This window comes from Roseibium sp. Sym1, assembly GCF_027359675.1.
GTDB lineage: Bacteria > Pseudomonadota > Alphaproteobacteria > Rhizobiales > Stappiaceae > Roseibium.
On sequence record NZ_CP114788.1, the window covers coordinates 113000 to 160136 of the forward strand.

The 47137-nt window shown below is 55.8% G+C and carries 44 protein-coding genes (1 of these 44 only partly in view); 22 read left to right on the plus strand and 22 right to left on the minus strand.

The window, feature by feature from the left end; genetic code table 11:
* The 4 genes from O6760_RS32115 to O6760_RS32125 all read left to right on the plus strand — a co-directional run.
* Nucleotides 1-330 carry the 3' end of a DsbA family protein gene (locus O6760_RS32115; protein WP_075284713.1) on the plus strand. The gene continues 414 nt to the left of window position 1, outside the view, so the window shows 330 of its 744 coding nt (coding positions 415-744); its start codon lies off the left edge, out of view; it ends in the stop codon at nucleotides 328-330.
* A gap of 303 nt (nucleotides 331-633) precedes the next feature.
* Nucleotides 634-969 (plus strand): cytochrome b, encoded by a 336-nt coding sequence (locus O6760_RS33530; protein WP_228873479.1) that lies wholly within the window; start codon nucleotides 634-636, stop codon nucleotides 967-969.
* 502 nt (nucleotides 970-1471) lie between these two features.
* On the plus strand, nucleotides 1472-2140 hold the full coding sequence (locus O6760_RS32120; RefSeq protein ID WP_209171659.1) for a cytochrome c biogenesis CcdA family protein: 669 nt from the start codon (nucleotides 1472-1474) through the stop codon (nucleotides 2138-2140).
* Nucleotides 2137-3384 carry an MFS transporter gene (locus O6760_RS32125; RefSeq protein WP_075284783.1) on the plus strand — a complete coding sequence of 416 codons (1248 nt, stop codon included), beginning with the start codon at nucleotides 2137-2139 and terminating at the stop codon, nucleotides 3382-3384. The genes O6760_RS32120 and O6760_RS32125 overlap by 4 nt, the downstream gene beginning before the upstream one ends.
* Nucleotides 3385-3394: 10 nt before the next feature.
* On the opposite strand, the gene O6760_RS32130 is transcribed toward O6760_RS32125, so the two are convergent.
* Nucleotides 3395-3724: a YnfA family protein gene (locus O6760_RS32130; RefSeq protein ID WP_075284782.1), complete on the minus strand. Its 330-nt coding sequence runs from the start codon at nucleotides 3722-3724 to the stop codon at nucleotides 3395-3397.
* Nucleotides 3725-3995: 271 nt separating this feature from the next.
* On the opposite strand from O6760_RS32130, the gene O6760_RS32135 reads away from it, so the two are divergent.
* Entirely contained in the window at nucleotides 3996-4286 is a 291-nt protein-coding gene (locus O6760_RS32135; protein ID WP_209171657.1) for a hypothetical protein, read from the plus strand.
* 50 nt (nucleotides 4287-4336) lie between these two features.
* Here O6760_RS32135 and tnpC read toward each other — a convergent pair whose 3' ends face one another.
* From tnpC to O6760_RS32155, 4 genes are all read right to left on the minus strand, one after another.
* Complete coding sequence (tnpC, locus tag O6760_RS32140; RefSeq protein WP_075284780.1) at nucleotides 4337-5902, minus strand: IS66 family transposase; 1566 nt, start codon at nucleotides 5900-5902, stop codon at nucleotides 4337-4339.
* A gap of 54 nt (nucleotides 5903-5956) precedes the next feature.
* Nucleotides 5957-6310 (minus strand): IS66 family insertion sequence element accessory protein TnpB, encoded by a 354-nt coding sequence (tnpB, locus tag O6760_RS32145; RefSeq protein WP_075284779.1) that lies wholly within the window; start codon nucleotides 6308-6310, stop codon nucleotides 5957-5959.
* A complete protein-coding gene (gene tnpA, locus O6760_RS32150; RefSeq protein WP_269586480.1) occupies nucleotides 6307-6759 on the minus strand; it encodes an IS66-like element accessory protein TnpA in 453 nt (150 codons plus the stop codon). The genes tnpB and tnpA overlap by 4 nt, the downstream gene beginning before the upstream one ends.
* 318 nt (nucleotides 6760-7077) lie before the next feature.
* Entirely contained in the window at nucleotides 7078-7737 is a 660-nt protein-coding gene (locus tag O6760_RS32155; RefSeq protein ID WP_075284778.1) for an ArsR/SmtB family transcription factor, read from the minus strand.
* 99 nt (nucleotides 7738-7836) lie between these two features.
* On the opposite strand from O6760_RS32155, the gene O6760_RS32160 reads away from it, so the two are divergent.
* Nucleotides 7837-8685 carry a sterol desaturase family protein gene (locus tag O6760_RS32160; protein ID WP_075284777.1) on the plus strand — a complete coding sequence of 283 codons (849 nt, stop codon included), beginning with the start codon at nucleotides 7837-7839 and terminating at the stop codon, nucleotides 8683-8685.
* A 240-nt stretch (nucleotides 8686-8925) separates the two neighbouring features.
* Nucleotides 8926-9687 (plus strand): VTT domain-containing protein, encoded by a 762-nt coding sequence (locus O6760_RS32165; RefSeq protein WP_208992489.1) that lies wholly within the window; start codon nucleotides 8926-8928, stop codon nucleotides 9685-9687.
* A 172-nt stretch (nucleotides 9688-9859) separates the two neighbouring features.
* Here O6760_RS32165 and O6760_RS32170 read toward each other — a convergent pair whose 3' ends face one another.
* The 6 genes from O6760_RS32170 to O6760_RS32195 all read right to left on the minus strand — a co-directional run bounded on the left by O6760_RS32170 (nucleotide 9860) and on the right by O6760_RS32195 (nucleotide 18289).
* Entirely contained in the window at nucleotides 9860-12160 is a 2301-nt protein-coding gene (locus tag O6760_RS32170) for a copper-transporting P-type ATPase (RefSeq protein ID WP_416384232.1), read from the minus strand.
* A gap of 59 nt (nucleotides 12161-12219) precedes the next feature.
* Complete coding sequence (locus O6760_RS32175) at nucleotides 12220-13170, minus strand: ribose-phosphate diphosphokinase (RefSeq protein ID WP_075283993.1); 951 nt, start codon at nucleotides 13168-13170, stop codon at nucleotides 12220-12222.
* Nucleotides 13167-14675: a thymidine phosphorylase family protein gene (locus tag O6760_RS32180; RefSeq protein ID WP_075283994.1), complete on the minus strand. Its 1509-nt coding sequence runs from the start codon at nucleotides 14673-14675 to the stop codon at nucleotides 13167-13169. The genes O6760_RS32175 and O6760_RS32180 overlap by 4 nt, the downstream gene beginning before the upstream one ends.
* The gene (locus O6760_RS32185) at nucleotides 14672-16057 is read right to left on the minus strand and encodes an MBL fold metallo-hydrolase RNA specificity domain-containing protein (protein ID WP_075283995.1); all 1386 of its coding nucleotides are present in this window, start codon (nucleotides 16055-16057) and stop codon (nucleotides 14672-14674) included. Before O6760_RS32185 ends, O6760_RS32180 begins: the two co-directional genes overlap by 4 nt.
* 206 nt (nucleotides 16058-16263) lie before the next feature.
* A complete protein-coding gene (locus O6760_RS32190) occupies nucleotides 16264-16701 on the minus strand; it encodes an EF-hand domain-containing protein (protein ID WP_269586468.1) in 438 nt (145 codons plus the stop codon).
* Between the two features lie 901 nt (nucleotides 16702-17602).
* Nucleotides 17603-18289, minus strand: a complete 687-nt coding sequence (locus tag O6760_RS32195) for a hypothetical protein (protein WP_075283996.1) — start codon at nucleotides 18287-18289, stop codon at nucleotides 17603-17605.
* Between the two features lie 1065 nt (nucleotides 18290-19354).
* On the opposite strand from O6760_RS32195, the gene O6760_RS32200 reads away from it, so the two are divergent.
* The 15 genes from O6760_RS32200 to ccmI all read left to right on the plus strand — a co-directional run bounded on the left by O6760_RS32200 (nucleotide 19355) and on the right by ccmI (nucleotide 37071).
* Nucleotides 19355-20866 (plus strand): TolC family protein, encoded by a 1512-nt coding sequence (locus O6760_RS32200; RefSeq protein WP_075283998.1) that lies wholly within the window; start codon nucleotides 19355-19357, stop codon nucleotides 20864-20866.
* Between the two features lie 26 nt (nucleotides 20867-20892).
* Nucleotides 20893-22260, plus strand: coding sequence for a multicopper oxidase family protein (locus tag O6760_RS32205; protein WP_075284035.1), 1368 nt, complete (start codon nucleotides 20893-20895; stop codon nucleotides 22258-22260).
* 98 nt (nucleotides 22261-22358) lie between these two features.
* A complete protein-coding gene (locus tag O6760_RS32210) occupies nucleotides 22359-22868 on the plus strand; it encodes a cupredoxin domain-containing protein (protein ID WP_083660791.1) in 510 nt (169 codons plus the stop codon).
* 23 nt (nucleotides 22869-22891) lie between these two features.
* The gene (locus tag O6760_RS32215) at nucleotides 22892-23179 is read left to right on the plus strand and encodes a copper-binding protein (RefSeq protein WP_055661655.1); all 288 of its coding nucleotides are present in this window, start codon (nucleotides 22892-22894) and stop codon (nucleotides 23177-23179) included.
* 98 nt (nucleotides 23180-23277) lie between these two features.
* Entirely contained in the window at nucleotides 23278-24540 is a 1263-nt protein-coding gene (locus O6760_RS32220) for an adenylate/guanylate cyclase domain-containing protein (protein ID WP_083660785.1), read from the plus strand.
* A gap of 528 nt (nucleotides 24541-25068) precedes the next feature.
* Complete coding sequence (locus O6760_RS32225; protein ID WP_208992418.1) at nucleotides 25069-27231, plus strand: protein-disulfide reductase DsbD family protein; 2163 nt, start codon at nucleotides 25069-25071, stop codon at nucleotides 27229-27231.
* A 266-nt stretch (nucleotides 27232-27497) separates the two neighbouring features.
* Nucleotides 27498-28400 (plus strand): prolipoprotein diacylglyceryl transferase, encoded by a 903-nt coding sequence (lgt, locus tag O6760_RS32230; RefSeq protein ID WP_075283999.1) that lies wholly within the window; start codon nucleotides 27498-27500, stop codon nucleotides 28398-28400.
* 162 nt (nucleotides 28401-28562) lie between these two features.
* A complete protein-coding gene (locus O6760_RS32235) occupies nucleotides 28563-29627 on the plus strand; it encodes a YncE family protein (protein ID WP_075284000.1) in 1065 nt (354 codons plus the stop codon).
* 156 nt (nucleotides 29628-29783) lie between these two features.
* On the plus strand, nucleotides 29784-30215 hold the full coding sequence (locus tag O6760_RS32240; RefSeq protein ID WP_075284001.1) for a cytochrome c: 432 nt from the start codon (nucleotides 29784-29786) through the stop codon (nucleotides 30213-30215).
* Nucleotides 30216-30713: 498 nt separating this feature from the next.
* Entirely contained in the window at nucleotides 30714-31436 is a 723-nt protein-coding gene (locus O6760_RS32245) for a response regulator (RefSeq protein ID WP_075284003.1), read from the plus strand.
* Nucleotides 31436-32878, plus strand: a complete 1443-nt coding sequence (locus O6760_RS32250) for an ATP-binding protein (protein WP_416384231.1) — start codon at nucleotides 31436-31438, stop codon at nucleotides 32876-32878. Before O6760_RS32245 ends, O6760_RS32250 begins: the two co-directional genes overlap by 1 nt.
* A gap of 1 nt (nucleotide 32879) precedes the next feature.
* Nucleotides 32880-34877, plus strand: a complete 1998-nt coding sequence (locus O6760_RS32255) for a heme lyase CcmF/NrfE family subunit (RefSeq protein WP_209171644.1) — start codon at nucleotides 32880-32882, stop codon at nucleotides 34875-34877.
* Between the two features lie 3 nt (nucleotides 34878-34880).
* Nucleotides 34881-35444, plus strand: coding sequence for a DsbE family thiol:disulfide interchange protein (locus O6760_RS32260; protein WP_075284006.1), 564 nt, complete (start codon nucleotides 34881-34883; stop codon nucleotides 35442-35444).
* Nucleotides 35444-35920, plus strand: coding sequence for a cytochrome c-type biogenesis protein (locus tag O6760_RS32265; protein ID WP_075284007.1), 477 nt, complete (start codon nucleotides 35444-35446; stop codon nucleotides 35918-35920). Before O6760_RS32260 ends, O6760_RS32265 begins: the two co-directional genes overlap by 1 nt.
* A complete protein-coding gene (ccmI, locus tag O6760_RS32270; protein WP_075284008.1) occupies nucleotides 35917-37071 on the plus strand; it encodes a c-type cytochrome biogenesis protein CcmI in 1155 nt (384 codons plus the stop codon). Before O6760_RS32265 ends, ccmI begins: the two co-directional genes overlap by 4 nt.
* A 219-nt stretch (nucleotides 37072-37290) precedes the next feature.
* On the opposite strand, the gene trbI is transcribed toward ccmI, so the two are convergent.
* The 11 genes from trbI to trbB are packed head-to-tail and all read right to left on the minus strand — an operon-like array spanning nucleotide 37291 to nucleotide 46882.
* Nucleotides 37291-38631 carry an IncP-type conjugal transfer protein TrbI gene (gene trbI / locus O6760_RS32275; protein WP_269586469.1) on the minus strand — a complete coding sequence of 447 codons (1341 nt, stop codon included), beginning with the start codon at nucleotides 38629-38631 and terminating at the stop codon, nucleotides 37291-37293.
* Between the two features lie 12 nt (nucleotides 38632-38643).
* Nucleotides 38644-39111 carry a conjugal transfer protein TrbH gene (trbH, locus tag O6760_RS32280; protein WP_209171674.1) on the minus strand — a complete coding sequence of 156 codons (468 nt, stop codon included), beginning with the start codon at nucleotides 39109-39111 and terminating at the stop codon, nucleotides 38644-38646.
* 2 nt (nucleotides 39112-39113) lie between these two features.
* Nucleotides 39114-39947, minus strand: coding sequence for a P-type conjugative transfer protein TrbG (trbG, locus tag O6760_RS32285; RefSeq protein WP_209171675.1), 834 nt, complete (start codon nucleotides 39945-39947; stop codon nucleotides 39114-39116).
* Between the two features lie 29 nt (nucleotides 39948-39976).
* Nucleotides 39977-40639: a conjugal transfer protein TrbF gene (trbF, locus tag O6760_RS32290; protein WP_209171676.1), complete on the minus strand. Its 663-nt coding sequence runs from the start codon at nucleotides 40637-40639 to the stop codon at nucleotides 39977-39979.
* Between the two features lie 15 nt (nucleotides 40640-40654).
* Nucleotides 40655-41812 carry a P-type conjugative transfer protein TrbL gene (gene trbL, locus O6760_RS32295; protein ID WP_209171677.1) on the minus strand — a complete coding sequence of 386 codons (1158 nt, stop codon included), beginning with the start codon at nucleotides 41810-41812 and terminating at the stop codon, nucleotides 40655-40657.
* The gene (locus tag O6760_RS32300; protein ID WP_075284014.1) at nucleotides 41812-42018 is read right to left on the minus strand and encodes a DUF2749 domain-containing protein; all 207 of its coding nucleotides are present in this window, start codon (nucleotides 42016-42018) and stop codon (nucleotides 41812-41814) included. Before O6760_RS32300 ends, trbL begins: the two co-directional genes overlap by 1 nt.
* A gap of 2 nt (nucleotides 42019-42020) precedes the next feature.
* Entirely contained in the window at nucleotides 42021-42812 is a 792-nt protein-coding gene (gene trbJ / locus O6760_RS32305; RefSeq protein WP_075284015.1) for a P-type conjugative transfer protein TrbJ, read from the minus strand.
* A complete protein-coding gene (locus O6760_RS32310) occupies nucleotides 42790-45237 on the minus strand; it encodes a conjugal transfer protein TrbE (protein ID WP_269586470.1) in 2448 nt (815 codons plus the stop codon). Before O6760_RS32310 ends, trbJ begins: the two co-directional genes overlap by 23 nt.
* Nucleotides 45238-45239: 2 nt before the next feature.
* Nucleotides 45240-45536 (minus strand): conjugal transfer protein TrbD, encoded by a 297-nt coding sequence (locus O6760_RS32315; RefSeq protein WP_075284017.1) that lies wholly within the window; start codon nucleotides 45534-45536, stop codon nucleotides 45240-45242.
* Nucleotides 45529-45888, minus strand: a complete 360-nt coding sequence (locus tag O6760_RS32320) for a TrbC/VirB2 family protein (RefSeq protein ID WP_075284018.1) — start codon at nucleotides 45886-45888, stop codon at nucleotides 45529-45531. The genes O6760_RS32315 and O6760_RS32320 overlap by 8 nt, the downstream gene beginning before the upstream one ends.
* Complete coding sequence (gene trbB / locus O6760_RS32325) at nucleotides 45878-46882, minus strand: P-type conjugative transfer ATPase TrbB (RefSeq protein ID WP_075284019.1); 1005 nt, start codon at nucleotides 46880-46882, stop codon at nucleotides 45878-45880. Before trbB ends, O6760_RS32320 begins: the two co-directional genes overlap by 11 nt.
* Between the last annotated feature and the right edge of the window lie 255 nt (nucleotides 46883-47137).

Consider the following 47137-nt stretch of genomic DNA (forward strand, 5'->3'; position numbering starts at 1 on the left):
GGTTCCATATTTGCTGCAAGGGCTGCACTCGCGGCTCGAAAGCAAGGCAAATATGAGGAGTTCCACTGGGCGCTGATGGGCTTCAAAGGGAAGGTAGAGGAAGGTTCAACGATCAAGATCGCAAAAGAGGTCGGTCTGGATGTCGAGAAGCTTAAGGTTGACATGTTGGCACCCGAAATCGAGGAACATATCAGGTTGTCTATGAACCTGGCCGAAGCGCTTAACATCAACGGCACGCCGGCGTTTATCGCAGGGGAAAAAGTTTATCCGGGTCTTCTCACGTCCGAACAATTGTCTCAGGCAATCGAGGATGCCCGGAGCGCCCAATGAAGGTAACACAGGATCTTGGTTCCGACGCACTTGGCGAAGTTGGTAGATATGTTCATCGCCATTGCAGTCTCCAATGATGCGATGGAAGCGGCTCCTTTACCTAGGTCGCAAGATCTGACCGACCCATCGTCAGTCACTTATTGGTTGTGCTGATTTGCCGGTTCTTCATTGAAATTCGACAAGATCTCCCAAGCCACTGCCGTTGCCATTTCGGTGACCGGTAATCCGTATCTTTGCCGTAGGTCTTTGCATGGATGTAAGGATCCCTTCCTGCCGCCGTCGAAGACAGACTTGCTGACAAATATGGCTCATAAATATGCCGTCATAGTCATAGGGTTGCTCATAACAGTCCGTCTCGGACTAAGGTTTCTGAACCCTCAACAGGGTGACGCCGGGCACCGATCCTGGCAAACGAAGGCAGCGTCAACGGTGCATCGGGCTCTCTATCTTTCCGTTCTCGGTCAGGCGGCGACCGGCTTTGTCTCGTCCTATCTCTGGAAAGGGGTGGTCCCGTTCCACCAAATGCTCTGGAACCTGACACTGACCCTGGTGAACCTGCATGTCCTCGCCGTTGCAATTCATCTTGTCCGCCGCGACGGGGTTGTCGGGAAAATGGTCCCGAGGCGAGCAGAACGGTAGGAAAATATCTCAAGTTAACTGTCCAAGTTTGATTTATTTTCGATGCTACCTGGTTGGCATCCGTTTCGAAAAGTCACGCTTCAAACGTGGTTTCTTATTTGCAGTGTCGGCTAGGCAGCATTCCCATCGTATGATGACTTAATATGTCGGCAAAGCACTGACGCCTACAATCACGAAGAAGGGTGTCGAGATACCAGGCTCGCCATGGCAATTCGGAGAATACGCTGCAGTTCTACTTCAACATCCGGTCAATACTTGCGTCGGAAAAAGACCCGCTAAAGAACCTGCGCTTGGTTGGACCGAACACCGGGCACCCGACTTTATCAGTTCTATTTTTTCAATTTGGGTCGGCTAAGATTTGAAAAAACTGGCTGAGGTTCGTGCTCTGAGGCACACCCTCAACTAATGAAAATGACCGGGCCAACTGTCAGAATTCGGGTCATCTTGAGCTTCCAGCAGGTAGAAGCTGTATAAACGGCAATGAACCTGATTGGAAACCGCGTTGGACCTGACCTTTCAAACATTCAGTCTGGCATTTGGTCTTGGACTGCTGGGTTTTATCGAACCCTGCACGATCGGTGCGCACCTCATATTCGTAAACCGGCAATTACAAAATCCGTCTGAATATCGACTGGCGGCAGTAAGTACCTTCATTCTTGCACGCGTTATCGTCATGGCCGGATTTGGCGGGGCTATTGTCATGTTGGGCCAAATGTTGATCGGGGTTCAGACCGGCTTCTGGCTGGTGTTTGGGATCCTTTACCTGGCCCTGGGTCTGTTCATGATTGCAGGCTTTGGCCGGATTTTGCGCCGAAAGTTCGAGGTCGCTCCGGAGCGCTGGCGAATTGCCGGAAATCCACTCCTGCAGGGGCTCGCCTTTGGTTTGAACATTCCTGCATGTGCGGCGCCGATCCTATTCGCTCTTATTGGAACAGTGGCACTCACCGGTTCCCCTGTCTCTGGCGTAGTGCTGATGGGTACTTTTGCTCTGGCCCTGTCTTTGCCGCTTCTGCCGCTGACCGTTTGGCCACGATCTGCGGGTTTTCTTTCCCGGATGGCGGACTGGTTGAGGGCACGGCGCTGGTTTCTCGGCCTAGTATTCGTCCTGCTTGGCATTTGGTCGATATGGTTCGGCCTTTTTGTCGATCCTGTGGACTGGAGCGGAAGGTGACGCCGCGCCGAAGATTTTGGCATGTGGCCGGTGCCGGAGCCGCTTTCCAGGCGGGATCGTCCGCGGTTGACAGCTCCACAGTGATGTCAGCCCTGGTCTTTCAACTGACGGGGAGCGCTGTCGCGGTCGGTGCTGTCCCGGCCATCCTTCGCTGCGGCTGGCTATTGCCGCAGCTCTTCGTTGGATACCTTGCGGGAAAAGGCGGGGCCTTGATGCCCTTTTATGTCGTCGGTGCCTTCGGCCGCACCGCTGCCATCGCTGCGCTCTCGGTGGTGCTCTGGACCGGTGCCGTTGCCGAATGGGGGTTCGAAGTCCTCGGCATCGCAACGATGACGCTTTGGACAATTTATGCCGTCCTCAGCGGCATCGTCGGTGTTCCATACAACGATATTGTCGCCCGGTCGGTTCCTTCCGGACTACGCAGCCGACTGTTGGCTTTGCGGTTTTTCGGCGGCGGGATCGCCGCAATTGGTGTCGCCGCAGTAGCCGATCAGCTCATACGCACGCTACCGGTGCCAGTCTCCTACGCGGCTGTGCTCGGCGTCGCCGCTTGCCTGATGCTCGTGTCGTCCATCGTCTTCGTCAGTATGGGAGAGCCTCCGCGGTCCACACCCGTCAATACCGGTACGAGTTTCGGTTCTTATCTGCGGGAAGGACTGACGGTCTTTCGCGATGATCCGGTATTCCGCCGCTTCGTGTTCGCCCAGTGGGCGGGAGCTGCAGTCCTGATGGCGGCACCGTTCTATATCGTTGCAGCCGGAAAGACAGGCGCAGGACTGCAGAATGTTGCAATGCTCCTGGCAGCGCAAACCGCCGGCGGAATTGCTGCCAATCCGCTGTGGGGCTGGTGGGGAGACCGCTTTGGCAAGATCAGCCTAATGCGCGGGATCGCCATCGCCAGATTACTACCGCCATTTGCGATGGTGGGGCTCTTGACTATCGCCGCAGCGACCGAAAGCGCGCTTGCGCTCCTATCAGCGATGTTCTTTTGCCTCGGCGCCCTCGCCAACGGATTGACGATCGCAGTGATCGGTCTCTTGATGGAGATTTCACCCGATCAACGTCGCCCCGCCTATAGCGGATATTTCAATGCGCTGACGGCGCCTGCGTTCATTCTGCCTATGATTGGCGGCGTGATCGTGGCCGTTTCAGGGCTTGAAACAGTGTTCGTGATTTCTGCCGCGTCGGCATTGCTCCAGGCGGCGTTGTTATTCAGATTGAATGCAGGAATTCGATCTCGATAAAGCAGCCCGATCAAACGCGTGAGTGAGGCGCGGCAATTATAATCGCAGCCCCGACGATACAGATGGTTGCACCTAAGAGATCCCAGCGGTCAGGATAGACGCCCTCGACCAGCCAGAGCCATATGAGTGAACTCGCAATGTAGATACCTCCATAGGCCGCATAGGCACGACCTGCGGCCGCGCTATTTACCAACGTGAGCAAATATGCAAATAGACTCAGCGCGGCGAGACCCGGAACGATCCACCAGATTGATTTGTCGAGCCGCAGCCAAGCCCAAAATGCAAAACATCCTGCTATTTCAAAAACGGCTGCGCCGACATATGCCGTGAAAGTTTGCATTCTTGATAGCCCTCGTTTCGAAGAATGAAGATCGGACCCTGGCTCTTGATTAAGTGTCTTTGTCACACACTTGCATGATTTTCAGCCTACTGGTGCGTGATGTTTGGTAAGGGGTGTGCCGCTCACACGTTGACCGAACTCGTATATAGTCGATTTTGTTCTTTGCAGCGTCGTGGACGCGGCAGCCATGCGCCAGCATCGGAGATAAACGTTTTCCAGTGAAGATTTCTGCCCTCACACGCCGCTAAGTATTTCACCAAGGGAAAGGGCTATGATCAAAGGCTTTGATATCCAGCGCCTCGCAGAGCGCGCGCCAGTTTTGATAGCAACCTCCATTCTTCTAGGAATGGTTCCTCAAGTTTTGAGAATGTCGGGCATCAATGGATTTTATATCGGCCTGACAATTTTCCTTCTTAACCTAGCACTCTGCACTGTGGGGCTGGCGTCGGGGAAATTCCGTTTGTTTTGGCTGCTTTGGGCTGCTGCATCCATAGCGTCATTCATCCTTTTCGGTATGGCAACGCCTGTTGGAGTGGTCTTGACTTTACCCATTATCGTATAGCCTTGGCTTTGATGCTCGGCCAATGGCGTGTCCGCAGCTTACCAACTCGATCACGGGTAAGGAGTGCTATGTAGGGCTGGAAAATTCCATGGCAGGAGTTCGTCGATCCGGCTTTTCGGATGGCCGCCAGCAATAGCTTCGAGGGTCGCCTTGAGATAGGCGAAGGGCTCGACGTTGTTGATCTTCGCGGTCTCGATGAGGGATGCGATGCGGCCCCAGGTGCGGCCGCCCTCGTCATGGCCGGCGAACAATGCATTTTTCCTGTTCAGGGCAATTGGCCGGATCAAATTCTCGACACTGTTGCTATCGATCTCGACACGGCCGTCGTGGAGGAAGGTCTGCAAACCGTCCCAGTGACGATGGATGTAGGCAAGCTTCTCGCCGAGGCGGGACTTGGCGGAGACCCGGCGGCGTTGCTCTTGCAGCCATTGTCCGAAGGCGGCGACCAGAGGCGCGGTGCGGGCCTGCCTTGCCGAGAGCCGCTGCCCGGGCGCCGTTCCGCGGATATCGGCCTCGACCCTGTAGAAGTCGGCGATCCGGCGCAAGCCTTCGGCGGCGATCTCGGAGCCGTCTCTATCGAACACCTCCTTCAGTTTCCGCCGTGCGTGCGCCCAGCAATGGGCCACGCGGATCGGATCGCCACCCTTGCGGGACGGGCGCGTCAGGCAGTTGTAGCCCTGGTAGCCGTCGAGTTGCAGGACCCCGTCGAAGCCACGAAGGATTTTCTCCGCGTTTTCTCCGCGGCGGTCAGGCGCATAGAAGAAGACCACGCCGGGTGGATCGTCCCCGCCCCAGGCCCGGTCGTCTCGGGCCAATGCCCAGAGGTATCCGGTTTTCGTCTTGCCGCGGCCCGGATCCAGCACCGGCGCCGTGGTCTCGTCCATGAACAGCTTGGTCGACACCTTCAGATGCTCTGCCAGCCGGTTGATCACCGGGGCGAGGTGGAACGCGGCGGTGCCGACCCAATCCGCCAGCGTGCTGCGATGGATATCGATGCCCGACCGGGCAAGGATCTGGCTTTGCCGGTGCAAGGGCAAATGGTCCGCGTACTTGGCAACCAGAACATGCGCAATGGCGCCTTCCGTCGGCAGACCGCCTTCGATGAGATGCGCCGGCGCCAGCATCTGAGTGACGCCGTCGGTACAGGCGCGGCAGGCGTATTTGGGGCGGACGGTGACGATCACGCGCAGCTGTGCGGGCACGATGTCGAGCCGCTCCGTGCGATCCTCGCCAATCTTGTGCATCACCCCGCAACCGCAGGGACACTCAAGACTGTCAGGCTCGATCAAACGCTCGATGCGGGGAAGGTCCTTCGGCAGGTAGCCCCTATTGCGACGGGCCGGACGGCGGGTTTTGCCTTTAGAGGAGAGCTGCGTGTCCTGGCTTTCCTCAACCTCGGCGATGGCTGTCTCGAGGTCTTCGAAAGCCAGCTGCCGTTCGTCTTCGCTGAGCTTCTCCGACCTTTTGCCGTGAACCGCGTGGTTCAACTCCGCGACCAGATGCTCCAGGCGCCTGTTGATCTCCTTGAGCGCATCCCTTTCGCGCAGGAGCGCGGCGACAGCATCACGCTGGTCGGCGGGGATCGCGGAAAGATCGATGGCGACAGTGGAAGGCATGGGCCGAGAATAGCCCGGGACCGCTCCGGATGCCCGCCATTTCCGGCACCTGATTCATTCAGCCGCAGCCGGAGACCGAGCCTCCAATGCCTTCACCTTGCGCCAGTCCAGACCCGAGAACAGCGCCTCGAACTGAGCATGGTTCAGCGACATGGTGCCATCCCTGATGACGGGCCAGGTGAAGGTCGTATCTTCCAGCCGCTTGTAGGCCATCACAAGACCGGACCCGTCCCAATAAAGCAATTTGAGCCGGTCGGCTCGCCTGGACCGGAACACAAAAACCGTGCCGGTGAACGGGTCCTTGCGCAACACGGTCTGGACCAGAGCGCTTAGACCATCATGTCCTTTTCTGAAATCGACCGGCTTTGTTGCCACCAGGATACGCACCCGGTTCGAGGGGAAAATCATGATCCACGCTCAAGGGCGCGCACAATTCCGGCAATCCTGTCCGGGCTCGCGGAAGCATCCAAGCGGATTGTGGTTCCGCCGTGAATGATCTCCACCGCCGCCAGCGGCTTCGCATCCTCTTCAACGGACGTCGGGGTCGGCTCCAGAACGGCCGGTACAAACTTGGCTCCCGGAAGATCCGGCACCACAAGTTTGCCCTCCCGCGCCAAACGTCGCCACGACGAAAGATGGTTGGGCTTCATGCCCACACGCCGGGCGACCTCGTTCACGGTCACACCGGGCACATAGGTCTCCGCGACAAGCTGACCCTTCACTTCATCCGGCCAGTGCCGCTTCCCTGCGGGGCCGACCAAAATCTCATATCCGCAAATGGACTCCATATGGAGCGATCTATGGACTCCCAACCCTTCCTCCATTCCCAAATCAACAATGGGTATGGATTCCAGCATCACGACGGAAGCGAATAGGTGGGGTCCAGCCGCCGCTTACGATGTTTGTGAAATTGCGGAAACCGTTTCCCTAACAATTAAGCTTGCCCATCCGCTGTTAGCAATCAGTCTTGCTGGTCTCAATAAAGAGGTCAGTTCTGGCGGGGGCGGGCGAATTCACATCCCCAAGCAGCTTGGCTTCGCATTTGGTCGCTGGAAAAGTTCGAATCGATCATTGGGATGTGACTGGAGCTGCGATCTGCCTCGCGGGTCCCTCGATCATAATCAGGGCCCTTGTCAGTCGGATAGTTGTTCCGACAGTGTGCAGAAAAGTTGCAATCAATTTGCTTCGACCGGCAGACCCGCCGCCCGCCACTCGGGCAAACCATCCTCCAGACGCCGTATATTGAAGCCACGGGCGCGCAATGCCGCCACTGCTTCAAAAGAGAGTACGCACCATGGACCGCGGCAATACGCAACGATCTCGGTATCCGGATCGAGTTCAGCGAGCCGCGCTTCCAGCTCGTTCAAGGGAATATTGACGGCTCCCGGCACGTGGGAGGTTGCGAATTCGTCCGGTGGACGGACATCGAGCACTGTAACCCGACCGTCTCGCGTTTTGGCCAGAAGTTCCTCGCGCGTGACCGCTTCCATGCTGTCGCGATCGTCGAAATAACTCCGCCGGATCTTTTCGACTTCGGCGAGATTGCGCTCCGCGACGCCGGAAAGAGCTGCCATCAGGTCGAGCACACCGTCATCCGCAAGCCGATAGAGCACATACTTGCCGTCCCGTCTTGAGGCGACCAGTCCGGCTCGCCTCAATTGCTGCAAATGCTGCGACGTGTTGGCGATGGTGAGCCTAACACGCTCGGCCAGCGCGTCCACGCTGCGTTCGCCTTGCCCAAGATGTTCGAGAACCTCGAGGCGGTGCGGACTCCCGAGGGCGCGGGCGACTGCGGCGAATTCTGAATAGAGCGCTTGTTTAGGGCCGATTGACATTGTCCGGTTACCGACATTATATCATTCAAGTGATTAGTTGAATGTAATCTGTGCAAGAGGTCATGGCAAGGCTTCTTGACGACCGACGAACGGCTCCCAATGACCGACTTACTGCTGGCGAACGAACCGCTGATCCGCCTGAGATTCTTTCTCGGCATCCTTTTGGCGATGGCGCTCTGGGAGGTGGCGGCGCCGCGCAGACGCAGGGAGATTCCGCGTTTGCTGCGCTGGAGCAACAATCTCGGCATCGTCATCGTAGACACGCTGTTGGTGCGTCTCACGTTTCCCATAGTGGCGGTCGCACTCGCCGTCATCGCCGAAGAGCGTGGCTGGGGGCTGTTCAATGCCTTCGAAACGCATGCCTGGGTCGCCTTCATCGTATCGATGCTGGCGCTCGACCTTGCGATCTATCTCCAGCACGTGATGTTCCATGCCGTTCCGGCTCTCTGGCGGTTGCACCGCATGCATCATGCGGATCTGGAATTCGACGTGACCACCGGTCTGCGCTTTCACCCGGTAGAAATCCTGCTGTCGATGGCCATCAAGCTCGCCGTCGTCGTGGCCCTTGGCCCGCCTGCGGTTGCTGTGCTTGTCTTCGAAGTGCTTTTGAATGCCACCGCGATGTTCAACCATTCAAATGTCCGAATTCCGGCCGGGATCGACCGTATCCTGCGGCTTGTCGTGGTGACGCCGGACATGCACCGGGTTCATCACTCGATCCATCCGAGCGAGACGAACAGCAATTTCGGCTTCAACCTGCCCTGGTGGGATCGTCTGCTCGGGACCTATCGGCCGCAGCCCCGTGAAGGTCACGAGGCCATGACCATCGGCATCGAACAATTCCGAACCCGGCGAGACCTGTGGCTCGACCGGATGCTGATCCAGCCACTGATCGGCCGCGCCAGCAATTATCCAATCAACCGCGAGCGAAACGGAGACAAGCAGTGAACGCCCGTCGTCTGCTTCCACGCGTCCTCCTGCTCCTGGGTATTCTCACAGCAACCTTTTGGGCAGCCTTGCTGCGCGACCGGTTGAACCTGGAAGCACTCGACGCCTGGCTTTCCGGGCTCGGGTTCTGGACGCCTCTTGCCTTTCTCGGTCTTTATGCCGTTGGAACGGTCGCCTTCGTGCCGGGGACCCTGTTCGCATTGGCGGGGGGGGGCGCTGTTCGGACCTGTCTGGGGCACGGTGCTCAATCTTTTGGGCGCGACTATTGGTGCAAGCCTTGCCTTTCTCATCGCCCGCTATGTCGCCAGCGATTGGGTGACGGCCAGGACCGGCGGGCGAATGAAGCGGCTGACAGAGGGAGTGGAAGCCGAGGGCTGGCGGTTCGTCGCCTTCGTGCGCCTCGTGCCGCTGTTCCCCTTCAACCTCACCAACTACGCCCTTGGTCTCACACGCATCCGGTTCCTGGCCTATGTTGTGACGTCCCTTGTCTGCATGGCGCCGGGTGCCATCGCATATACCTGGTTCGGGCACGCTGGACGTAAGGCCCTTTCCGGCGACGTTTCGGCGATACGCTACGGCCTGATGGCCCTCGGTCTGCTCGCGGCCATCGTCTTCCTGCCTCGTCTGGTTCGCCGCTTGCGTGGCTGCGCGGCAGTCAGCTGGGTGGAGACGGACGCGGTGACCGATCGCCCTAGAGAAAGCGGGGTCACCGTTATCGACGTGCGCTCGCCCGATGAGTTCACCGGTCCGCTCGGCCACATCGAAACCGCTCTGAACATTCCGTTTGGCGATTTGCCCGATCGTTTGAGCGAGTTAAGGGAACTCCGGGGTCGATCTGTCGTTCTTGTCTGCAAGAGTGACAAGCGCTCCTCGACCGCAGCGGCCAAGCTCGGTGACGCCGGATTCCGCGATGTCAGCGTTCTGCGCGGTGGTATGGAGAAATGGAACCGGGACGGCAGAGCGGTCTGCAACGGCGATGCCAGCAGAACAGACCCGATTTGAAGTAATTCAAGATCTCCTGCACACTTTAGTCCCTATTTGCGAAGATATTTCACCAGCGCGGCGATTGCGAGAACCAGCAGTACCAGGATGAGGATCATCCAGATCCCACCGAAGCCCATGCCATAGCCTTCCATCATGCCGTGTCCTTTCGTTTCAGACGTAGATTGCCCTGTCAGATTTTGGCGCCGCGTAACCGCAGCGAATTCAGCACCACAGAGATCGATGAGGCACTCATTGCAAATGCCGCGAACATCGGACTGATCAGGATACCGAAGACCGGGTACAAGACACCCGCCGCAACAGGCACACCGGCGGCGTTGTAGATGAGCGCGAAGAACAGGTTCTGGCGTATGTTGCCCATTGTCGCGCGCGCCAATCGACGGGCGCGGACAATCCCGTCGAGATTGCCCTTTACCAGCGTGATCCCCGCACTCTCGATCGCCACATCGGCACCAGTGCCCATCGCGATCCCGACATCCGCCTGGGCGAGCGCAGGAGCATCGTTGACGCCATCGCCGGCCATCGCGACCTTCTCTCCCTGACCTTGCAGTTCCTTGATGATCGAGGCCTTGTCCTCGGGCAGCACGTCCGCACGGATCTCATCTATTCCCAGCCGAGCCGCAACCGCTCTCGCGGTCCGTTCGTTGTCGCCGGTCGCCATGATGATGCGGAACCCCAGTTCGTGAAGCGCCTTGAGAGCTGCCGGCGTCGTTTCCTTCACAGGGTCGGCTACGCTGACCAGGCCGGCGATCTTGCCTTCGACAACCACGAACATGACCGTTTCTCCCGCGTCACGCCGTTCGTTTGCTCGGTTGGTCAGATCATCGGCCTGAAGCCCGAGATCCTGGACAAGCTTGATGTTCCCGAGCGCAACGGGTCTGCCGTCGACGGTGCCCTTGACACCCTTGCCGGTCACCGCCTCGAATTCCCCGGCTGAGCCCAGTTTGACACCGCGTTCCTCCGCACCGTCGACAATGGCCTCGGCCAGCGGGTGCTCGGATCCTTTTTCCAGAGTGGCCGCAAGTCGCAGCACTTCGCTTTCGTCGTGACCGGGCTCTGCAAACACGCCAATGAGGCGTGGCTTGCCCTCGGTCAAGGTACCGGTCTTGTCGACGATGAGCGTCCCTACTTTTTCAAAACGCTCCAGAGCTTCGGCGTTCTTAATCAGAACGCCTGCCTGCGCGCCGCGCCCGGTGGCGGTCATGATCGACATCGGCGTTGCAAGCCCAAGCGCACAGGGACACGCTATGATCAGGACCGCGACCGCGGCGATGAGGGCATAGGAGAGCGCCGGTGACGGCCCCCAGACGGCCCAGCCGACGAAGGCCAACAGGGCAACGCCGATTACCGCCGGCACAAAAAAACCGGCAATCTTGTCGGCGTATTTCTGTATCGGGGCGCGTGAACGTTGTGCATTGGCAACCATTTCGACGATCTGGCTCAGCATCGTGTCCGCACCGACCCTTCGTGCTTCAATCACCAGGGATCCTGTCCCGTTGATCGTTGCTCCGGTTACGGACTCGCCTGCGACTTTTTCGACTGGAACCGGTTCGCCGGTGATCATGCTTTCGTCAACCGACGACCGGCCGTCGAGGACCACTCCGTCGACCGGCACCTTGTCGCCGGGCCTGACCCTGAGCCGGTCGCCGACCTGAACATCGTCGAGCGGGATTTCTTCCTCGGTGCCGTCCTCCCGAACGATCCGGGCCGTCTTGGCAGCGAGATCCAGGAGGGCACGGATTGCCTTGCCGGTCCCCTCACGCGCGCGCAACTCCATCACCTGGCCCAGAAGCACAAGGGTGACGATCACCGCTGCCGCTTCGAAATAGACGCCGACATGCCCATCCGGATCGCGAAATCCTGCCGGGAAAATGTCCGGGGCGAGCACGGCGACGACACTGAATGTCCAGGCCGACATCACGCCCATTCCGATCAGCGAGAACATGTTGAGGTTCATGCTTCGAAACGAGTTCCAGCCCCTTGTCAGAAATGGCCAGCCGCACCAAAGGACTACGGGAGTACCAAGGACCAGTTCAATCCAGAGCGTCGCGCGTTCACCAAATATCCCGCGTACGCCGGACAGGCCGAGATAGGGACCCATCGTCAAGACAAGCAAAGGGACGGTCAGTGCTGTTCCAACCCAGAACCGGTGGGTGAAATCGACAAGTTCCGGATTCGGCCCTTCAGCAGCCATCGCTGCGTTTTCGAGTTCAAGTCCCATGCCGCAAATGGGACAGGACCCCGGTTCGATCCGACGCACCTGTGCATGCATGGGACATGTGTAGACCGGTCCATCGTATCCGGAAGGAACCGTATCGTAGCTTTTGTCCGCCGCAGCTGCGTGATCTTGATGAGCATGAGCATGTTGACCGTGGCCGTGGCCGGAATGGGCGTGGACTTCATTCTCCGGGACAAGGTGCATTCCGCACTTAGGGCAATTGCCCGGTTTGTCTTGCTTGACTTCCGGATGCATTGGACATGTGTATTCAACGCCGTTTGCAGACGTTTCTTTATGGGAGCCTTCTGCTTCGTTCATTTTTTCGGTCCAGTCCATGTTGGTGCAGGATTGCCAGTACCACTTGCAGCGTCGCGAAGAGGCGGGGTCGCCAGAAAAGCAGAGACGGCTTGGCCGATCATCTCTCCGAGATAGATAGCGTTGCTTTCGTGCGGAATGCTGTCAGTCGAAACGATCCTCGCAGCGCCAGCGGATCGTATCTCGTGGTAGGCACTTCCGGCAAAGACTGCATGAATGAGGATACAGACCGGTGGCCTCACGCCTGCAGCAAGAACGCGTTCGACCACCCGAACCATCGTGCGGCCAGAAGAAGCGATATCGTCGAGAATGACCGGCGTTCCCTGACGAAGGTCGACGCCGTCAGGCACGCTAACCTCTACCAGCCGGTCGCCGCTCCGGCTCTTCTGCAATACCTCGAAGGGACGTCCGGCCATCCCTGCAACTTCAGCAACCCATTGCCTGCTTTCGCTGTCGGGCCCAAGCAGGATCGCATCGGGAACTTCCCGGGAAATCCATGTTGCGATCGATCGGGCCGTCGCAACCCGCATTGCCGGAACCCGGAAGATATCCTCCAGCCGCGCGATCCGGTGGAGGTGAGGGTCGACGGTCAAGAGCCAATCGAAACTCTGGCAAAGGAAGTCAGCAAACAGCGGAGCGCTCACTGCCTGTCCGGGCAAAAAACTTTTGTCCTGCCGCATGTATCCTAGATAGGGAGCTATGAGGCCGACGCGGCAAGCACCCATCTCGCGCGCTGTTGCCGCGGCAAAGCGCAGTGGAAGCGCCATGTGGTCCGGATCGCGCAAAGTTGCGACGAAACCTACATCGGCACCGTCCAGCCCGTCCGGCAAAGTCACCAGGCTTTCGCCATCGGGAAACCGGTGCAAACCGAGCTGCCGGACCTTCGCCCCCATGCTGCCGCCGATGTCATGCGCCAATGCAGTCATTTCCGGGAACGGGATCAAGATCATGACGCGATCTCGCCGATCTTCATCACGTCAACGTGTGCCTGTGCATAGGCATGGGCATAGTCGAGCTCCCCTGAAGTCTCGGCATGAATCTCGAAGAGGGGTTGACCACGTTGCACAAGCGCTCCCGGATGCACATTGAGCCTCACACCGGCGTTTTTCTGGCGCGGTGCACCAGCGAGCTTCGCAATACGGGCGATGACCCGGTTGTCCACAGTGGTGAGGACGCCGGTGCGGCTCGCTACGACTTCCAGCCGTTGCCGCGCCACGCAGGGTTCGCGAAATCCGCCCTGGGCATTGCAAATTGCCAGGAACTTCGCCTCCGCCTCGCCGCTTTCGATCAGCGCTTCCGCACAGGCGCGTCCCGAGCCGTCGTCGGCAAGTCCGCCGAGTTGGAGCAGTTCTCCTGCCAGGTCAATTGCCCGAGCACGCAGATCGGCCGGTGCATCGCTGCGGCGTCGCAACACCGACAGCACATCTGCCGCTTCGAGTGCCGGACCGATACCCCGTCCGACGGGTGCGGTTCCATCGCTGATGTGCAGCACAACTTTCAATCCGATCTGGCGTCCCGCTTCCCTGAGCCGATTTCCAAGAGCAACTGCAGCTTCTCTGGAGCGGACCTTGGCGGTAGGCCCGACAGGCATGTCGATCAGGACGTCACTCGATCCGACGGCAGCCTTTTTCGACAGGACACTGGCCACCAACTGCCCCGTTGAATCGAGATCAAGAGGCCGTTCTATGCGGATAAAATGATCGTCGGCCGGACTTAAGTTCAATGCACCACCCCAGACGACGCAGCCACCTTCGGCCTCGACCACCTTGCGCAATTCCGCGGTGTCCAGATCGACACGTGCCATGACTTCCATGGTGTCGGCGGTGCCGGCGGGAGACGTGATCGCACGGCTCGATGTTTTGGGTATCAAGCCGCCTGCGGCGGCGACAATCGCCACAACGATGGGCGTTGTGCGATTGCCGGGCAACCCTCCGACACAATGCTTGTCGAGGACCGTCTGCGTTCCCCAATCGAGACGCGTGCCTGCTGCCAGCATCGCCCGGGTTAGGGCCACCGTCTCAGCTTCGTCGAGTCGATCTCCGGTACATGCGGTTAGGAACGCCGCCAATTCAATCTCCGACAGCCGATTTTCGAGCGTGTCGCCTACAATCGCTGTAAAATCTCCCTCGGATAACCGATCACCATACGCTTTGGCCCGGATCAGAGAGGCTGACGCCGGTGGTTCCGGATGCGAGAAACGCCCGCGATCTCCGGGCTCGGCGCCAATTGCCTGCCATGCCGAAATCGAAAGCGCCGCTGTATTTGCTTCCAGCCATTCGCCGCGCTTCACTACATTCAGGGTTGCGATGATCCAGCGACCGTGCAAGTCGAGCCTGACGCGGGTCTGAGCTGCAAAGCCTTCCGAGCGGCAGACATGGCAATCTTCGGTCATATAGATCACCGGCTGGCGATAGGTGTCGATACCTGAGGGGACAAGAGCAAGCGTGTCGGTCATCGCGGCTTGTCCAGATTGATGATGTCGAGATGTTCGGGAGCGCGCGCCGGCCAACCGAGCTCATGTTCAATTCTGCCGCGCAGCGTATCAGACGCGGATGGCTCGCCGTGCGTGACATATGTCATTGCCGGTGGCCGTGACGCTCCGCGCATCCAGCGCAGAATCTCGTCTGCGTCAGCATGGCCGGAGAAGCTTTGCAACTGAACGACCTCGGCTTTGATCGGAAACTCGCGTCCAAAAATTCGCAAGGTTCTGGCTCCTTCGGCCAAGGCTGAACCACGTGTGCCGCCCGCCTGAAACCCGGACAGGAGAATGGTATTGCGGCGATCAGGACCAAAGCTGATAAGATGATGGAGGATGCGGCCTCCCGTGAGCATTCCGGACGCCGAGATGATGATCATCGGGCCCTGGCGGGTGTTCAACTCTTTCGATTGCTCAACCGTTTGCACCCGCTGAGCCAGGCGATACATGTCCACGCATTCGGCCCATGGAACATGATGCTCATCGTGATGCCGATGATAAATCTCGGTCGCATCGATTGACATCGGGCTGTTGAGAAAGACGGGCACGGGCGGGATCTCGCCATGCTTTATCAACCGGGCAATGTGATACATCAGTCCTTGTGCCCGGCCTACCGCGAACGACGGGATTAGAACAGTACCGCCTCGTGCGAAGGTGCGTTTCAAGATAGGGGCAAGTTCCGCCTCCGGATCGATATCCGGATGCTTTCGATTGCCGTAGGTGGATTCGCAGACAAGAATATCCGCCCCCTCAAAGGGGATGGGTGGCCGCATCAGCGGATCGGGATCGTGACCAAGATCCCCGCTGAAATGAACGACTTTGTTTCCTGTTTCGAGCCTGATCTGAGCTGCACCCTGAAGGTGACCGGCCGGGATGAACGTTGCTGCGACCCCGCCTCCGAGATCGACACGGCGGTCGAAATCTACGGTATCGAGGTGTTTGAGCGCTGCTTCTGCGTCCTTCAAGGTGTAAAGAGGCGTCGGATTTTTGTGCCTTGAATATCCGTTCCGCTTGGCATGGCGAGCTTCTTCTTCCTGAAGATGTCCACTGTCGGGCAATATCAGGCCACATAGTTCGGCGGTCGCGGCGGTGCATAAAACCCTTCCGGAATAACCGGATCGGATAAGCGCAGGAAGATAGCCACTATGGTCAAGATGTGCGTGGGTCAAAAGTACGGTGTCTATGCCCTTCGGTCGTGTGGGAAAGGGCTTGCGGTTGCGGGCGCGCAGGTTCTTGAAGCCCTGGAACAGGCCACAATCCACCAGGATGCGACGGGATCCAGCTTCAATCAGGTAGCGCGAACCGGTGACAGTGCCTGCCGCACCGAGAAATCGCAGGGTGTGGGATGCCGTCCGGGTCATGCTGTTATTCCTTCCCTAGCGAGCGTTTTGAATAAAACGCCCATGAAGAGCACTGCAGGCCTGGCAACCAGGCAGGGGCTGCAGAAATGTCATCGCTTGAATTGACGCAGAAACCGGGATTTGCGGCGCAGATGCCCGGGTTCTCTCCGATTTGCACGGTCAGTAGGCCCGGGAGCTGGCATCCCGGGCCGGCACTTCGAGTCTCGTCAGTCTTCAGAGGGTGCCTGCCTGTTCATCATCCCTTGCGATCCCGGCGTCATTCCCCGCATTTTCATTCTGCGTGCCGGAGCGGCCATCTCGGCCTCGGTTATCTTTCCATCGCCATCGGCGTCGAGATGCTGGAAACGGTCCACCGTGGTGTCGCGGATCATTGCCGCGTGCAGGGTCTCGAATTCACTCAGAGACAAGGTCCCGTCACCGTCGGCATCAAACTCCTTGAGCCGGGACAGCATATTGGTCCTGCCCTCACCGGCGCCGGGCGCACCCATCATGTCGCCACCCATCATCATGCGCATCATCTTGCCGTCCATCATTGCCATGGGGTTTCCCCCCCCCTGGCCTTGCATATTGTTCTCCATCATCTGGCCGTGCATCTGCATCATCATGCGCATCATATTCTGCATCATGCCGGCCTGACCGCCCATAGGTCCTGTTTCTTCCGCACTCTGTTCCGAAGCTCCGTGCCCGTGTTCGCTGTCGGCAAGAGCAAGACCCGGAGTTGCCACCGAAAGGATCATCGCGGCAGCGATCATTGGGAAAATTTTCATTAGAGATATCCAGTTCAGTTTTGCTGTTCAGATGATGTCCAAACCAAAGCTGGGTCGATCCCGATCGCCAAGCCTGGGTGCCATTGGCTCCAACTTTGGCTGTCCGAGACGACTGCCTTTAATGGCTTGAAACCACCGTTTTGACGTTTGTTGAGTTTCATCCGAGGGGCACACCGCACGGCCAATTTCTATTCGGCTGGTGCAACGGCTTACCCTAGGCTCGACCCTGTGCGCTCAACCAGCGAAAGACAGAGAAGCTGGTTCGTTCACATTGGCGGCGCTGTGTTACCGGCTCTGTGGTGGCCGCAATAACCCAGAGACAGCCGCGGATAGTGCTCCACGCGGCTCCATTCCAACCCAGGCGTGGCTGGAACTTGGCAAACTGGGAAGATCTGTCGAGTTGGACGCAATTGCAAAGCAGATGCCTGCAAGGCCCGGGCAATGGCCAACTGCACTTATGTGATCGCTCATGCCTGAGGTCGTTCCGGCTTCATCGGAATTCGACAACATATCCGAGTGCAATGATGTGGCGATTGAGGCGGTGTGCGCATGCGCCATTCCACCAACGCCTGTTGAGAACACAAGAATGACCAGCACCAGGGCCCGGACAATCATGTGAAACAGGGGGGATGAAAACGTATGGCGCACAGACACTCTCCTTCCGAGTGTATTAAAGCAGATGCGCCGGGAAATTCCTTGATGCAGGTCAAACCGAGCAAACTCGGGTGAGGCCCTCATCAAAGAACGCCCCCTTGAACGAAACCTCAGTTTTTGCTTTTCACCGTCGCCCGGCAGTCGCAGCGGCACCAGATTGCCTCAGCAGGCTGAAACCACGCCAGAGTGCACCTGCGTCGGCTTGCGAGATCAGTCCCGATGCCCCCAGCAATCGGGCGAGCACCATTCCGGCCGCGACATTTACCCCGAGATTCACGATCCCGTTGACCAGGGCTTCGTCGCCGGCGCGCATAAGTTGCCGTCCAGCATGGCCGTAAAGTCGGGAATAGAGCTCGTTGCCTGCCCCAACGCGCACAATTCCGCCCATGGGCAGGCCAGGCCCCGTCGCGATAAGCAGGCCACGGGTGTGCATGTGAGGGTGTGGATGCGGTCTGAAACGTGTCACTGAAAAATTGCTTCCGTTCAGGTAGACAAGAACTTCAGAGCTTGAATCGATAGCCTGCAATATGTCGCCGACCTTGTCAGCATGAGCTTCCCAATGGAATTCATGAATTGCGTTTGCGACCGAAGCGACAACACTCGCGAAATGCTGCTGGGGATTGTTGAACTCGAAAAGGCGCAGAATGCCCTGGATCTTGACGTCGATGTGCGGTGGCCTCGTCAAGGTGGCCAGGTGCTGGTGATTGTCCCGAAGATCCTGATATTGAATGCAGTTTGAAAAGAGTCTGCTCAGTATTTGCTTGAGATTTCGCTCACTTTGAGCCGTGGGAGCATAGATTATAACCGGCATGGGAAGTTCTCCGCGTTATGTGCTCACTCATTTCTAGAAATACTCTAATATTTGAAGACCAAGATTATCATTCTTGGCACAATCAGACAATTCGGAAGCGTATCATTCCATGATCTGATTTCTCCACCTCCACCAATATATTAAAACATATCTAAGGGAAAAAATCGGAAAGCTATCGAAGTAACCTGTTTGGGAGTACCCCGTCTCGTCGCGAGTATTTTTTGTGCTTGATCGCTCAATGATCTTGGAAGCTAGGATCTCAAGCCTCATATGGTGCGTTCACAAATGTGCTGGACAAATGCGGGTTTCACGAAGAATTCAGTTGCTGCGTTGCATAGTTCCAGATACAGAAATTGCGATCCTCAATTAGGTGACCTTTGCGCAACCTGCTTCTAATCCTCATCGCGAGCATATTTCTCCTCGGAACTTTCATTCCCGGGGCGAGAACACATGCTTCTGTAGAAGGGGTGCAGATTGTGACAGGTGCAGCCGGACAGGCTTTCCAAGACCTGCATCAGGAGCTTGGTTCTGGCGACACACAGGGCGCGATACCTGATTGCCCGGCATCAACGGCAAAGAAGAACGGAAAGACGTCCTCGCATGCGTGCTGCCCGGCATCATGCGTTGCAGACCTTGTTATCCTGCATAGCCCCATTTCCCCGGACTGGAAGGGTCTTCCTGCCTATCTGCCGATGATCGGTTCGCTGACGGATGCGAGCGGACATCGCCTGGAGCATCCTCCCAAGCACTGATCTCGATCCGGAGTTTTGTCCGGACAAACCGTGCGCCGCGGTCGCCGCGGCGACGATCAGAAAATCGAGATCAGAGAGTTTCTATGAAGCTAAGCGTTATTGCAGCGCTCTCGCCGCTATTGGTCGGGGGTTGCGCATCGACGGCATCCTTGCCGAGCCTTTCCGCCGGCTCCGGCCCGGAAGATCCGGGCACTGCCATTCATGCCCTATATCCGTCTTCTGTGACCGAAGGTTACACTGCGCGCGGTCCGGTCGATCCGGGTTCCTGGCGCAAACTCAATGACGACCAGGCTCCCAGCCGGGGAGGTGGTTCATGAGGGCTTTGGCTGTCAAACCAATCCTTTTCGCTTTAACTGCGAGCGTGCTGGCCGGATGTGTTTCCCCGGAGCAGATTGCCTCCTATTCCGAACAGCAGCCGGGATTTCAGCAAGTGTCTTCCGGCACCTCCTTACGATCACGCAACAAGGAAACCGTCTGGATCCAGAATGCGGATCAGGCGAAGGCCGTCTCTGACAGGGTCCGTACCCTCGTGCACAAGAAGACGATCAGCGCGGATACCGCCGTTCAGGTCGCGCTACTAAACAATCGCGGCCTTCAGGCTTCCTATGCGGCCCTTGGCATGAGCGCCGCGGAGGCCTGGCAGGAGACGATGCTGGAGAACCCGGTCGTTTCCGTCGGGTTCCTCGGTCTCGCTCATCCGGAGATCGGCGGGCTGCGCACAATCGAAAGCACGATTGCGGCCAACCTCTTGTCGCTTGCGACCCAGAAACAGCGGGTCGACATCGCAGATACCAGGTTCCGTCAGGCTCAGGCAGTCGCGATCGGCGATACGCTTTCGCTTGCGGGTGAAACCAGGCGGGCCTGGATAGATGCCGTCGCTGCCTTCGAGACAGTTGCCTACCTCAATCAGGCGCAGGTTGCGGCGGATGCGGCATCGCAGCTTGCACAGAAACTGGGCGAGACCGGGGCAATGCCCAAGGCTGGGCAGGCACGTGAACATGCCTTCTATTCCGAACTGACCGGCCAGAAGGCCGAAGCACGCCTGGCTGCGACCCTTGCAAAGGAACGGCTGACGCGCCTGATGGGGCTGTGGGGACAGGACGTGCAGTATTTCGTGCCCGACAGCTTGCCGGGTCTGCCGAAGGCGCCGCGCGGCAATCCGTCGATCGAGGCCGATGCACTCCGAAACCGGATCGATCTCCAGGTCGCGAAGCTTGAGCTCGAGGCCGTTGCCAAAAGCTACCGCCTGACGGAAGCAACCAGATACGTCACAGATCTGGAATTGATCGCGGGCGTTGAGGCAGAGAGGGAAGTCGAGACCGAGTATGAACTCGAAGGCGGCGAACTGGAGGAAAAGTCCAAGTCCAAGACCATCGTCACGCCCCAGATCGAGCTGGAATTTGCCATCCCGATCTTCGATAGCGGTAAGGCGAGACAGCGCAAGGCGGAATACGCCTACATGCAGGCGGCCAACAAGCTTGCCGAGAAGGCCGTGAATATCCGGTCCGAAGCAAGGTCGGCTTACACTGCCTTCAAATCCTCACACGAGATCGCCCGCCACTATCGCGATGCGGTGCTGCCTCTGCGCAAGGCGGTCGAGGAAGAAGGTCTGCTGACCTACAACGGCATGATCACCAACACCTTCGATCTGCTTGCGGACACCAGAGCGCGTGTCGACACCCAGCTTCTTGCCGTCAACGCGCGCAAGAACTTCTGGCTCGCCGACGCCGACCTTGCGGCAGCTACCTTTGGCGGTGGAATGGGCGGGGGTACTGAAGGCTCCGAGCCGATGAGAACCGCATCTGCGGAAGGGGGCGGACACTGATGGGGCCACACGAAAGGACGATGACGATGATGAACAGACGTCAACTTCTTGGAGCGGGCGCCGGCGGAGCCGCGCTCGTTTCCACCGCCGCCTGGGCGAAGACATCCAACATGGGGCTGCCGGAAGCCGCCCTCATGGACGGCCCGTCGACACAGGCGCCTAAGGCACCAGACACGGGAGTGCCTTACAATCCCGTGGTTACCCTGAACGGTTGGACGCTGCCCTTCCGAATGAACAACGGCGTGAAGGAGTTCCATCTGGTTGCAGAACCTGTGGAGCGTGAACTGGCGGAGGGGATGACGGCCTATCTCTGGGGCTACAACGGCCAGTCAATCGGCCCGACCATAGAGGCGATCGAGGGAGACCGGGTCCGGATCTATGTGACCAACAAGCTGCCCGAGCACACATCGGTGCACTGGCACGGTCTCATTCTGCCATCGGGCATGGATGGCGTCGGTGGTCTGTCCCATCCCGGCATCCCGCCAGGAAAGACCTTCGTCTACGAGTTCGATCTCGTGAAATCCGGCACCTTCATGTACCATCCCCATGCCGACGAGATGGTCCAGATGGCCATGGGCATGATGGGGTTTTTCATCGTGCATCCGAAGGACCCGTCCTTCATGCCGGTGGACCGCGATTTCCTGATCATGCTCAACGCGTTTGATATCGACCCGGGGTCCTATGTGCCAAAGGTCATGACCATGACCGACTTCAATCTGTGGACCTGGAACAGTCGGATCTTCCCTGACATCGATCCGCTGGTCGTGTCAAAGAATGACCGGGTGCGGGTGCGTGTTGGCAATCTCACCATGACCAACCACCCGATTCACATGCATGGTTACGACTTTGAGGTCACCTGCACCGACGGCGGTTGGGTGCGCCCGGAAGCCCGTTGGCCGGAAGTCTCAATCGACATCCCGGTTGGAGCGATGCGTGCCTATGAGTTCGATGCCGTGCATCTGGGCGACTGGGCGATCCACTGCCACAAGTCGCACCACACGATGAATGCCATGGGCCATGACGTTCCGACCTTCATCGGGGCGGACAAGTCCGCGCTCACCCACAAGATCCGTCTGGTCCAGCCTGAATATATGCCCATGGGCACCAACGGCATGGCGGAAATGGCGGAAATGGCCATGCCGATCCCCGACAACACCGTGCCGATGATGGCCGGGTGGGGACCGCATGGCCCGCTTGAAATGGGCGGGATGTTCTCGGTGGTGAAGGTTCGCGAGGGAATTTCCGCCGGCGATTACAGCGATCCCGGCTGGTACGAGAACCCTCCGGGCACCGAGGCCTGGGAATGGACCGGCGCCCTACCGGAACACGCAAAGGCAGAAAGTCCTGACACCCAACTCAATCCGGCAAACTCAATCGTAAGCGACCGCGGATGAAGACCTTTAGCCAACTGGAAGTTTGCCAGATATGGCGACGCCTCGAAGTCTCGTCTGAAACAAACCTGAGAAAGGTAGATATTGTGAGAAAAATTTTGATGTCCACTACAGTCGCGCTTGCCCTCACGAGTGCCGCGTGGGCGGGAGGCAGTCATACGGGTGGCCACTCTGATGGCCACGAAGGTTCCCACGGACATGTAGAAGAAATGGCCGTTGGTCAGCCCGGAGAGCGGAAGCGGGTGACCCGCGTCGTGCATGTCGAGCTGAAAGAAACCGATGATGGAATGACCATCGAGCCAGGATCTCTCGTCGTAAAAAAAGGCGAAACGATCCTGTTCAGTATAAAGAATACGGGAGAAATCGAGCACGAATTTGTGCTTGATACTCTTGAGAAGAACCATGAGCACAAAGAACTCATGGCTAAATTCCCTGAAATGGAACACGACGATCCGAATTCGGTGAGGCTGGATTCCGGCGAACAGGCAGAAATTGTCTGGTCCTTCACCAACGCTGGAAAATTCGAGTTCGCTTGCCTCATTCCAGGTCACTACGAGTCCGGAATGCACGGTGAGATCACCGTCAAAAAGAACATTCGTCCTTCAAGCTGATACATCTCAACCAAGGTGCCAAGATGAAACACATTCTCACTATCTCGCTCGCGGTTTTTCTGGCAGTTGCCGGCATAACCAGCACCTTCGCGACCGAATTCACAAAAGGTACGGTCAAGAAAATCGACCTCAAGGGTGGAAAAATTACCATCATTCATGAGGAGCTAAAGAACCTTGAAATGCCTGCAATGACCATGGTCTTCGTCGCGAAAGAAGAAGGCATGCTCTCTGATCTGTCAGAGGGCAGTCAAATCGAATTCATCGCGGATAGGGTTGCGGGAAAACTGACTGTCATTGAAATAAAGAAATAGCTTTCGCGAAATCCCATCGCCCATACGGCCGGAGTTTCCGTCAAAATCTCGATTTTTGAGTGGGAACTTCGGTCGATCTTCTTTTAAAGGAATAGAATTTGAGAAAGGAGTGCAACAACGTATCGTTAATCAGAGTAGATACTACCCGGGAGATCCGTTGGAACGCGTTTCGCATTGTTGCCTTCGGAATTATCACGGTAAACCTGTTTCTTGAAAGTTCGCATCATAATATTACCGCTTATTCAATTGTTGCCTTTACCTATTTTCTTACTACGGTGACCGCCATAATTACCAGCCTTTACCGGCCAAGATGGCGCAATGCAACCATGATTTACATTTTAATTGATGCTATTTTGGTTTCGTTTGTACTTTATAGTAATTTGCTTGATATTGAAATGTCAGGAGACCACAATCTGACAACCACGAGCCTTGTAATTCCCTTTATTTTGCTAAACCATGTTGCTCTTCGTCAGGATCGAAAACGAGTTGTCCTTTTTTCATCCATAGTCTTCGTTGCATGGCTGGGAATATTGATTGTTCAGTCAATCTGGCATCACAATTTGGGGACGGTGTCCTTTTTCAGTAGTTTGTTTAACAAGGACCTGGGGTTGGCTGTAAGTTTTGGCTTCACCTCGTTAGCAGTTTACCTTTTTACAGCGGAGTTGCAGGCAACCAAGGTGCTGGCTCTTCAGTCTGACAAGATGCGCCTGAATCTATCCAGGTTTTTCTCGCCACAGTTGGCGACAACGCTACAGGAAAAAGGTAGCGGTCTAGAACTCATACCTAGTCATGCAGCAGTCATGTTTATTGATATTCGCGGCTTTACACGGATATCGGAAACTATTGCGCCGGAAACCTTGGCGAAAATTTTGGCGGAGTACAGACAGATCGCATCTCGGTCAATTTTCAACAACGGTGGTGTAGTCGACAAGTTTACCGGGGATGGAATTCTCGCGGTCTTTGGAATTCCGAAGGAAACTTATGATGATTGCGATAGGGCTCTGGCATGCGCACTTGAGATTTCAAGCTCGCTTGATAGTTGGTTCCTCGGAATGGAAAAATTTGTGGGGCAAAAGCTTTCAATCGGAATTGGGTTGCATTTTGGCGGCATTCTAAGTGGTGTCGTGAGGAGTGGGCACCATGATGAATTTACAGTTCTTGGAGACACTGTGAACGTGGCTCATCGATTAGAGCGAATTACCAAGGACCACGCTGCATCGATCGTCGTATCGATGGATTTGGTACATGCGTTGAAATTCGGTTTCCCATCCCAACAATTCATGCAGTTGAAAGGCACCAAACTGCCAGGACGGGATGCAAGACTGGATATATTGTACTTACCTAGAGCAAAGACACAGTAGGATGAGCCGTTGTCGGCGTCTTCGTTCGCGGTCTCTCATCGACCGCGCAAGCTTGCGCCTTGGCTGACAAATTGGTGGATTGGTTGTGTCGGCAGAGACGGCTAAATTGTGGTGGCTGAACCGGACGATCAAGCTGCTGTAAAATGATCTGGTGAGTTTCGATGTGACTGCTTCTTTCGCACGGGGCAGTCGTATCAGCGACGGTTTAGTCGAGTTGCTTGGTGGGTTTATCCGGACAGATTTACCATGGTTGCGGAAGTTAGAGGTTCTGCGTGCTTCAATCGCTCACATGGGGTTGGTGATTGTATCGAAACGTATCCTTGACCTTTGCGACGGAGCAGGTCGTATTGCCCGCGATGAAATGTTTGCATCAGCCTGATCTCGAGGTGGAGCGGAAAGACTTGATTTAGAGATCTTTCGTCGCGCTGGCAGCACGAAATCACTTGTGCGCTGAGGTTAGAACGCCGGCATTAGTTGCCTCAATGAACGTATTCATGCCGCCGCATAGTTCTTAGGTGATTTGTTTTTTTGGAACTCAAAATGTCGATGTTTAAGCAGCAATTCGGTGTGTTGACGGTCTTAACTGTTGTCGTTGGTCTAGGAACTATGTTCTTTGACAACGCGAGAGCTGCGACTTCCGAGACCATCTCGAAGCCAGCGGTAAGTGCCAGGCTTATCACGGTTCAAGATGGTGTTGCTGGTGGTATGTCTACGCTTTCTGCCGGCATTCAGATTGAACTGAATAAAGGTTGGAAGACGTATTGGCGCTCTCCGGGCGAGGTCGGTATTCCGCCTCAGGTTGATTGGTCTGCGTCTCAAAACGTAAAAAACGTTCGTTTCGAATGGCCGGCGCCTGAGCGTTTCACGGCATTTGGTATCGAAAACTTCGGATATAAAGGCGAGGTCGTTTTTCCACTTCAGATAAATTTGGAGCGACCTGGAGAAGCAACCCTCCTGTCGGCCAATGTCTCGCTTCTGGTCTGTTCAGATGTTTGTGTACCTGAAACTCTTCATTTATCCCTACTACTATCACCAGGAACAGGTATTGACCGCGTCTCGGGCTCCCTCATTGCCAAGTATGCTGACAAGATTCCGCTTGAAGGTGCCGAGACAAGTATCACGGAGGCCGCTGCATTTCTGGATGAGAACCGCACTGAGTTGGTTATCAACTTGGTGGCTACGGAGCTATTTCAAGATCCAGATGTTTTTCCCGAACTGGGCTCCGGAATAGCGCTTGGAAAACCGGATATCCGTCTGGGAGACGGGAAAAAAAGGCTCTGGGCGCGTTTTCCCGTTCTCTCTTTTGAAGAAACTGCCTTTCGTCATACGTCACTAACAATTACGGACGGGCAGGAGCGTGCCGTCACCGTATCGCCAAAAATGGTATCAGCTGTTCCTGCGCCCCCATTCAGTATGGCGGCGCTTGCCCCTGGTGTCGATGAAGTGGCCTGGATTGCTTTGATCGCCTTCATTGGCGGATTGATCCTGAATGTCATGCCGTGCGTTTTGCCGGTTCTTTCGATTAAGTTGTCCTCGGCGTTGAAGCATCAGGGTCGGAATATGCAGTCAGTCAGAGGCGGCTTTCTTGCAGCTGCCTTCGGCGTAATGATTTTCGTTTGGGGACTTGCCGGCGCACTTTTTGCGTTGCAGCGCATGGGTATTGCTGTTGGTTGGGGGCTCCAGTTTCAAAATCCCGTCTTCCTTGCCTTCATGGCAGTCGTACTTGTCGTTTTCACCGCCAATCTGTTTGGTCTATTCGAAATCTCGCTTCCAACCTCCATACAAAGCTGGCTCTCTACCAAAGGGACGGGCAGAGGATATTGGGCTGACTTTCTGACGGGGCTGTTCGGTGCTGTCCTGGCTACGCCCTGTTCGGCTCCGTTTCTGGGGACAGCCGTCGCCTTTGCGCTCGCTGGACGCGGGCTCGATATTCTAATCGTATTCACAAGTCTGGGATTGGGGTTGGCGGTACCCTATCTGGTCGTTGCGGCTTTACCTGGATTGGTCAACGTTCTTCCAAAGCCAGGACGATGGATGGTCTATCTGAAGTTTTTGCTCGGACTCATGCTGGGCGGAACAGTTCTTTGGTTGCTCTTGGTTCTGAAAGGTGTTGCAGGCTTCCCGGCATCAGTTGCCGTTTGGTTATTTGCGACTGCGCTGGTTTTCGTGCTGTCTTGGCGGCGGAGCGCATTTTGGATCCGGCTGATCGCCGGTGGAACTCTGGCTAGCCTGGCGTTAGCCGCCCCCGTTGCGCTTTCACAGGCACAACAAAAGGCGCCTCACGAGCTTCCAGCTTTGAAATGGGTCCAATTCGACCGGGGAGAAATTGCACGTCTGGTTTCTCGGGGACAGGTGGTCTTTGTGGATGTGACGGCAGATTGGTGCATTACGTGTAAAGCAAACAAGGCTCTGGTCATCGAACGTGATCCTGTGCTTTCTGCTCTTGGAACGGAAAACGTTACCGCGATGCAGGCGGACTGGACGCGGCCCGACGAAGGGATTTCCCGCTACCTTGCGTCGTTCGGCCGATTTGGCATTCCCTTTAATGCAGTTTACGGACCGAGCGCTCCGCAAGGGATCGTGTTATCGGAACTGCTCACCTCGTCGGAGATCATAGATGCTCTCAGGATTGCGAAGGGTTCTTCTATCGGGTTTAATCTCCGTCAGAATGAAAGGTCTAATTCCAAGTAGACATAGTAGTTTTCAGTCTGCATTGCCTGTCGATTAGAAATTATATTCGGATTTGATCGTAGATCTTGTTGTGCGAATGAGCGATCTACAGAATTGTGTCGCGTTGTATCAAAAGCCTCAATTGCGACGAGCCGATACAATCAGAATAGTGATGACGAGGCGTTTCTATGTTTTCGATAGTCTTACTCGAGAGCTTACGAGTTTGAAGGTGTATTGGACGATCCTGCCTGACACACGAGACAATAACACTCGAAACGGAGAGCGAAATGCAGATTGCGGCGATTCCCTTCCCGGAAATCAGCCCGGAACTTTTTTCGATTGAAATCGGCACCTTCAGATTTGCGCTACGTTGGTACGCTCTTGCTTATATTGCCGGTATCCTGATCGGCTGGCGTCTATGCGTTTCCTTGATCCGTAACGCCAAGCTTTGGCGACCCGGGAATCCCCCCATGACATCGGCGCAATTCGAAGATCTCATGATTTGGATCGTGCTCGGTGTCATACTGGGCGGGCGCCTTGGCTTCATCTTATTTTACCAGCCTGCATTCTATCTGCAGAACCCGCTTGAAATTCTGAAAGTGTGGCAAGGTGGAATGTCATTTCACGGCGGCTTTCTGGGCGTATCGATAGCAGTGCTCGTCTACTGCATCCGCTATCGCTTCCCGTTTTTCTCGATCACTGACCTTTTGGCGCTAGCCGCCCCTATCGGATTGTTTTTCGGCCGAGTTGCAAACTTCATAAATAATGAACTTTGGGGACGGCCGACGGAGGTTTGGTGGGGTGTCGTTTTTCCGGGAGAACTGGCACAGAGTTGTCCAGGCATAGAAGGTCTTTGCGCCCGTCACCCTTCCCAGCTTTACGAGGCTGTTCTCGAAGGCATCGTTCTGGGCGGATTGTTGCTGTATCTGGCTTTGAAACACGGCTCGTTGAAACGGCCTGGGGCCCTAACGGGCGTATTTCTGACCGGCTACGGAATCGCAAGGAGCTTGGTTGAACTTTTCCGGCAACCGGACGCGCAATTTATCACTCTTGGAAATCCGATCGGGCACGTTCTACATTTCGAAACTTGGGGCGTTACCATGGGACAATTGCTGTCACTACCAATGGTCATGGTTGGTCTTGGTTTAATCTGTATGCGGCCTCGTGGGCATCATGCGTCAGTCTCCTAGAGAAGGAGAAGAACCCGAGCGTCTACCTGTCAATTCCGTGTAACCGTCCGGTTCTGTAAAACAGCTTCTTGCTTCCCGGAAAATAGTCCATCCGGTTTCTCAACGTCGATCAGCTTGGCTTAGACCCACCGAGAGCGGGCTCACAACTCAAAGAGACCTAAAATGAAACGTAATACTGTTCTTCGTCTCCTGACAGCATCATCCCTCATTACACTTTCCATCGGAGTTGCCTTTTCGCAAACGGTCTACATTCCCGAGGGTAGTTCGAATTCCGTGTCGGTTGTGGATGTAAAAAGCGGATCTGTGGTGGGTCGGTTCACAAATGTCGAAGCTGCGCACGGGCTTTCGGTGGTAAAACACAAAAAAACTCTTGTTGCCGGTAGTCTTTCGGAAATTGGCGATGAAGCTGTTGATGAAAGCAAACCCGATACAATTACGAAAGAGGATCATGCAGCGCATCATTCATCCTCAAAGAAACAGGCAGGCACTCCGGTCGGGGCAGGCAAAAGCCTATTGAGCTTTCTGAATTTGGAGACCGGCGAGGTCGTGCGAAAGGTCGAAGTCCCAGGGGCTGTGCATCACGTTGCGGTTTCTCCCGATGAACGCTTCGCTGTTGCAACTCACCCGTCAAACGATGGCATATCGATCATCGATCTGTCCACTTTTGAACTAAAGACTTTTGTTCCAACAGGTGGCAACCCAAACTACCTGGCATTTGGTGGTGAGCCGGGTTCGGTCTACGTGTCAAATGCCGGCAACGGAACAATCAGTGAAGTCGATCTGGACCGTGGCATCGTTCGGCGAAACATGCTGGTCGGCCAGTCTCCGGAACATATGGCTGCAGATAGGTCATCTGGGAAACTTTATGTTGCCGACCCCACTGTCGGACAAGTGTTTGAATTGGCACTCAATACAGGCAACATTCAGCGTACCTTTGATATTGGCGGCGATATTCACGGTCTTGATCTGACGAACGACCAACAACGATTGCTTGTCAGCGTTACCGACGAGGACAAGATGGCGTCAGTCGATCTGGTCTCCGGAGACATTATCACAGTTTCCTTGTCACCTGCCCCCTATCATTTGACCACTGTAAGGGGGACGGATCGCGCCTTCGTTTCGTCAAGAGCCGAGCCCTTTGTCTGGGTTGTCGATCTGTCCGATCTGAGTATCGCAGATAAGATTGCCATTAAGGGTGAAGGCCATCAGATGTTCAGTTTGCGCTGAACGGATGAGCTTTCAACAAAAAGTCGGATGAATGATTTCGTAGTCTCTTCTCTACTGTCGAAAAAAGGGGGGCGGGAGCTCAAACGGCAAACATATGCGATATCGTCATTGTGGAAAAACACGTCTCCAGCATTAACGGAGACACGGAGATTTGGAATGAAAATATCTGAAAACCTGCCTAAATTTTTCGTTCTCGGCTTTTTTGGCCTTGGAATAGGCTTGTTCGTCTTCAGGGCCTTTCAGCCTGAAGCCGGGGTGAATAGTCTAACCGTACAGCTGCCAGCATTTTCAGGTGAAGCTGAAGCTGGAGAGGTACTTTTCAATGACAACTGCGCCGCATGTCATGGAGTGAATGCGACAGGAACGAAAAGCGGTCCGCCACTGCTTAATGACATCTACAACCCCGGACATCATCCGGACGAATCCTTTTATTCTGCTGCAAAGAAAGGCGTCAGGCGACATCATTGGTCCTTTGGCAACATGCCGAGTCAACCCCAGGTCACGCAAGACGAAGTGACTTTGATCATACGTTACGTCCGCGAACTGCAAACGGCGAATGGGATCACATACAAACCGCATACCATGTGACGCATACTCGATCATGTTGCAACGCTAGCGAGATTGGCGTTGATGGACGCACTGCAATCCATCTACGCCTGTCCGGGCATCAAACCGCAATCCCTATTTTTTGCGTTTCAGCGACACCGGTAGCCATTAATGCTCCTTAGCATTTTTTAGGTGCCATGTTGCTCTGAGCGCAGCTAACGCTGACCTGTCATCTCGCGCAATCTCCCCGCCGCGGCATGAACAAAGCGACTAAAGTTCCTTTAATCAAACGGGGTGTCGAGCCGGCATGAGCCGCGTATGCTGCCGTCCCTAAGAGAAGTAACAACGCCGCAGATCTAGAAGAAATTTGCCTCCTTTGTGTCTGTATCCCAATCGTCCAGAAAAACATTGATAGCAAAACATAGATCTGGCATGCGGCGCGAGCTCGATTGTATCGGGCAGTAGTAATTTGTCATTTTGATACAATCGGAGACAAAACGGCCTCTGACGAGCTGAGCGATTATCCAGTAAAACAAGACCATGTCAGAAGCAGCGCATATTCTGGTCGTCGATGACCATCAGCAAATTCGGGATAGCGTAACGTGCTTTCTCGAAAAGAATGGTCTTAGAGCATCATCAGCAAAAGATGCCCGCGAAATGGATGTAAAGTTGTCCAATGGCCATTATGATTTGATCGTGTTGGACGTGATGATGCCTGGAGAAAGCGGATTGTCCGTATGCCAGCGAATTTCAACAACACGTAAATTGCCGATCATCCTTCTGACTGCTCTTGGCGAAGATACCGACCGGATTGTCGGACTTGAAATCGGCGCGGACGACTATCTTGCCAAGCCGTTCAATCCGAGAGAGCTTCTCGCACGCATTAAGGCTATTCTTCGACGGGCAAACCAGCAGGAGAAACATGGAGGTGGGTTCGCCGGCAAAAAAATCCGCTTCGCGCATCTGATCTTGGATTCTGATCGTCGATCGTTGGTTGACACTTCAGGTGGCGAAACACCACTGACGACAGCGGACTACAAGCTTCTGATCGTGTTGCTGGAAAGAGCACGTATCGTGCTCAGCAGAGAGCAGTTGCTTGACCTGACAGCTGGAAAGTCCGCGGGCCCGCTTGACAGAATAATTGACAATCAGATCAGCAGACTAAGACGTAAGATTGAGCCCGATGTGCTTCGACCGAGCATAATAACAACCGTTCGATACGGCGGGTATTGCCTGTCCGCCGACGTCGAGGTGCTCGAATGATAAAGTGGCCGTTCAACACACTGATCGTTCAACTGACATTGTTGGTGATTGCCGCTTTGACCGCGGCCCAGGTGATTAGTCTTTGGTTGTTTGCAGATGAAAGAAGTCTCGCGATTCGGGCGGCGCTTGGATTTGAGGCAGCCGGAAGAGCGGCAAATGTTGCGCGGCTGTTGGAAAGCACACCGTCAGAGTTGCGGCCAGCGATTTTGGGAGCTGCAGATTCTCCCTTGGTTCGATTCGATGTTTCAACGAAGCCAGAGGTATCTGTTAGTGATTATTCAGACGGTGGTGTCATTGAAGCGCGTGTTCGCAAGCTTCTGGGAGACGGTTACAGTAAAGACATTCGAGTAGAGCTCCGGCAGATTGAAGGCAAGATACTTCCGCTGCCGCATTTGTCGGCAGAAATGGCCGAAATGCACAAGGCTATGATGCGGGGAGAGCTGTCGGCGGTTGAAATGAATCTGTCGATCGCCCTATCTGAAGGTCAATGGCTGAATGTGGGTACGCGCTTTGAACGCCCGCCACTGCAGTGGCCGTTTTTCGCCACACTGACCTTCGCTCTGACGGCTGCCCTAATTTTGATGGTCGTCTTCTGGTTTTTGCTCGCTCGCTTGACCGGGCCCCTGAGAAGACTGGTCTCTGCTGCCGACAAGTTGGGGCGCGGTGAAGAGGTCTCCGAACTTCCGGTTGCCGGTCCGTTGGAAGTGAAAAATCTTACCAGGGCGTTTAACCAAATGCAGGATAGGTTGACCCGGTTTGTCGCCGATCGGACGAAATTGCTGGCATCTCTGGGCCATGATTTGAAGTCCCCCCTCACAGCGATGCGCGTCCGCGCGGAGATGGTTGACGACGAAGAAACACGTACAAGCCTGGTCGCCTGTGTGGAGGAAATGCAATCTATGGTCGAATCAACCATAACCTTCGCACGAGGCCTCATAGGCTCGGAGAACACACAACTTATCGAAGTCGGAGAGACTCTAAGTTCGCTGCAAAAAAACGTTGTGGAGCCTTTCAGTTTCGAAAAGGACCGCGAGGTTCACATCCGTGTCCGTCCCTTGGCCTTTAGGCGCGCTTTACGAAATCTAATTGAAAACGCTCTCCGTTACGGCGGAAACGCCAGAGTGAACTACGAGGTTCAGGACCAAACTCTGCTGGTCAGTATTGAAGACGACGGGCCGGGCATACCTGAAGTCCAGCTGGAACAGGTTTTCGAACCGTTCTTCAGGCTAGAGGAATCAAGGTCACTTGAAACCGGCGGTCACGGCCTTGGCTTGTCCATTTCTCGGACCATCGCGCGTTCTCATGGTGGAGACATCTCGCTTTCAAACAGAGAAGGCAAAGGCTTGGTTGCCCAGTTAAGAATTCCGCTTTCCGAAGATTCTCTTACGCCAGAGCTGAAGGAAAGTGCAGGCAATGCGGGATTCGTAAAAACAGGATGCTGACATGACACCTGAAATTGGTCATTTTGCGCTGGCCTTGGCGCTGGCACTTGCACTCGTCCAGAGCATCGTGCCGATCGTAGGCGCTGTGCGGGGAAATCTGATATGGATGCGGACAGCCCGCTCACTCTCAATTGGTCAGGTTATCTTCACATTAATGGCCTTTGGCGCCTTGATGCAGGCATTCATCGTCAGTGATTTCACTGTTCGCAATGTTGCAGAAAACTCCCATTCACTTAAACCACTCCTGTTTAAAATTGCGGGTACCTGGGGTAGTCACGAAGGTTCGCTTCTTCTGTGGGTCCTTATCCTGACAATATTTGGGGCAGGTGTCTCTCTCTTCGGCAGAAATATTCCTGAAGCCACGAAGGCTCGTGTACTTGCTGTTCAGGCTTGGATCAGTGTCGGGTTTCTCTCCTTTTTGCTCCTGACGTCTAATCCGTTTGAACGGATATTTCCTCCACCCAGCGATGGAAACGACCTAAACCCTCTCCTCCAGGACGTGGGCCTCGCGATGCACCCGCCGCTGCTTTATTTCGGATATGTCGGCTTCTCTATTGTCTTTTCATTCGCTGTTGCAGCTTTGCTTGAAGGCCGGATTGACGTTGTTTGGGCACGTTGGGTGCGTCCTTGGACGCTCGCTGCTTGGGTTAGCCTCACCGCTGGCATCGCGCTGGGGTCCTGGTGGGCATATTACGAGCTAGGGTGGGGTGGTTGGTGGTTTTGGGACCCGGTTGAAAACGTAAGTTTTATGCCTTGGTTGCTTGGTACTGCATTGCTACACTCCGCTATTGTTACCGAGAAGCGCGATGCCTTCAAAAGCTGGACAGTACTGCTGGCAATATTGACGTTTTCACTCTCGCTGCTTGGAACATTCATCGTCCGCTCTGGCCTTTTGACATCGGTTCATGCTTTCGCTGTTGATCCCGAACGAGGGCTCTACATTCTGATGCTACTTGCATTGTCCATCGGAGGTTCGCTGCTGCTTTTTGCTTGGCGGGCGCCTACCATGGAACCCGGTGGGCTTTTTAAGCCCATCAGCAGAGAGGCTGGTTTACTTCTGAATAACTTAATCTTGGCAGCTGCCACCGGGATTGTTTTGTTTGGAACTCTTTACCCCCTGTTTCTAGAGGCAGTTAGTGGTGAAAAGGTCTCTGTCGGGCCTCCCTTTTTCAATTCCGCTTTTATTCCGATGATGCTGCCACTCGTTTTTTTCATGGGGCTGGGGCCGTTTCTTTCATGGAAACGAGCGGATCTTGCAGGAGTAGTGCAGAGGCTTAAATTCGTTGCACTCATTTGCGTAGCTGCAACGCTGATCGTCTGGTACGTGGCGCGCGGCGGTCCGGTTCTGGCATATGCAAGCCTTCTTCTCGCATTCTGGCTCGCCTTTGCGACAGTGCGGGAATGGATGTCGCGGATTCGCCTTTTCGAAGTGCCGTTCGCGGTGGCGATGCGGAGAGCCTACGGGCTCCCTAGAGCTGCTCACGGAATGACTGCTGCACATTTGGGGCTTGCGATCGCGATGTTCGGATTTATCGGTTCGAGCGCGTGGAAGTCTGAAGAAGTCGTCTTCGTCAAACCCGGTTCTTCAGTTTCTATTGCGGGCTTTGAGGTGTCGTTCCTGGGCGTGGATAAAATTCGCGGACCAAATTACATCGCTAACCGTGGCGTCCTTCTTGTCGAGAGAAATGGCCAGTTCGTGACAACATTATATCCGGAACGCAGAAACTACCCAGTTGCCCAAAGTTCTACGACTGAATCTGCAATTCGCTCTACTCTCGCGGGCGACCTTTATGCGTCGATTGCAGAGCCCGCGGCAGAACAGGCGGGTACGTCGGACACCTGGACTCTCCGGATACTGTACGAGCCGTTGGTCAATTTCATCTGGCTGGGGGCGTTGATGCTGGTCCTTGGTGGTTGTTTGTCATTGACTGACAGACGCCTGCGCATTGGAGCTCCAAAGAAAACCAAGATCGCGTGTGAAGTCGTTCCAGCGGAGTGAACAATGAACCGATTACTTGCAATTGTCCCCTTGCTGATTGCCTTAATTGTTGGCGCTTTTTTTCTCTGGGGACTGAATCCGGAACGCGATCCGAATGAGATCCCGTCTGTTCTGATATCTCAACCTGCTCCCGAGTTTGCGCTTGAACCTGTCGCGGGAATATCAGTTCCGGGTCTCTCGCGAGAAGATTTACTGAACAATGAAAATCCTGTGGTCGTGAACGTCTTCGCATCATGGTGTGTTCCATGTCGTGCGGAGCATGCGGTTCTCACAAACCTGGTTGATCGTGACGGAATTCAGTTATTCGGCATCAATTACAAAGACAAACCGGAAGACGCAGCGCGATGGCTGGCTGAGTTGGGAAACCCCTATAAGCGGATTGGTGCTGACACGACAGGTCGCGCGGGGATTGAGTGGGGAATATCCGGTGTTCCCGAAACCTTTGTCGTTGGGTCGGATGGTATTGTTCTGTTCCGGTACGTTGGTCCGATCGTCGGAGAGGTGGCGATAAGCAAATTCCGGGCGGCACTGGTTGAAGCCGGTGTGCTCAGGGTGGGGAATAGCTGATGCGGTTTATTCCGGTTCTCACACTGCTCTTTGTTTTTTCAACGGCCTTCGCAATGGCAGTTGAGCCTGACGAAAAATTATCCGACCCCGTTCTGGAAGCAAGAGCTAGAACGATTTCTAAGGAACTGCGATGCGTAGTCTGCCAGAACCAGGATATCGACAGTTCGAACGCAGGTGTCGCGCGCGACCTGCGCCTATTGGTACGCGAACGGCTTAAAGCCGGAGACAGCAACCAAGAGGTGATTGCGTTCATCCAGGCACGTTACGGCGACTATGTTTTACTGCGGCCTCCATTCAAGCCAACGACATATGCCCTCTGGCTCTCACCGCTAGTTTTGGTGATGATAATTCTTGCATTTGGGTGGCGAATACTTACGAGGTTCAGTCGAAAAAATTCGTTGAATACGCTGACCGTTGAAGAGGAAGCGCTGGTTGAACGCTTCGTTGCGGACCACAGGAATGGAGGCAAGAAATGATCTGGCTCACTATCGCAGCACTGTCGTTGTTGGCCGTTTTGTTTGTTCTTGCACCACTTCTTTGGAAGAAAAGGACTGAAGTTACAGATGAACAAGTAACGCCTTCAATTCTTGTTGACCAACTCGATGAGTTGGAAAGAGACAGCGAATCTGGCCTCATCTCCGAGAGTGAGGCAGATGCTGCCAGGCACGAAATCAAGCGGCGAATAGTCTCCGCAGCCCGTCGCAGCAAAAAAACGCGATCAGAGCCTGTCTCAAAGGGAAGCTTGGGACTCGTGTTTTGTGCGATCTTGGTGCCGGCAATTGCAGTTGGGTACTACGTGGTTAGGGGATCGCCAGCGCTTCCCGGAATTGCGTATGCTGACCGCAATGGAGAACGGGAGGAAGCCGCGAAGGTTGCAGCACTGGTTGAACGACTGCTTTTACGGTTACAACGAGATCCGAACGGCGGCGACGCCGAAGGCTGGCTGCTTCTCGGTCAAACCTATTTGCGGTTGGACCGTCTTGAAGAGGCTGTGCAAGCCTTGGAGGAGGTCTCTAACCGCGACGGCAACACGTCGGCAAGCTGGTCAATGCTCGCTGAAGCATTGGTCAGAATTGAACAAGGCATAGTTACTCCCCGTGCTGAGCGCGCGATTGAAAAAGCTTTGGAAATGAATCCGGAAAATCCGGCAGCAGTTTTCTATAAGGCTCTTGCCCTGTCGCAATCGGGCCAGGACCAGGATGCCTACGAACTGCTTGTTACTAGGTTAGAATTGGCTCGTGCTTATGAACCATGGATGAACCCGCTTGTCGAACAAGCAAACAGAGTTGGCAAGTCCGAGGGCAAGCCGCGCCTTACAGTTTCTGATTTTGTTGACGTCAACGAAGTCGGCCCAACAGCTGCAGATATTATAGCCGCAACGGAATTGAGTGACGAAGACCGCAGTGATTTTATCAGGTCCATGGTCGAACGCCTGGCCGGTCGGCTCGAGAGCGAGCCAGGCGATCTCGATGGCTGGCTGAGACTTGCAAATGCATACACGGTTCTTGGTGAACGCGAACAAGCTATAGGAGCTTTTGAACGAGCAAATGCGTTGCTTTCCAGTACGTCCTCGAACGACCCGAGGCGATTAAAGGTCAAAAAGGCGCTTGCGGATCTCAAGGGATGAATCGAACCGACGCTGCTGTGCAGGTAGTGGCTGCGCCTAGACATTTTGAACGACACCGCGACGCGCCAATTTGCAGGTCTTCGCATTCCATTTTGAATGCCATAAAACGGTTTAAGTGCTAAAAAGGGAGCACTCATAGCAACAGTTCATTACTTGGAAAGTCAACAGCTCCTAGTCAGCAAAAGCAGAAGTGAAACATGAGTTTGTTGAGGCTAAATCTTAACTGTGTTTTCCTGGAAAGATGATGTCCTGATCAACGAGGATGTTGAAATTATACCCCGGTCGGATCTGCAGTGTCGGCTGGACATCGAGGTTCTTGCTAATAGTCCGCTCAACCACCCTGCCGAACACTTCCGCAAAGTTTCGGCGGGCAGCATCGGACGCAGTCTCCTGGGTGGCAAGCGTAGAGCTTTCCGGTACTGCCATATCGATCCCCGTTCCGATAATCGCAAGAAGTGCTGCGGATCCAAAAGTCCGAAGGTAATGATTGTTCACCTTGTCCTTGAAACCGCCATAGCCTTCACCATCGACTCCCCCCATTGAGCCGATCTGCAAGGTGGCGCCGTTCGGGAAAACAATATCCGTCCAGACGACCAGAACCCGGTTTTGACCAAACGACACATCGGAGTCGTACCGGCCGAACAGCTTGGTTCCTTGAGGGATCAGAAGCATATGGCCTGTTGCGCTGTCATAGACGTTCTGTCTGACCTGGCCAGTGATCCGGCCGGGAAGATCTGAATTGATACCGGTGATCAGCGTTGCCGGAATCACGGATCCACGCTTCAATTCATAGGGCGACTGCTGAGGAACCACGCGGTTCGCTAGATATCCAGCTTCGGAAATGTCCTGGTTGAAAAAGGCTTGTTTGCCGTATTGCCCGTTGGGATCGGCATTGGCAGTCCCGCCTTGAGCCGCCTGCAGGGCAGCTGACAGGAGATCAGGAGACGTTGGACCTCGCGTAAAGGTGCCGTTACCCGTTTGATTGCCCTGGGTGGTTTGAACCCCCTCCCCCTGGCCTTGCAGGTCGCTCAGATTCACGGTGGTGGGGCTGTCATGGGCGGCATCGATTGATTGAAGCCGCTTCATCCGTTGCCGATGCATCTCCTGCAGTTGTTGTTCCTCAAACCGCTGGTCCAGTTGAGCACGCCAATCCGGTTCGGATTGCTGAGGGGGAATGGTCTCGTCGGGGTTGCCTGGTTCCGGTTGAAACGGGTTCCCGAATGGCCTCTGAACTTGAACTGTCTCGGGGACCGCGGCTCTGACCGGGTCTGGTTGAACCGCTGCAATAAGCTGACTGGGAGGATCAATGACGCCGTTGCTGATGCCGGCTTTGAGCTGATCCGCAAAGCCACTCGCCGGCGCGCCGCCTTCGTCTCCGGCGACATTGTCGCCTGAGTTGATGCCACGGTTGGCAAGGCCGATGATGATCACGACGCCGAACACGACGACAAGCCCGACGAACAAGAAAATGGGAAGTTTGTTCAGGCGCCGGATCTTGGGGGCGTCATCGGGCCGGATATCGCCACCCGCCAGATGCACGTTCGAATCCGAATTGTTCATGAGTGCACGCCTCTAGACAGTTCTGGTCAAAACGGAAACCGGGCTCGTCGGTGATGCTCCGCTTGGCGTTGCCTGATAGGTCCGTGCCAATTCGACAGTTGGCGTGGTGAGACGAGCGAAGATCTGCCCTGCATCGGAATCGATCGTGTAGGCCAGGGGAATGATGTTATCGCCTGATGGCTGTTGATCCGCTTCGGCGACCGCGTACCCCCATCCGCGCAAGGAATTTTCCAAGGCCAGGGCGAACTCTGAATTGTCAGCCTTGAGGGCAATGGTTCCCGTTCCTGCCCCGACATGCTCGGAGAGTTTCGCAACCATATCGCCGGCGACGATGCTCGCAGCGGAAGGAGACAGATTGGCGGCATCAATGCTTGTTGTTGGGTTGAACCAACCACTTTCCGACGTCATACAGCCAGCCATCGGCGTTGCCAGAACAGAAATGCCAATGGCCTTTAGAATTGAGCGGCGCGTGTGCGACATGGTCACCCTCCTCTGTTGATACGAATTTTTTGCTGGCTGTAGCCAACACCAGAAACGAGCACCGCCTGGTCGATCATGTAGTCCACGATCATGAGGCTGCCCTTCAGGCGATAATTGACGATCTGGTTCTGTCCGCCGGCGGTGACATAAAGAACCGGGGCATCACCGGACGCCATTCCACTCGGAAATTGGATGTAGGTCTTGAGACCGTCCGAATAGACGCGCGTCGGCCGCCAGCGGGCTTGACCATGAACATGGAATTTGAAGTCCAGGTTTTCGGCCGGGACGCCTGCACCCGGAATGGTGTTGGCTTCGAGCTGTCGATTAGCCGCCTCGAACTTGGCCTGGATATCTTCCGGGTAATCGAAGCCTACCCGGGCCATGTAACGGTGACTGTCGCTTTGAAGTTTGATCTGATAGGTGCGCCTCGACGTCGTCACCACCATCGATGTGACAAGTCCGGGTTCTGTCGGCTTGATGATCAGGTGAACCGAGTTTCCGGTCGGGCCTCCAGATGTTGCAGGATCCACCTTCCAGCGAACCGTATCCCCGACCATGACGTTGCGAACAGCTTCCCCGGGCTGCAATTCGATGTCGCAGACCTGCAGGGGAGCACAGACAACGGTCGGCTGAACCTGACCATAGAGATAGATCACCTTGCCGTCCGGACCTTTGGTGATGACGCCGCGACCATTGCGCCAGTCGCTCGACAGACCAAGGGCCCGCAGTTCCTTAGCTGTGTAGTCTGCAGCCAAGGCTTGAACAGGTAAGGCGGTGATGGCTGTCGCAGCCGCGAGCATACTCATGCCGGCGCGCAGCCAGTTTTTCTGAAACATATTTCTTACTCTTTGAGTGTGCGAATTGCTTACAGCTGGGCGGTCCAGTCGAAGTCCTTGAGATAAAGACCGATCGGGTTGAGCCGGATGATCGCTTCGTCCTGCGGAGGCGAGAGCGTGACATTTGCTACCCCGCGCCAGCGCTTCGTTTGAAGCTCCTTGCCCTTCCGGTCCCGTTCGATTTCTGTCCAGTCGATCTGATAGGATTGATTGGAGAGCGGCACGATGCTCGTCACCTCGACGGAGACAGTGCGGGATTGCGCCCGGTCGAAAGGAGAGTTCGTCCGGTAGAAATTGTTGACCTTCTGGGTGGCCACATCTGTCTGCCGCAGCATCGCATAGACCCGGTCGATGTAGCCCTTCGCAACGACCGTATCTGGCGTGACAGAGCGGAAAGTCGCAATCCAGGCTCCGAGCATGGAGCGGACGACACGCTCATCGGCATATTCGATCTGAGCCGGGAAGCCGCCGATCGCAGGCGTGCCGAGTTTGTCCACCTCGACGATATACGGGACCAGTTTGACCTGAGTGCTCTGGTAGAGCGCAAAGCCGAAGCCGATTGTCGCCATCGCCAAGGAAATAAGACCGACACCCTGCCATACGCGGGCGGTACGGATGTACGATCCGTATCGCTCGTTCCATTCCATCCGCGCGGCAAGATAGGGATTATCAATTGAAGTATGTTTTGCCATCTATTTGCCTATTGCTCAGGAGGATTTGGGCGAAGACCCGCCGCCAGTTGGCTTGTTCGGCAGGGATTGCCGCAGTTTGTGATTGGCGAGACCTAGCGCCGAGGCGTTTCCTGCATGAGGCGCGCCAGAGAGCTTGTCTGCGGCAGCTGATGAAAGGGCTGCAAAGGGAGCCATAGCGGCCTGCGCCGCAGCTTGCCCTCTCGAAGATCCATCGTTCCTGGCGGTTTCGTATGCTGCCTTCGCACCGGCGGCCATTTGAGCGCTGCCGATAGCGGTTCCGGCAGCGAAAGTGCTGGTCTGTGTTCCGTGACGAATGACTTCCATACCATTGCTGACGGAAACGCCTTGGACGACACCCTGAATGATCTGTGGGACGTAGATAGCGATCATGAAAATCACGACCGATATGCCGGCGATTGTTAGAGCTGCAATGAACTCGTCATCTGGAGATACGTTTTGTGCTAATCCGATAAGGGTGTCAGATCCAATTTTTGCGATCATCACGAGAGCCATAAGCTTCATGCCGACCGAGAACGAATAGACCAGGTATCTGATAGCGAAATCTTTGGTATGCGAGGAACCTCCCAAGCCGAGCATGATAATGCCCGCCAGTATTCCAATATACATTTCGGCCATCACTGCGACGAAAATTGCAGCGACAAGGGAAAAGCAGATGACCACCACGACCATTGCTATGACCGAAGCAATCGCGAGGCCGTTATCTGCCAATAGACCGAACTGTACATTGTTGGACATGATGCCGGCGACGGTAATCCCAGCGTTGAAAATGTTAGCAGGTGAAGCAGATCCACCTCCGGCACCGATCTGAAAAAGACTGTCTACAATCGCCTGAGCGAAACTCGGCCCATTGGTGAGCACGAAGGCAAAAAAGCCGACGAACATGACACGGCGAATGAGCTCTGAGACCCAGGTTTCCAAAGAGGCGGCCTGAACGGCCAGCCAGACGGCCGCTATGCCAAATTCAATTCCAGCAAGGATCCAAAATAGCGAACGAGCGGCATCGGCTATCGTCGTTTGCCATCCTTGTGCCGCCGCTTGTATCTGATTTTGGACAGTCGACAATATTGTGCCGTCTTGTGCCAGTGCCATGCTTGATCCGAAAAACAGGCTCAAAATGGCTGTAAACAGAACAATCCGTTTTTTGGTGGTCATCAGTTCCCACCTTTCGAATTGCCGAAATCAGGTTTCATTTCTTGCCCACCCGTCATGGGGTATTTGGTGGGATCAAAGGCGGTTGACCTATTTTCGTATTTCTCCTGCTTGGTTTCAGATTTGCCTTGAAATACAAAGATAAAGGTCGCGATCGCTGTAGCACTCAAAATCAGTAGAGCGACTATGAAGATATAAGATTTGTTCATTTTCAGAACTCTACTTTCATTTCTTGCCCGCCCGTCATGGGTGGAAGTGTGGAATTGAAGAATTTTTCCCTTTTCGTCTGAGCGAGATCGCTCTTCGTCTGCTCGGACTGGTACCAGGTGCCCATCATGGTCATCTGCTGGGAGACAAGACCGCGAAGCTTCTGCATCTGTTCGACTTGCTGGGCTGCAATCTCATGACCCACTTGCAGGGCCTGCTTTTGGCCTTCGGCGGACTGAGAATGCTGCCGGAGCTGGCGCATGGTGTCCTCTTCGGTCGCGAACTGGTCTGAGGTGTATCCGGCCGCTTTCAAGGTCGAGGAGATCGTGTCCCGATTGGTATCGGACCAGCCTTGGTACATGGCCGAAAACGACTGTCCGTCCGGCAGGCCGTTCTTCGCGAAGTCGGCGTAGCTCTGGAACCGCTGCTTCAGCGTGTCGTCGAGGTTGCCCATTGAGAACGCCATGGCCTGACCCTTCTGAACCAGGCTCTGCAGTTGACCGAGGTTCTGTTCAACCTCACCCCAAACCTGCATCGGCAGGGAGAGCGTGTTCTGCAGCATGTTCTCGTAGATGGAGATCTGGTTTTCGATCATCTGGATCTGGTTGCCGATTTGCTGCACCTGATTGGCAATCTGCTCGGCGTTCTGACCGCCGAGGGCAATAAGCTCGCTGTTGTTGAGGATCTGGGTGAACTCGGTCGCACCGGTGACCGCGCCACCAGCCTGGACCGGTCCTGCAATTCCGATCACACAAAGAACGCTGGCGAGCGATCTAGCCAAGAAGCTGTTCGGCATTGGCAATTCCTCTTTGCTTGAGCCATTCGGCGGGCCATTTGTCGCCGTGGTGGAGGTGAAGGTCTTCGATGCGCTTGAGATCGTCCTTCGCGGACGCGCCAACGAAGGACAGCGTGATCGGGCCGAGCGCCATGTCGAAGAGCCGGCGCCCATCCGGAGACGTGACGTAGTACTCGCGCTTCGGGATCGCCGAGGCGATGATTTCAATTTGTTGGTCGTTGAAGCCGAGCTTTTCGTAAAACGCGCGGGTCCCGGAAATCCTCGCCTCGCCATTGGGCAGGCAAACCTTTGTCGGGCAGCTTTCTTTCAGAACGTCGATGATGCCGGATCTGTCGGCATCCGAGATCGATTGCGTTGCCAGGACCACCGCGCAATTGGCCTTGCGCAGAACCTTCAGCCATTCCCGGATCTTGTCGCGGAACACCGGATGACCGAGCATCAGCCAGGCCTCGTCCAGGATAAGCAGGCTTGGTGTCCCAATCAGGCGCTTCTCAATACGGCGGAACAGATAGAGCAGGACCGGGATCAGGTTCCGGTCACCCATATTCATCAGCTCCTCAATCTCGAAGGTCTGGAACCTGGAGAGCGAGAGGCCGTCTTCTTCGGCGTCGAGGAGCGAGCCCATCGGGCCGTCCACCGTGTAATATTGCAGCGCGTCCTTGATCTCCCGGTTCTGGACGCCCGACACGAAATCGGTGAGCGACCGGCGCTGAGACTTCGACATCAGGTTAATCTGCGTGGTGATGGCGTTCCGGTGCTCCGGCAGGACCTTCACGCCCTGCATTTCGATCAGGGTTTCCAGCCACTCGGCAGCGAACGCCTTGTCGGTGTCGTCCTCGAGTGATGAGAGCGGTGCAAAGGAAAGGGTGTCCGACCTGCCGACGTCATAGTGATCCGCGCCGACGGCAAGCGTCAGCGGATACATCGACTTGCCCTTGTCGAAGACAAACACTTGGGCGTTCTCATAGCGCCGGAACTGAGCTGCGATCAGCGCCAGAAGCGTCGATTTACCCGAACCTGTCGGCCCGAAGATCAGCGTATGCCCCAGATCCCCGACATGGAGATTGAACCGGAACGGCGAGGAGCCGGACGCCACCTGCATGAGGGGCGGCGATCCAACTGGGTAAAAGGGGCATGGCGCTTCCGGCGATCCGGCCCAGACGGAATTGAGCGGAGCCAGATCCGCGAGATTGCGTGTGCTCACCAGCGGCTCGCGAACGTTGGCATAGGAAACGCCCGGCAGACTTCCCAGGAATGCCTCGGTGGTGTTCAGGGTTTCTATGCGGCCGCCAAAGCCTTCGTTCTGCACGAGCCGGCGCACCGCCTCGCACTTCTCCTGAAGCCGCGCCTGGTTCGTGTCGAAGAGCACAATGACAGGCGTGTAGTGGCCGAAGGCGACGAGTTGCGAGTTCGCCTCGGCAATCGCGTCCTCGGTTTCCCCGACCATCACCATGGCGTCTTGATCGAGCGATCCGGAATTGGTCTTGAAGAGCTGGTCCATCAGCGGCCGCACCTTCTGCAGCCACTTCTTGCGTGTCTTTTCCAACACCGAGCGCGCCTCGATCGGATCGAGAAATATGAACCGGCTCGACCAGCGATAGGTGATCGGCATCAGATCGAGCGCGTTGAGGATCCCCGGCCAGCTTTCGGCCGGGAACCCGTCGATCGCCACGACACCGACATAGGTGCCGTCGATGATGGGGTTGAGACCGTGATGGAATTCCGCCGTCACCAGATAGTCGAGATACATCGCAATGTCAGGCAAGCGGATCGGATGGTTTTCTCCGATCAGCGCGAAGCGTGCGAACTGCAGGAGATCATCGTAACGGCCACGCCTCTCCCCTGCCCTCCCCGCTTCTATTTCCGGCACTTCATGGGTTTCCATGCGCCGGATCGAGACGACATTCGCCATATACTGCTCAAATTCCCGGATCGTCGTCTTGAAGTGCTCAAGCGTCCGGGAGGCAATAGACGTGTTGCGGCTGGCGTCGTCCGAATAGATGTATTTCACCAGTTTGGACTTGTTTTTCTCCGGCGGCCGGTAGGTCAGGATGATGGCGTGCTGGCTCTCAAAATGCCCCTCCCCGGCTTCGAACCGCTGGCGGCGCTCGTCATCGATCAAAGCCGTGACGGGGTCCGGAAAATGCGAGCTTTCCCTGTCCGGATATCCGGTTGAGGGAATGCGAACCGCTTCCATCTGGATCATCCAGCCGTTGCCGAGGCGGGCGAGAACCGAGTTGATCTGTCTGGAAACTTCGTTCCGCTCAGACGCGGTCGAACTCTCGCTGTCCGGCCCGGCAAAATACCAGCCGGCCATCAGGCCCCCGTCCTTCAGGAGCACAATGCCGTTGTCGACCAGCGCCGCGTAAGGGAGCAGGTCGGAAAAGGACGGCGCAACGTGCCGGAATTTTTTGAGGGCAACCATGTTCAGTATTTCCGCCAGGGCGTGGATGTCGGCCGGTAATAGGCGCGGTATTTGACGTGCCGCAGATAGACAGCGCGCATCAGAGGGTCCGCCTTGGCCATCATCCGCAGCACGCCAACCACCACGATCCAGATCGCGATGCCGAGCACGGCGGCATAGGGCTTCAGGATCACGAAAATCAGAATGACCGAGGCAAGACCGGTCACGAGCACCAGCTCGCGGTCTGCCCCGAACAGCAATGTCGGGCGAGAAAGAGCGCGGTGGATCCGCGCTCTGTTGAGGCCCGGCGCGTCAGTCACGAGCCGGGTCCACGGTTGCCGCGTTCCCTTCCGGAGCAATGCCGATGGAGGCACCGGAGGAACCAAACAGGCCGACGATAGTGGACGCGCCGAGCAGGACCCCGAGAACCAGAACCACGTAGGCCAGGCGGCGGGCAAAGTCGTTGAGTTCACCGCCGAAGATCAGCATCGCGCCGGCGATCGCCACCGCGATCAGGCCAACGGCGCCAGCGACAGGACCGTTGATGGAGGCCTGGATTTGCTGAAGCGGGCCTTCCCAGGGAAGCGAGCCGCCGCCGGAGGCGAAGGCTGGTTCAATTAGGTACAGTCCTGCACCGGCGAGAAAGAGAAGAAATACAAAATTACGCGACATGAAGAGTCCCTTGTCTGTCGTTGGAATTTTTGTTGAGGAACTGAGATGCAACTGCTGAGCGGATGTCATAGGTGCCGTCCCGAAAGCCGGACACAGTCACGATGTCCCGAACGATGCGCCCGTGTTCGGGGGAGCGCTCGATCGAGACGATGAGGTCAACCGCTTCCGCTATGACTTGGGGCATCGGCTGCTGAGACACTTCGGCGATCAACTGTTCAAGGCGCGTCAGTGCGGTGAAGGCATTGTCGGAGTGAACCGTGGCGATGCCGCCCGGGTGGCCCGTGTTCCATGCCTTGAGCAGTGTCAGAGCCGCACCGTCGCGCACTTCGCCGACAATGATCCGGTCTGGTCGCAAGCGCATGGTCGATTTCAGGAGCCGTTGCATGTCCACGGTGTCGGACGTGTGCAGGATCACGGCGTTCCTGGCCGCACACTGGATTTCCGCTGTGTCTTCCAGAATGACAAGGCGGTGATCCGGAGCAACGGACACCATTTCGCCAATGATCGCGTTCGTCAGGGTCGTTTTGCCGGTGCCAGTGCCGCCCGAAACCAGAATGTTTTTCCGGCCGGCAACCGCATCACGGATCACGGTGGCTTGGCCGTCCGTCATCACGCCATCCTCGACGTACCTGGAAAGCGGGATGAGCAGCGATGCCTTCTTGCGGATCGTGAAGGACGGCTTGGAAACGACCGGTGGCAGAAGACCCTCAAAACGATGACCGCCTATCGGCAGCTCGCCGGAAATGATCGGCTTGTCAGAGGTGATTTCCGTGCCGAGCGCATGGGCGACCTTGCCCATGATGATCTGGGCGTCATGGGGCGTCATCTCGCCGGAGGGCTCCATTCCCTTCCCGACGCGTTCGATGAACAACTGTCCGTCCGGGTTGAGCATGATCTCAACGACAGTGTCGTCCGACAGCGCCGACAGGATCGTAGACCCCAGCGAGTCTCCCAGCCCGGCGATAAGCCTGCGACGGCTTTCACCGTTCCTCAATGTCCCCTCCCCTACCGGTGAAAGCTGAGATGTTCAGGGGATCGTGCGGCCTCGCCGAGACAGCATTTATCGGACCGGGCATGAGGGTATGCCCAGGCTCTCCGGAGGTCATTCGGAGTGTCCTTTTATATTTGAGATCAATAAGATACGACTACAGCAATCAGTGGTTGATTACCTTGCGAGAGGGCGCAACCCAACACGGAACGAAGTGTCATCGCAAGGTTGAGAAAAAGTTTTCCACACCTAAGGAGAGTT

Bases quoted from the DNA above. Each gene is read 5' to 3' on its own strand.
- trbL (WP_209171677.1), bottom strand. From the start codon at position 41,812: ATGACCACCAAAAAACGGATTGTTCTGTTTACAGCCATTTTGAGCCTG.
- O6760_RS32180 (WP_075283994.1), bottom strand. From the start codon at position 14,675: ATGACCGACACGCTTGCTCTTGTCCCCTCAGGTATCGACACCTATCGC.
- O6760_RS32320 (WP_075284018.1), bottom strand. From the start codon at position 45,888: ATGTCGCGTAATTTTGTATTTCTTCTCTTTCTCGCCGGTGCAGGACTG.
- O6760_RS32240 (WP_075284001.1), top strand. From the start codon at position 29,784: ATGAAAATATCTGAAAACCTGCCTAAATTTTTCGTTCTCGGCTTTTTT.
- O6760_RS32195 (WP_075283996.1), bottom strand. From the start codon at position 18,289: ATGCCGGTTATAATCTATGCTCCCACGGCTCAAAGTGAGCGAAATCTC.
- O6760_RS32175 (WP_075283993.1), bottom strand. From the start codon at position 13,170: ATGATCTTGATCCCGTTCCCGGAAATGACTGCATTGGCGCATGACATC.
- trbH (WP_209171674.1), bottom strand. From the start codon at position 39,111: ATGTCGCACACGCGCCGCTCAATTCTAAAGGCCATTGGCATTTCTGTT.
- O6760_RS33530 (WP_228873479.1), top strand. From the start codon at position 634: ATGGCTCATAAATATGCCGTCATAGTCATAGGGTTGCTCATAACAGTC.
- O6760_RS32300 (WP_075284014.1), bottom strand. From the start codon at position 42,018: ATGAACAAATCTTATATCTTCATAGTCGCTCTACTGATTTTGAGTGCT.
- tnpA (WP_269586480.1), bottom strand. From the start codon at position 6,759: ATGCTGGAATCCATACCCATTGTTGATTTGGGAATGGAGGAAGGGTTG.
- O6760_RS32215 (WP_055661655.1), top strand. From the start codon at position 22,892: ATGAAACACATTCTCACTATCTCGCTCGCGGTTTTTCTGGCAGTTGCC.
- trbJ (WP_075284015.1), bottom strand. From the start codon at position 42,812: ATGCCGAACAGCTTCTTGGCTAGATCGCTCGCCAGCGTTCTTTGTGTG.
- O6760_RS32185 (WP_075283995.1), bottom strand. From the start codon at position 16,057: ATGACCCGGACGGCATCCCACACCCTGCGATTTCTCGGTGCGGCAGGC.
- O6760_RS32205 (WP_075284035.1), top strand. From the start codon at position 20,893: ATGATGAACAGACGTCAACTTCTTGGAGCGGGCGCCGGCGGAGCCGCG.
- O6760_RS32310 (WP_269586470.1), bottom strand. From the start codon at position 45,237: ATGGTTGCCCTCAAAAAATTCCGGCACGTTGCGCCGTCCTTTTCCGAC.
- O6760_RS32235 (WP_075284000.1), top strand. From the start codon at position 28,563: ATGAAACGTAATACTGTTCTTCGTCTCCTGACAGCATCATCCCTCATT.
- trbF (WP_209171676.1), bottom strand. From the start codon at position 40,639: ATGGCAAAACATACTTCAATTGATAATCCCTATCTTGCCGCGCGGATG.
- O6760_RS32135 (WP_209171657.1), top strand. From the start codon at position 3,996: ATGATCAAAGGCTTTGATATCCAGCGCCTCGCAGAGCGCGCGCCAGTT.
- O6760_RS32155 (WP_075284778.1), bottom strand. From the start codon at position 7,737: ATGTCAATCGGCCCTAAACAAGCGCTCTATTCAGAATTCGCCGCAGTC.
- O6760_RS32200 (WP_075283998.1), top strand. From the start codon at position 19,355: ATGAGGGCTTTGGCTGTCAAACCAATCCTTTTCGCTTTAACTGCGAGC.
- O6760_RS32265 (WP_075284007.1), top strand. From the start codon at position 35,444: ATGCGGTTTATTCCGGTTCTCACACTGCTCTTTGTTTTTTCAACGGCC.
- trbI (WP_269586469.1), bottom strand. From the start codon at position 38,631: ATGAACAATTCGGATTCGAACGTGCATCTGGCGGGTGGCGATATCCGG.
- O6760_RS32210 (WP_083660791.1), top strand. From the start codon at position 22,359: ATGTCCACTACAGTCGCGCTTGCCCTCACGAGTGCCGCGTGGGCGGGA.
- lgt (WP_075283999.1), top strand. From the start codon at position 27,498: ATGCAGATTGCGGCGATTCCCTTCCCGGAAATCAGCCCGGAACTTTTT.
- O6760_RS32160 (WP_075284777.1), top strand. From the start codon at position 7,837: ATGACCGACTTACTGCTGGCGAACGAACCGCTGATCCGCCTGAGATTC.
- O6760_RS32130 (WP_075284782.1), bottom strand. From the start codon at position 3,724: ATGCAAACTTTCACGGCATATGTCGGCGCAGCCGTTTTTGAAATAGCA.
- tnpB (WP_075284779.1), bottom strand. From the start codon at position 6,310: ATGATTTTCCCCTCGAACCGGGTGCGTATCCTGGTGGCAACAAAGCCG.
- O6760_RS32255 (WP_209171644.1), top strand. From the start codon at position 32,880: ATGACACCTGAAATTGGTCATTTTGCGCTGGCCTTGGCGCTGGCACTT.
- trbG (WP_209171675.1), bottom strand. From the start codon at position 39,947: ATGTTTCAGAAAAACTGGCTGCGCGCCGGCATGAGTATGCTCGCGGCT.
- O6760_RS32170 (WP_416384232.1), bottom strand. From the start codon at position 12,160: ATGCATCCGGAAGTCAAGCAAGACAAACCGGGCAATTGCCCTAAGTGC.
- O6760_RS32260 (WP_075284006.1), top strand. From the start codon at position 34,881: ATGAACCGATTACTTGCAATTGTCCCCTTGCTGATTGCCTTAATTGTT.
- ccmI (WP_075284008.1), top strand. From the start codon at position 35,917: ATGATCTGGCTCACTATCGCAGCACTGTCGTTGTTGGCCGTTTTGTTT.
- tnpC (WP_075284780.1), bottom strand. From the start codon at position 5,902: ATGCCTTCCACTGTCGCCATCGATCTTTCCGCGATCCCCGCCGACCAG.
- O6760_RS32190 (WP_269586468.1), bottom strand. From the start codon at position 16,701: ATGGGCGGTCAGGCCGGCATGATGCAGAATATGATGCGCATGATGATG.
- O6760_RS32245 (WP_075284003.1), top strand. From the start codon at position 30,714: ATGTCAGAAGCAGCGCATATTCTGGTCGTCGATGACCATCAGCAAATT.